We start from the raw sequence: 45078 nt of genomic DNA on the forward strand, positions 1-45078 counted from the left end.
CCACCTTCACGGATAGCGAATGTAAGACCCTGCTCCATAGCGATTGGGTGGATGAGCTCGATTGTCATCTCTACGTTATCGCCAGGCATGCACATCTCTGTACCTTCTGGAAGGTTGCAAACACCTGTTACGTCAGTTGTTCTGAAGTAGAACTGCGGACGATAGTTGTTGAAGAACGGTGTATGACGGCCACCCTCATCTTTTGTCAGTACGTAAACCTGAGCTGTGAATTTTGTATGGCATGTAATTGTACCTGGTTTTGTAAGAACCTGACCTCTTTCGATGTCCTCTCTCTTAATACCACGAAGTAATGCACCGATGTTATCACCAGCCTGAGCCTCGTCTAACAGTTTACGGAACATCTCAATACCAGTAACAGTTGTTTTCTGGATCTCCTCTTTGATACCAACGATTTCAACTTCCTCGTTGATGTGAAGAGTACCACGCTCTACTCTACCTGTAGCAACTGTACCACGACCTGTGATTGTGAATACGTCCTCTACCGGCATAAGGAATGGCTGATCTGTTGCACGCTGCGGATCCGGAATATACTCATCAACTGTGTCCATGAGCTCCATGATCTTGTCGCCCCACTCGCCCATCGGATCTTCCAGAGCTTTTAAAGCAGAACCTTTGATGATCGGGCAGTCTGTGAAGTCATACTCTTCCAGAACTTCTGTGATCTCCATCTCTACTAACTCAAGCAGCTCCTCATCGTCTACCATATCGCATTTGTTCATGAATACAACGATGTAAGGTACACCTACCTGACGGGAAAGAAGGATGTGCTCTTTTGTCTGAGCCATAACACCGTCTGTAGCAGCTACTACAAGGATAGCGCCATCCATCTGAGCAGCACCAGTGATCATGTTTTTAACGTAATCAGCATGGCCTGGGCAGTCAACGTGTGCATAGTGACGTTTTGCTGTCTGATACTCAACGTGAGCTGTAGAAATTGTGATACCACGCTCTCTCTCTTCTGGAGCTTTATCGATATTCTCGAAATCTACTTTCTCGTTTCCTTCTACTCTCTCAGCTAATACTTTTGTAATAGCAGCTGTTAAAGTTGTTTTACCGTGGTCAACGTGTCCAATTGTACCAATGTTACAATGTGGTTTGCTTCTGTCAAATTTAGCTTTTGCCATTTTTGCGTCCTCCTTAAAATTGTATGCCTTCGGCATTCATAATTCTTAATTGAATCTTATCACTCGATACTTCGATTATATTAAAAAGGTCAAAGTATTTCAAGTTTTATTTTGCTTTTGCGGAAATAATTTTGTCCTGTACAGACTTCGGAACCGGCTCATATTTCTCGAAGAACATTGAGTAGTTACCACGTCCCTGTGTTTTGGAACGTAAGTCTGTAGAGTATCCAAACATCTCTGCCAGCGGTACATAACCTCTAACGATTTTTCCACCGCCAAGGTCATCCATACCTTCGATACGTCCACGACGAGAGTTAATATCACCGATTACGTCACCCATGTACTCTTCCGGCATAGTAACTTCTACTTTCATGATCGGCTCAAGAAGAACCGGGCTTGCTTTCTGCATAGCCTCTTTGAAACACATAGATCCGGCAATATGGAATGCCATCTCAGAGGAATCGACCTCATGATAAGATCCGTCGTAAACTGTAGCTTTCACACCTACAACCGGGAATCCAGCAATGATACCAGCCTTAGCTGCTTCTTCAATACCTTCTCCAACTGCCGGGATGTACTCTTTCGGAATAGCACCACCAACAACTGCGGACTCAAACTTGAATGTCTCTTCACCGTTTGCATCCATCGGCTCGAATTTAACTTTACAGTGTCCGTACTGACCACGTCCACCGGACTGTTTTGCATATTTGTATTCCTGATCAACAGGTTTTGTAAATGACTCTTTGTAAGCAACCTGAGGAGCACCAACGTTTGCCTCTACTTTGAACTCACGAAGCAGACGGTCAACGATGATTTCCAGATGTAACTCACCCATTCCGGCGATGATTGTCTGGCCTGTCTCAGTGTTTGTATGAGCACGGAAAGTAGGATCTTCCTCTGCAAGTTTTGCAAGAGCTTCACCCATCTTGCCCTGTCCAGCTTTTGTTTTCGGCTCAATTGCAAGCTCGATAACCGGCTCTGGGAACTCCATGGACTCTAAGATTACCGGATGCTGCTCGTCACAGATTGTATCACCTGTTGTAGTGATTTTGAATCCAACTGCGGCTGCGATATCACCTGAGTAAACTTTGTCCAGCTCAGTTCTCTTGTTAGCGTGCATCTGAAGGATACGTCCAACACGCTCTTTTTTATCTTTTGTTGCATTCAGTACGTAAGAACCGGAATTCATTGTACCGGAGTATACACGGAAGAATGCAAGTTTTCCAACGAACGGGTCTGTCATGATCTTGAATGCAAGAGCGGAGAACGGCTCATCATCAGATGAATGTCTCTCAATCTCATTACCATCCAGGTCAACACCCTTGATAGCTGGAATATCTGTCGGTGCCGGCATAAATTCTACGACAGCATCTAACAGTTTCTGTACACCTTTGTTTCTGTAAGCAGTACCACAGCAAACCGGTACAGCTGTACACTCACATGTAGCTTTTCTTAAAACAGCTTTTAACTGCTCAACGGACGGCTCTTCGCCTTCCAGATACATCATTGTCAGATCATCATCTAACTCGCAGATTTTCTCTACTAACTCGTCATGGTAAAGCTCTGCCTCATCCTGCATATCTTCCGGAATCGGCTCAATGCTGATGTCTTCACCTTTCTCATCGTTGTAGATATAAGCCTGCATCTCGAATAAGTCGATGATTCCTTTGAAGTCATCTTCTTTTCCGATTGGAAGCTGTAAGCAGATTGCGTTTTTACCTAAACGCTCACGGATCTGGTCTACTGCTCCGTAGAAGTTTGCACCAAGGATATCCATCTTATTGATGAATGCCATACGTGGTACATTGTATGTGTCTGCCTGACGCCATACGTTCTCTGACTGAGGCTCTACACCACCCTTTGCACAGAAGACACCAACGGCGCCATCCAGTACACGAAGGGAACGCTCTACTTCTACTGTAAAGTCAACGTGACCTGGAGTATCAATGATGTTGATACGGTACTCTTTTGCACCCGGTGCAGGTTTATTTTCTTTCTGCGGTGTCCAGTGGCATGTTGTAGCAGCTGAAGTAATTGTGATACCTCTCTCCTGCTCCTGCTCCATCCAGTCCATGGTAGCAGTACCTTCGTGAGTATCACCAATTTTATAGTTAATACCAGTATAATAAAGGATACGCTCTGTTAATGTAGTTTTACCTGCATCGATATGAGCCATGATACCAATATTTCTGGTTCTCTCAAGCGGATATTCTCTTCCTGCCATGGTGATTTCCTCCTCTTAGAATCTGAAATGGGAGAATGCTTTGTTTGCTTCTGCCATCTTGTGCATGTCTTCTTTACGTTTTACAGATGCGCCTGTATTGTTAGCTGCATCCATAATCTCATTTGCCAGTCTGTCTGCCATTGTTTTCTCTCCTCTTTTTCTGGAGAACATTGTTAACCAACGCAGTCCAAGTGTCTGACGTCTGTCCGGTCTTACTTCGATCGGTACCTGATATGTTGCACCACCGATACGTCTAGCCTTTACTTCAAGTACAGGCATAACGTTGTTCATAGCCTCTTCGAATACTTCGAGAGCCGGTCTTCCAGTTTTCTCTGCAACACGATCAAAAGCTCCGTATACAATTTTCTGAGCTACACCTTTCTTACCATCTAACATGATGTTGTTGATAAGTTTTGTAACTACTACGTTATTGTACATAGGATCTGCTAAAACTTCTCTTTTCTGATTATGTCCTTTACGTGGCACGGTACTTCCCTCCTTAATCATGGTTTTGGCTTGCTGTCTTTCACAGCAGTTTCTTAATCGATTAATTCAACGGTACTCACATGTGTCTCTCTAATGTGTTCATGCTGGGAACATCTATCTTTATCTGTTATCGTCGATAAAAAGAATTCCAACACTTACAATAGTTCTGTTTGTGATACTATTGGTCTTTTACAGGTCCTATTTGCCTGCTTTCGGTCTCTTAGCGCCGTATTTGGAACGAGCCTGACGTCTGTTTGCAACGCCTGCTGTATCCAGTGTTCCTCTGATGATATGGTATCTTGTACCTGGTAAGTCTTTTACACGACCACCACGGATCAGAACAACACTATGCTCCTGTAAGTTGTGGCCTTCACCCGGAATGTAGCTTGTTACTTCGATTCCGTTAGAAAGACGAACTCTGGCGATTTTTCTAAGAGCTGAGTTAGGTTTTTTCGGGGTTGCAGTCTTAACTGCTGTACAAACACCTCTCTTCTGCGGAGAAGCTGCATCTGTAGGTTTTTTCTGTAAAGAGTTGTAACCTTTCTGTAATGCAGGTGCTGTAGATTTTTTAGCAGATGTCTGACGACCTTTTCTTACTAACTGGTTAAATGTTGGCATTCTATTCACCTCCTGTATATTTTGTAAAAAGTTTCTTGTGCGCTTTTATGCACACTAAAATAGTATAGTGATTGTACCTGCTATTGTCAAGCGTATTTTCTGATTTTTCCCATTTTTTCTGTTTTTATACATATACATAGAAGGCGATGTCCTGTGACACCGCCTTCTATATTATATAAACATTTATTTACTGTTTTTTATTATTCTGTTACAGTTTCTTCTGTTTCTGCAGCTTCTTCTGTCTCAGGTGTAACAGCATCTACTTCTGTTTCTGCAGTTTCAACATCTGCGCCATCAGCTAACAGATCTTCACCAAACAGATCATCTACATCGATTTCTGCATTCTCATCAATATCAGAATCCAGGCGAATAGAACGATATCTCTTCATACCTGTTCCGGCCGGAATCAGTTTACCGATGATTACGTTCTCTTTCAGACCGATCAACGGATCGATCTTACCTTTGATTGCTGCCTCTGTCAGAACCTTTGTTGTCTCCTGGAAGGACGCAGCTGACAGGAATGAGTTTGTAGCCAGGGAAGCTTTGGTAATACCAAGCAGTACCTGTTTTCCTTCTGCAGGTTCTTTTCCTTCTGCAGCCAGCTTCTCATTTTCTTCCTCATAATCAAGGAAGTCAATCATGGTTCCTGGCAGGAAATCAGAATCTCCGTTGTTCTCGATGCGGATCTTCTTCAGCATCTGACGAACAATGACCTCAACGTGCTTATCATTGATTTCTACACCCTGTAAACGGTATACACGCTGTACTTCCTGAAGCATATAATCCTGAACTGCACGAACACCTTTGATTTTCAGGATATCATGCGGATTTACGCTACCTTCGGTAAGCTCGTCACCAGCTTCAAGTACTGCACCATCGGCAATCTTGATTCTGGAACCGTAAGGGATAAGATACGCTTTCGTCTCACCTGTTTCCGGGCTTGTAACGATGATCTCACGTTTTTTCTTTGTATCTTTAATAGTAGCAACACCAGCGAACTCTGTGATAATAGCAAGTCCTTTCGGTTTTCTTGCCTCAAAAAGCTCCTCGACACGAGGAAGACCCTGTGTGATATCATCACCGGCAACACCACCGGAGTGGAATGTACGCATTGTAAGCTGTGTACCAGGCTCACCGATGGACTGAGCAGCGATAATACCAACTGCCTCGCCTACCTGTACGGCCTGACCAGTTGCCATGTTTGCGCCGTAGCATTTTGCACAAACACCGACTTTGGAACGGCAGGTAAGAATTGTACGGATTTTTACTTTTTCAAGCGGCTCTCCGTTCTCATCTACACCTTTACTCATAACCAGAGCAGCACGTTTTGGTGTGATCATATGATTTGCTGCAACCAACACATTTCCATCTGCATCGCAGATATCCTCGCATGCAAAACGTCCTGTAATACGCTCCTGAAGGCTTTCGATTTCCTCTTTGCCATCCATAAATGCACTTACGTACATACCAGCGATCTCACGTCTTTCCTTGCAGCAGTCTGTCTCGCGGATGATCAAATCCTGAGACACATCAACCAGACGTCTTGTCAGGTATCCGGAATCGGCGGTACGAAGTGCTGTATCGGACATACCTTTACGAGCTCCATGGGCAGACATGAAGTACTCCAATACGTCAAGTCCCTCACGGAAGTTTGATTTGATCGGCAACTCGATAGTTTTACCGGTTGTATCAGCCATCAAACCACGCATACCAGCCAGCTGTTTGATCTGTTTATCAGAACCACGGGCTCCGGAGTCAGCCATCATGAAGATATTGTTGTATTTATCAAGTCCTGATAACAGCTCCTGGGTAAGCTCATCATCAGTCTCTTTCCAAGTTTCAACAACTTCTTTGTAACGCTCTTCCTCTGTGATAAGTCCACGCTTGTAGTTCTTTGTAATAAGATCTACAGTATCCTGTGCCTCTTTGATCAGTGCCGGTTTTTTCTCCGGAACTGTCATATCAGAAATAGATACGGTCATAGCAGCTCTTGTAGAGTATTTATAACCCATCGCTTTAATATCATCCAGAACTTCTGCTGTGGTTGTAGCTCCGTGAATGTTGATAACTTTCTCAAGAATCTGTTTCAGACCTTTTTTACCAACGTGGAAATCTACTTCCAGTACCAGATCATTTTCCGGTTTGCTTCTGTCTACAAATCCAAGATCCTGCGGAAGGATTTCATTGAAGATGAAACGTCCAAGTGTAGACTCAACAGTTCCTGTCTTCTCTGTGCCATCCGGCATTTTCTTTGTCACACGAACATGGATTCTGGAATGTAATTTTACATATCCGTTCTCGTATGCAAGAATTGCCTCGTTCAGGTTCTTGAAGTAGTGACCTTCACCGATGCTTCCCGGTCTCTCCTGTGTCAGATAGTAAATACCAAGGACCATATCCTGAGAAGGAACAGCTACCGGGCCACCATCAGACGGTTTTAACAGGTTGTTCGGAGACAGTAACATGAAACGGCACTCTGCCTGAGCTTCCACGGAAAGCGGAAGATGAACAGCCATCTGGTCACCATCGAAATCGGCATTGTAAGCGGTACAAACAAGCGGATGAAGTTTGATTGCTTTACCTTCTACAAGAATCGGCTCAAATGCCTGAATACCAAGTCTATGCAATGTAGGAGCACGGTTCAGCATAACCGGATGCTCTTTGATAACTTCTTCCAGAACATCCCATACCTCTGTCTGAAGTTTTTCTACCATTTTCTTTGCACTTTTAATATTGTGTGCTGTTCCGTTTGCAACCAGTTCTTTCATAACGAACGGTTTGAACAGCTCGATGGCCATTTCTTTCGGAAGACCACACTGATAAATCTTTAATTCCGGTCCTACTACGATTACGGAACGTCCTGAATAGTCAACACGTTTACCAAGCAGGTTCTGACGGAAACGTCCACCTTTACCTTTCAGCATATCAGAAAGAGATTTTAATGCTCTGTTACCAGGTCCTGTAACCGGTCTGCCACGACGTCCATTGTCGATCAGGGCATCTACAGCTTCCTGAAGCATACGTTTCTCATTACGAACGATGATATCCGGTGCTCCAAGCTCTAACAGTCTTCTCAGACGGTTGTTACGGTTGATGATTCGACGATACAGATCATTCAGATCAGATGTTGCGAAACGACCACCATCCAGCTGTACCATCGGACGTAAATCAGGTGGAATAACCGGGATAACAGTCATGATCATCCACTCCGGTCTGTTGCCAGACTCACGGAATGCTTCTACAACTTCCAGTCTCTTGATGATTCTTGCACGTTTCTGACCTGTAGCTGTCTTTAAGGCAGCTTTTAGTTCTGCGGAATCTTTCTCAAGGTCAATGGATTCGAGAAGTTCTTTGATGGACTCTGCTCCCATGCCTACACGGAAAGTATTTCCGTATTTTTCATATGCTTCCTGATATTCTGCCTCGGACAGAACCTGCTTATACTGCAGGTCTGTCTCACCTTTGTCAAGTACGATATAAGAAGCAAAATACAGAACTTTCTCCAGTGTACGTGGAGAAATATCAAGGATTAATCCCATACGGCTCGGAATACCTTTGAAGTACCAGATATGAGATACCGGAGCTGCCAGCTCAATATGTCCCATACGTTCTCTACGTACGTTAGATTTTGTAATTTCAACACCACATCGGTCGCAGACAACGCCTTTATAACGGATTTTTTTGTATTTTCCGCAGTGGCATTCCCAGTCCTTGCTCGGTCCAAAAATACGCTCACAGAACAAACCATCTTTTTCTGGTTTTAAAGTTCTATAGTTAATGGTTTCCGGTTTTTTTACTTCGCCCCGGGACCATTCCAATATTTTTTCCGGTGAAGCCAGTCCGATGCGGATACCATCGAACGCTATGTTTGTGCCGACTTCTTTACTGTTTGTTTCTGGCATTTACAACGCTCCTTCCTCTTATTCTTCATCAAGAATGCTATCATCAAACTCTTCCATAAAATCATCTGCGTCAGAGTTCTCCTGCTCTTCTTCTACATCTACCAGTTCTTCGTTTTCATTGAATTCCTGTTTTGAGAATCCCATTGCTCCGAAGGACTCTTTCTCTTCGTAGTTGAAGTTTCTGTCTCCGGAAATGATCGCATTCAGGTCTGTATTTCCATATTCGCTTGTTTCAAGCAGTTTTACTTCCTCACCATTCTCGTCTTCCAGTGTTACATCCAGACCAAGTGACTGTAACTCTTTCAACAGTACCTTGAAGGACTCCGGAATACCTGGCTCAGGAATATTATCACCTTTGATGATTGCTTCGTAAGTTTTTACACGTCCGATCACATCATCAGATTTTACTGTCAGGATCTCCTGCAGTGTGTATGCTGCACCATAAGCCTCAAGTGCCCATACCTCCATCTCACCGAAACGCTGTCCACCGAACTGAGCTTTACCACCCAGCGGCTGCTGTGTAACGAGAGAATAAGGACCGGTAGAACGTGCATGAATCTTGTCGTCTACCAGATGATGCAGTTTCAGGTAATGCATGTGTCCGATTGTTACCGGGCTGTCAAAATACTCACCGGTACGTCCATCACGCAGTCTTACTTTACCATCACGGGAAATCGGAACGCCTTTCCACAGTTCACGGTGATCTCTGTTTTCATACAGATAATCAAGAACTTCCGGACGCAGTTCTTCCTCATGTTTCTCTTTGAACTCTTCCCATGTTAAGTTTACATAATCATTTGCCAGATCCAGAGTATCCATAATATCAGTCTCTTTTGCACCGGCAAAAATTGGTGTCGCCACGTTAAATCCAAGTGCTTTTGCAGCAAGACTCAGATGAATCTCCAGCACCTGTCCGATATTCATTCGGGAAGGTACGCCCAGCGGATTTAATACGATATCCAGCGGACGGCCATTCGGAAGGAACGGCATATCCTCTACCGGAAGTACACGGGAAACAACACCCTTGTTACCATGACGTCCGGCCATCTTATCACCAACAGAGATTTTTCTCTTCTGAGCGATATAGATACGAACTGCCTGGTTTACACCCGGTGATAATTCATCACCATTTTCACGTGTAAATACTTTTGCATCTACAACGATACCGTACTCACCATGCGGTACTTTTAAGGAAGTATCACGTACTTCTCTTGCTTTTTCACCGAAGATCGCACGAAGCAGTCTCTCTTCTGCTGTCAGCTCTGTCTCTCCCTTCGGAGTCACTTTGCCAACCAGAATATCACCGGCACGAACTTCAGCACCGATACGGATGATACCTCTCTCATCCAGATCTTTCAGTGCGTCATCGCCGACACCTGGAACATCTCTTGTGATTTCTTCCGGTCCAAGCTTTGTATCACGTGCTTCTGCTTCATATTCTTCAATATGGATAGATGTGTAAACATCATCCTGAACCAGACGCTCACTTAACAGTACAGCATCCTCGTAGTTATAACCTTCCCAGGTCATGAATCCGATCAGCGGGTTCTTACCAAGACCAAGCTCACCGTTTGCAGTAGAAGGACCGTCAGCGATAACCTGTCCTGCCTGCACATGGTCGCCTTTGAATACGATTGGTCTCTGGTTATAGCAGTTAGACTGGTTGCTTCGAGAGAACTTTGTCAGTTTGATTGTCTCTCTGCTTCCGTCATCATCGTATTTGATTGTAATTTCGTTGGAGCAAGCGCGTTCAATAACACCGGCACGTTTTGCAACAACACAAACGCCAGAGTCAACGGCAGCCTTCGGCTCCATACCTGTACCAACAACTGGTGCCTCTGTAGTCAGAAGCGGCACGGCCTGACGCTGCATGTTTGCTCCCATCAGCGCACGGTTCGCATCATCATTCTCAAGGAACGGGATCAATGCGGTAGCAACTGAGAATACCATCTGCGGAGATACATCCATATAATCAAATAATGTCTTGTCGTACTCCTGCGTCTCTTCTCTGAATCGACCAGATACGGAATTACGAACGAAGTATCCGTTCTCATCCAGTTTCTCATTCGCCTGTGCTACATGGTAATTATCCTCTTCATCCGCTGTCATGTATACAACTTCATCTGTTACACGTGGATTCTTAGGATCTGATTTATCAATTTTACGATATGGTGCTTCTACGAAACCATACTCATTAATTCTCGCATAAGATGCAAGGGAGTTAATCAGACCGATGTTCGGTCCCTCAGGTGTCTCTACCGGACACATTCTTCCATAATGAGAGTAATGAATATCTCGCACCTCGAATCCTGCACGATCTCTGGACAGACCACCTGGTCCTAATGCAGACAGACGACGTTTATGAGTCAGCTCACCCAGTGGGTTGTTCTGATCCATGAACTGTGACAGCTGGGAAGAACCAAAGAACTCTTTGACTGCAGCTGTAACGGGTTTGATGTTGATCAGACTCTGCGGTGTGATCGTATCAAGATCCTGTGTTGTCATTCTCTCACGAACTACTCTCTCCAGACGGGAAAGACCAATTCTGTACTGGTTCTGAAGCAACTCACCTACCGCACGGATACGACGGTTTCCAAGGTGATCGATATCGTCATCGTTTCCGATACCGTACTCCAGATGCATATTATAGTTAATAGAAGCAAGAATATCTTCTTTTGTAATATGTTTCGGAATCAAATCGTGGATATTTCTGCGAATTGCTTCTTTGATATCCTCGATATCTGTATTGTCTTCCAGAATCTGTGCCAGAACCGGATAGTAAACCAGCTCATGAACCCCCAGTTCTTCCGGATTTACATCTACATAATGACGAAGATCCACCATCATACTGGACAGAACTTTTACATTTCTCTCCTCTGTCTGGATCCATACATAAGGAACTGCCGCATTCTGGATCGCATCTGCCAGTTCACGATCGACTTTCTGACCTGCCTCTGCCAGAACCTCACCTGTGCTCGGATCCACAACATCCTCTGCCAGAATCTGTCCATTGATGCGGTTTTTCAGCATTAATTTCTTATTAAATTTATATCTTCCGACCTTAGCCAGATCATATCTTCTAGGATCGAAGAACATTGCCATGATAAGACTCTCTGCGCTTTCCACAGACAGTGGCTCACCTGGACGGATTTTTTTGTATAACTCTAAAAGACCTTCCTGATAGTTTGTAGAAACGTCTTTACCAAAACTTGCAATGATTTTTGGTTCTTCACCAAACAGATCGATGATCTCCTGGTTTGTACCAATACCAAGTGCACGGATCAATACTGTGATCGGCACTTTACGTGTACGGTCTACACGTACATAGAAGACATCATTGGAGTCTGTCTCATATTCCAACCATGCACCACGGTTTGGAATAACAGTACAGGAATACAGTTCTTTTCCAATCTTATCATGGGCAATTCCATAATAAATACCCGGGGAACGAACAAGCTGACTTACAATTACACGTTCAGCACCGTTAATTACAAATGTACCTGTCTCTGTCATCAGCGGCAGATCACCCATGAAGATCTCATGCTCATTAATCTCGTCTGCTTCTTTATTGTAAAGTCTTACTTTTACTTTTAAAGGAGCTGCATATGTCGCATCACGCTCTTTACACTCTGGAATGGAATATTTTACATCCTTCTCACACAATGTGAAATCTGTAAATTCCAGACTCAGATGTCCACTGTAATCAGCAATCGGCGAAATATCCGCAAACACTTCTTTAAGGCCTTCTTCCAAAAACCAATTGTAGGAATTCTTTTGAACCTCAATCAGGTTTGGCATTTCCAGAACCTCTTTTTGTCTCGAATAACTCATACGCAAACTTTTTCCGTTTATGACCGGACGTATCCTGTTTTTCTCCATTGACGCTTCACCTCTCGTTTTCTTTTTCTATCCCTGAAAAGGGCGCAATAAGCCCCATCAAACCACAATAGTGCATTTACCATAATAGCATACTAGTTTTTCCAAGTCAAGTTTTTTTTACTTTTTATATGCGAGTACGCATCGTTTGCACGAAGTGCTTTTGTTTGACAGGAAATTGCGTTGAATTTCCTATTACATAAAAAAACACCAGCCGGTTTCCCGACTGGTGAAAATAATCTGTATAAAATTATTTAAGAGTAACTTTAGCGCCTTCAGCCTCAAGTTTAGCTTTGATATCCTCAGCTTCTGCTTTGTCAGCGCCCTCTTTAACCATCTTCGGAGCCTCGTCAACAACAGCTTTAGCTTCTTTTAATCCTAAGCCTGTTAACTCACGAACAACTTTGATAACTTTAACTTTGTTCGGGCCAACCTCTGTTAACTCAACATCAAACTCTGTTTTCTCTTCAGCTGCGCCTGCTGCGTCTCCGCCTGCTGCTGCAACTACAACGCCTGCTGCTGCAGATACGCCAAACTCTTCTTCACATGCTTTTACAAGGTCATTTAACTCTAAAACAGTTAACTCTTTAATCGCTTCAATAAATTCTGCGGTTGTTAATTTTGCCATTACTTTTTACCTCCAATTTTTCGATATTTTCATCTTTTAATATTCTAATTTTCAAGCTGCTATTTGCAGCTTCATCACCGGATTACTCTGCCGGTGTCTCTTCTGCTGCCGGAGCTTCCTCTGCTGTCTCTTCAGCAGCTGCTGGCTCGCAGTTTGCAGCGCCACCCTGCTCTGCGATCTGATTGATAACGCGAGCGAAGTTTGTGATCGGAGACTGGATGCTTCCAAGTAATTTGGAAAGAAGATCCTGTCTGGACGGAATGCTTGCGATTGTCTGCATTCCTGCTGCATCATAATAATCGCCTTCTACAACACCAGCTTTAATTTCAAGAGCCGGAGCTGTTTTTGCAAATTTTGCAAGAATTCTTGCCGGAGCTGTTGCATCTTCTTTTGAGATTGCGATTGCGCTTGGTCCCTCAAGAACCGGTGCAAGTGCTTCAAAATCAGTGCCTTTGAATGCGAAATTCATTAATGTGTTCTTATAAACTTTATAAGAAACACCAGCTTCTCTTAATTCTTTACGTAACTGTGTATCCTCAGATACGGTAAGTCCACGGTAGTCTACAACTACGACAGACTGTGCACCATCAATCTGAGCTGCGATTTCCTGAACGATAGGCTGTTTCAGTTCTACTTTTGCCACGAATCGTGCACCTCCTTCTTAAATTTTGTTTCCTCAGACGAAAACGGGAATCCATTCACATAGGAAGTACTCACTTTCCATGCTACATAAAAAATCCCTCTGCCACGCAGACAGAGGGAGAAAATTCTTTTACACAAACATTAAACTGTTTTGTAATTCCCTCGGCAGGTTCTGCGTTTATGCCATGATGGCACCTGCTGTCTTCGGCAATTTTGTAATTTTTCAATTACACACTGTTGTATTTTCACACAACAGTGCAATTATATCATTGTATCATTTCGATGTCAACAACAATTCAAAACTTTTTACACATATTTAGCAGTGTTTAATTTAACACCAGGTCCCATTGTAGAAGTCATTGTTACGCTCTTCAGATACTGACCTTTCAGTGCACTTGGTCTTGCTTTGATGATGGCATCCATAAGGGTCTGGAAGTTGTCCGCTAATTGCTCTTCTGTAAAGGATGCTTTTCCAATTGGCACATGGATAATATTTGTTTTGTCCAGTCTGTACTCAATCTTACCTGCTTTAATATCATTGATTGCTTTTGTAACATCCATAGTTACTGTACCAGCTTTCGGGTTTGGCATTAAACCTTTCGGTCCAAGTACACGTCCAAGACGTCCAACAACACCCATCATATCCGGTGTAGCTACTACTACATCAAAATCAAGCCATCCTTCGTTCTGGATCTTCGGAATTAATTCCTCACCACCAACAAAATCAGCACCTGCAGCCTGAGCCTCGTCTACTTTTGTACCTTTAGCGAATACAAGCACACGAACTGTTTTACCTGTTCCGTGTGGCAGTACAACAGCACCACGGATCTGCTGCTCAGCGTGACGTCCATCACAACCTGTACGGATGTGAAGTTCGATGGTCTCGTCAAACTTTGCTGTAGCGTTCTCTTTTACAAGTTTGATTGCATCTGCACTTTCATACTGAACTGTTCTGTCGATTTTTTTCGCACTATCGACATATCTTTTTCCTCTTTTCATGAATTATAACCTCCTGTGGTTGTATCGGGAGAGGACCCTCCCACTTATTTTCGTTAATTAGTCCTCAGCTACAGTAACACCCATACTTCTTGCTGTTCCTTCGATCATGCTCATAGCGCTCTCTAAGGATGCTGCATTTAAGTCTGGCATTTTCAGTTCTGCGATCTCTTTGATCTGAGCTTTTGTGATTGTTGCTACTTTAGTTTTGTTCGGTACGCCTGAACCAGATTTGATTCCGCAAGCTTTCTTGATCAGAACCGGTGCTGGCGGAGTTTTTGTAACGAAGCTGAAGCTTCTGTCTGCATATACTGTAATTACTACAGGGATGATCAGATCACCCTGATCAGCTGTTTTTGCGTTGAACTGTTTTGTAAACTCTACGATGTTTACGCCATGCTGTCCAAGTGCAGGACCAACTGGAGGAGCCGGTGTAGCTTTACCAGCAGGAATCTGCAGTTTGATATATCCTTCTACTTTCTTTGCCATTTGAGATTGCCTCCTTTGAATTTTTCGTAATCGTTCCTTTACTTACGCTTACATTTTCTTCACTTCTGCGAAACTTATTTCTACCGGTGTTTCGCGACCGAAAAGCTCTACATTGATAGTCAGGATCTGTTTGCTCTCATTCATGTTCTGGATCACACCAACGGTGTCTTTCCATACACCACCAATGATTGTAACAGTATCACCTTCCTTGAAGTCGACTACCACTTTTTCATCTTTGATTCCCAATGGTCTCATCTCAGTTTCCGTGAGTGGCACCGGCTTGGATCCCGGACCAACAAATCCGGTAACGCCTCTGGTATTTCTGACAACATACCAAGTGTCATCATTCATCACCATATTGATGAGCACATATCCAGGAAACATTTTTTTCTGAACCTGCTTTTTTGCACCGTTCTTCAATTCAACAACATCCTGCATCGGAATTCGAACCTCAAGGATCTCATCCTCCAGATGTCTGTTTTCAATTGTTTTCTCAATGTCTGCTTTTACCTTATTCTCATATCCGGAATAAGTATGAACCACATACCAGTTCGCCTCAGCCATAAAAACTCACCTTTGCCTTCCTACAGATTTACAAGGAAATCAACACCATACTGGATGCCAAGATCCAGCACCGCGATAATTGCACCCAGGATTACGGAAACAACAAGTACTGCTACTGTCTGTTTCCCAAGTGACTTTTTGTCCAGCCAGACAATTTTCTGAAATTCAGCTTTCAGACCTGTGAACCAGCTCTTTTTCTGAACATCATTTTTCTTGGTTTCTTCCATGTTTGTCACATCCTTTGCATCGCCGGATTATTTGGTTTCTTTGTGTAATGTATGCTTTCTACAGAATTTGCAATACTTGTTTACTTCCATTCTTTCAGGATGAGCTTTCTTATCCTTAGTCAGGTTGTAATTACGCTGTTTGCACTCTGTGCATGCCAATGTAATCTTTACGCGCACAACTTTCCACCTCCATTAAATTTCTTTGCAACTGTTTGTCCATGATAAATCATGTACATTCAATTTTAGGCATAAAAAAAAGACCTACTTCCATCGCCCATCTACTATAGCATAGGAAGCAAGTCTTCGTCAACCTCTTTTTCTGTTTTTTTATTGTTTCTATTTTTTCATTTTTTCATTTTTGTGATACTTTCGGTTGCTTCTTTTCAACAGGATAAAAACACCTGCTGCAGCCGCTGCCAGACCGCAGCTCAGTACCACATAACTTACGACTGGATTTCCACCTGTCATCGGCAAGTCAAAAGTTACACTGTTTCCAACTGTCAGGCTTATATTATAGAAGCAATATTTTCCAGATACCTCATCAAACAAGGCTTGTGTCGGATCCGCACCATTTCTCTGAATCTCCTCCCAGGTCATTTCCATTGGAAGTGTCACCTCAATCGGCTCCTTCAGCAGACTTCTTCCGTCTACCGTCTGTATCTCCGTGATCACATACTTTTGAGAAACAAGCTGCTCCCAGACGATCTTACCATCCGCATCTGTCTGCGCCTCATACTCTGTTCCATCTGTTTGACCTGTCATTTTAAACCTTACCCCAGACAGAGGTGCTCTGCTTCCATCTGTTTCTTCTTTATATATAGTAACGCTTCCATACTGTGGCTCATCATATGCTTCCACTTTCAGATTAGCTGCTTCGATTTTTCCATCTATGACCCGGCTGCCATCATAAACCTGTGTCTTTCCACCGTTTGCTTCCTGACGGATCACAGCTGTAAGTCCTTCTGTGACCTCCGCATTTCCCGCTTTATTTGTCACAAAATGCATATGACCAGATTTCTGAAAATATAACGGTGCACTCACTTCCCTTATCTGATAGGTTCCCACCGGATACACCGTTCTGCCTTCCGTATCCTGATAAAACGCATCAGACCGAAAAAACTGTCCGTCATTTGTCTGGTACTCTGCTACAACCTGCTGATCTTCATTACAATTGAAAGTGCCGTTTTCATTTGTTTTAAAATACCATTTTCTGACTGCAGAATCAATCGTTCCATCCGTATTTGCAAAATAGCTCAGTTCAAAGATCGCACCACGGACCGAAGCTGTTCCGGATGCCGTTACGGATCCGGTTCTCCGATCAAGTTTCTGGAGTAGCAGCGCAAACGGATTGTCCCCCGGTTTTTCTTTACAGGTAAACGTCGTTGTCTCATTTGATCTTATCTCAACCGTATGGATACCAGCTTCTGCCTGACTGTCTTCTTTTTCGTTACAGAGTTCATACCCCGCAGGTGCGGTTACTTCTTTTACATAATAGATACCCGCATACAGTCCGATTTCATTGGAATTTCCATCTGCATCCGTCGTCAGAGTTTCCAGTCTGTTATGGTCTGCTTTTGCATCCTCCACGCTCCCGTAGATTCCATACACCGCGCCATTCAGACTGTAACATGCATTTTTATCCGTGATTCCCGGATTTGCAGAAATCTTTTTCATATTCAGAAAGCCTTTTTTCGGTCGGTCCGTATAATCAACTTCTACTGCCTCTGTATTCAGGTCAAACGTTTCTTCCCATACCGTCTCATTTAATTCATACCCTTCCGGTGCCTGACGCTCCACAACTTTCCATGTATGCCTTGTCTGTTCTTTTAAATCTGCAAGTGCCTGATCCACTTTTTCTTTTACATTATTTCTGGCGGTATTGTATGCCTGATTCCACTCACTAGAAACCAGCACCGGCTGTGTATCTTCATAATAAGAAGTATACAGCACGTCTCCCCTCCAGTGATATGCTGCTTTTCCATCATTGTCAGTTGTGACAGATGCAGCTTTCACTCCATCCATATAAACATCAAATACAGCATTTGCAAGCGGCTCGCCTGTATCAGAGTCCGTCTTCTCAATGTGCAGATCAAATGCCGGCGAAACAGCCTCACGGGCTTTGTATTTTGCATTCAGATATTCATTTCTGTCAACGATCACCCGAACAGAACCGTAATCCGGTGTAATTGCTGAATTCCACAGTGCCACTGCCTGACGACGCTTATCCGTTGCTTCATATACGAGTACCCCTTCGTTTCCTGATGGCACTGTATTTTTTGTAAAATTGATCGTAAACGATTTTCCTGCTGCCGATGCATCTGTACGAATCCAGATTCCATCGTTATTTCCCTTTGTTACCTGTACTCCGCTGGGACTGTTAAAAGTCAGGTCTTTCGTCGCGCTGCCCGTATCCGGCACCCAGCAGGACTGTCCTGCTGAAATATGTATGATCTGTCCGTCATAAGACGGCATCTTATGATACTCGCTTACTTTCGCCCATACTCCGCGAATTGCCGCCTGCACTTTTTCCTTCGTATCCAGATGTGTGCAGACATGTGCGGATTTTTCCGCTCCATTTGTCAGTAAATACCGGCCCGCCTCTGACGGACTTTCACTGCTCGTGATCTCTGACCAGACCAGATTTTGAATCAATGCGTACGTACAGTTAGCATCCCCCGGAAAATAACTTCTCGCAAAATAAACTGCTTTGCTCAGATTATTACTCTTTGCCCAGCTCCAGCCAAAACGGTTTTTTATCCACTGCAAGGCATCTCCGTTATTTGCCAGTGCGTAGTTTACACCACTTCCCACATTTCCGATAACCTGCGACGGTTCCATGCACCAGCACCAGCTGTTATTCAGATACAAAATCGATTCTTTACAATCATAAGCTCCGCTCGGATAATATCCTGCAAACATCTGCTTCGTACTCTTTGTCAGCGTCGTATTTTTTGCCGCAAATGTTGCTATATTCCATGCCAGTTCTAACTGGTCCTGACTTTCTATCTGCTCCAGCCCGTCATTTTGTGCCTGTTTCCGAGTTTCTTCCGGATTCTGATTTTGACTTTCCGGCAGTTTCAGATTCTCACTCTGTTCTTTCGTCTCAGTTTCATTCTGATTTTCCATCTGCCATTCATTAACCTCTGCCGCATATGTCATAACAGAACCAGCCCCTATCGGCAAAGTGGATCCGCAAAGCAGCATACCGGACGCAAGCGCACAGAAAATCCGTTTTATTCGTTTTCTCATTTCCAGTCCTCCCTTACTGCACTTTTCCGCCGGTAAAATAATAACCGTACGCATGTCCGTTATAGCCAAGATCTACTTTTCCATTGGCAACATACCAGATTCCTTTTTCATTCTGTGCCACACCGTTATAGCTGAAATTTACTTTTCCATCCTGCAGATAAAACCATCCATTTTCGTTTTTCGCAAGACCGTTATAAGAAAAATCTACCAGCCCATTCCGTATTTTCCACCAGCCATTTTCATTTTTCGCGATCGTATCCGCATCCGCATCAAAAACACCCTTTTTGATATAAAGCCATCCGCCAGAATTTGTCAGACCAATTGTATCTTTGACCACATTTGTATAAGACTCATTCACAGCCCCCTGCGCAATCCAGTATATTCCATTTTCATCTGTACCAAGTCCTGTATATGCCCCGTCAACTTTTCCATCCAGCAAATAGCGGCGCTGGCTTCGATATCTGACAACGGTCTGATTTGCCGTGCAATCCAGTTTTCCGTCTACAAATTCAAATGCACCGTCCGTTGTACTGTATACACCACTGGAAGTGTCTACCCAGCCATTTACCACATGCCACCAGCCGTCTCCATTTGGTGTCAGAATAGAATCTGTATTTTTCACTGTTCCCCTGTCAATGTAGCCCCATATGCCCGCGGATGTCTTCTCCAACACACGGGAGGACATTGTTCCGTCGGTTTTATTTCCATCGTATACATATTGATTCTGCTCATTGATTCCCTGAGTCACTTTCTTCCACGTGACCCCTGCCTCTGCAGCATGTGCCTGCCACGGAAGCAGAATCTGCAGACTTAATATTCCGCAGGCGGCCAGCCACAAACATGCTTTTTTTGTACGATTTGTACCTTTTTGCATTTGTTTCAATTTTTCCACCTCATACCTTTTCTAAACTTTTTGGCAAAACATCTTTTGTACTTATCTCATTTTTACTTTTATTCAAGTCGAACGTCTGATTCCTCAGACATCCCGCACACAGTAAACTACATACCGATATTTGCCACCGGAACGATAGGGATGACAGGTGATTAGAGTAATCATATCTTTCCCCTCCTGAATCTTCACCTTTTCACTGTCGTCCGGTTCTATCACTTCTACATTTTCCACGCGATAATTAAGCGTTTCCCATAGATTTGTCACATTTACCACATCTCCTGCACACAGTTTTTCGATTTCCTTGAAAAATTTGTTTTTCTTCCATCCCCGGTGTCCGGCAATTACACTGTTTGTATTATTTCCGCCTATCGGAACAGATGTCCCGCCAAGCACCGCTGCTCCACGCTCCATGTTTTCTGGCGAAGCACCCAGATACAGCGGTAATTGACAGTTCATCGCCGGTATCGCAATATATCCAAATAAATCTGTTTCCAGATTTTCCAACATTTTCGGTGGATGTGTTACAGTCTCCTCATCCTTAAATTCAGCCTGTCCATTTTCAAACAGTTCCCGATTATACCGGCAGATTTCATTCCACAATGCATTCCTCTTTTCATCATCCAACACATGATCCTGAATTTTTTGAATCTCAGAAGCTCCGTTCTGCTGTACTTTCACCGCCTCTAGTTTTGGAATCAAAATCACCATGATACCACATAAGATCAGGCCAAACCCGAGCACTTTCCGAGCAGATCGTCTCTTACCCACTTCTGTCACCGCTTCCAATACTGTCTCTTCCTTCAAAAATGCGTCTGCGCGATCGTTTTCTTTTCTGTATCATCATATGACTGATCACCGTTACTGCTACAATCGCCACGCCTGCTGTCAATGCCCGTCTGTAATTTTTCATCCAATCGGATTCCAAGGTTCCGACTACTGCATCTTTCCCTGACTTCTCCGTGAAACCGGGCAGATCATCTTTTGCCCTCTCCCCGGTTACTACAAGACGCTGTGTATTCACGCCATACGGCGTACATGTCAGAAGTGAGACCAGATCCCGGTCTTTCTGTGCCAACAGCATATCCGTCTCATCCGGCCATATCACCTGGATTTCACATACCCGATAAGCAAAAATCTGCTCCAGTACATGAAGGTAAAACAAATCACCTTCTTCTAATTCAGTAAGATCACTGAACATTTTTGATGTACTGACCCCGGAATGTGCCGAGATCACCGGTCTGCAGCCAAAATCTCCCGCTGGCAGGGCTGAATTTTGCAAGTGTCCCGCACCGCACTTCAGCACCCGTTCAGAGGTACCGTGATATACCGGAAGATATACCTGAATTTTAGGGATTTCCACAAAACACATCAGCCCATCCTCATTCCTTCGCAATGCCGTCTCATACAATTTCTTCAAAGACGTTCCTGTTTCTTTTTCCGTTGCGACAAAAGGATCCGTCAATGTCACCACTGAATCTGCCAGTGCTTTATTATATTGTCTCACCAGATTCCATTGCCGCTCTGTCTCTCCGGCATCCGCCGTTCCGGTGTCACGCTCGTACACTTTTACTTCCGACTGTACCGTCCGGTCATATGCCCAGTTACTGATCCATGGATAAAACGCCATACCGAGTCCTCCACAGACAAGCAGAATTGCCACAGCTGCTCTTATCTTATTTTTCATGCATCTCTTTTTTTCGTACAACCAGGCAATAACCGCCTGCTACCGCAATTGCGCCGAGGATTGTCACCAGATACATTCCTTTTCCACCTGTCTGTGGAAGCAGAAAACCTTTGGTATTATTAACAGACAACAATACCGCTCCATTCTGATCCGTCATATTGGCCGAAATATCATCTACGGTTGCGCTCGCCGGTTTGATTTTTCCGACGTACATATCCGTCTTTCCGATGGTACGTCCATTTGCCTGTTCCGCAGCCGGCACTCCAGCCTCTGTACCAAACAGTTCATCCATCTGCTCCGTGACAAGATTCTCATTTTCGTCATAGATTCCACCCTGATAATTTTCTACAATTGCTTTTACAGCCTCCGCATCCATGCCGGTCACTCCAGCCACTGAAGCAATAACATCGCGGTCTGTCGAAGAAATATCAATTACAATCTGGTTTTTCAGAAGATTGTAACCATCGTCTGTCTCAATCTCTGTCAGCTGATAAGTATCTGCCTCTGTACCATTTACGATCAGTTTTCCGTCTGCTACTGCCGGAGTAAACGCAGTTGCTTTTTTGGGATCTGTCGTTTTTCCGGTGACATAGTACACGCCATCCTTCTCTGTCGACTTCTCTGCCACTACATAATATGCATCCGTACTGTTATATAATTTGAATTTTACATGATCAAATCTTCCTTTCTGATCAGAAAACGTCTTCGTCAGATTCAATCCATAGGAATACACGTAATTACGGTCTTCCAGCATATTGTAAAAGCCATCGGAAGTACGGCTCCAGATCAGACTTACATTGTTTGGGTTTCCCTCGTCTCCTAAAATGACAGACTCATCCGAATTAACGGTTGCCGTATAATATACAACCATGTAATAATCTGACAGCCCATGTTCCAGTCCTTTCACATTCTGCAGACCCTGGTTAATCACGCGAAGTCCTTCCTCTGTCAGGGATACTATCATTCGGGTGCATCCATCTGAGGTATGCGCTCCGGTATTTGGATCCTGAATAGTCACATCCACGTAATTCTGTGAATAGTCACCGGAAGCCAGATTCCACAAAAGCGCCGCATTCGCTGTATTGTTTGCATTGGCATCTGCCATATTGTCATAAAAAGCAATCTTCACATCTTTTCCGTACACAATGCCTTTGGACAAGGTATCTGTAAAAGTGTATTCACTCAGATACGTTGCCTGTGAACTGATATGTGGCAGTTTTGATACCAGAATGTAATCCAGCAAATCACCTTCGGAAGCAGTTGTTGTATCACGGTAGGAAAAATCCGTACTGATCGCGGTTCCATCTTTTCCGGCTGTCACCCCATCACTGGTATATCCACCACGATTTGCCACATAAGCAGCCTTTGTCTTATCGCCTTCGTTCCCGCCCTGCTCTGGTCCGTGGTAAACCACAAGCGACTCTGAATCATTGCGTGACACGTAGTCTGCTCCCGCGTGGACACTTTTGTTTTTATCCGTTCCTGACGCAGTCTGCCCATTGGCAGATACCGTATTGCTGTACGCATTCCGCACACTCTTATCCAGCGTTGGATTCCCGGTCTGGTTTTTTGGATAAACAGACATATCGTACAACCAGTAATCTCCCCCATTTGTTCCCTCATTTGTAAACGGCAGCTGCACAAACCACGGATTTACCGTTTCTGTCACCTGCTCCGGTACTTCTGTCTCAACAAAAAGATACAATCCCAGATCCAGGTCTTCGATGGATGTAACGCCATTTGTATTTGTCTTTGGCAGGTTTATTACCCCTTTTGCCGCAGTCTGATCCGTGGTAGAATCCATTGTTCCATAATCGTACAGATAACTTTCCAGTGCATTTTTTGCAGATACATTATCCGCTTTCAAAATCGCCGCCAGTGCATCTGAAATCTGCTGGCTGGTAAAGTGCCAGACTCCTGTATTCTGACAGGGCTCTGCCTCCGCCGCAGATGCCATATGAATGCTGTCTGCCTTTGTCAGTTCAAGTATTTCCGCAAGCTTTTCCGGAATTTCATACACTAATTCCACCACTGTTTTTGTTCCGTTATTCACACTGTGTGTCTCCACATTTCCCACACGCAGACAGGAAAACTGCACGCCGGAAACCGCATAATCCGCCAGTTTTTTTTCAATCTCTGCATTCGTCTCTCCAGTTGCTCTCACACTTTCCGAGGTGAAATCTCCTGCTGCTTCCGCCGCTGTCAGATCATACTTATGAATCGTTACAGATCCACGTCTTGTGACATCAATAATGTCATTGTCCCTCAATGCGTCCATTACAGCACTCTGACTTGCCACTCCTGTGCCTCCAGCTGCCAGAACGGACTGTGCCAATGGTGCTGCCCCCAGAACCAACGCCAGTGTCATTGCTCCCAGCATCGTAAGTAATTGTTTTTTCTTCATGTTTTCATTCCTTTCTCCTGAAAATTTCTTTGCTGTCATCAAAATTGGATCTGCTGCCAAAAACGGCCAGAATTTTTTATCAAGATATGTCCGGTCAGGCAAACGAACTAACAGGAACTGTCTCTGCCTGAGATTTTGATGTGGCTCCAGTATATGCACCATGATACCGACTGTCAATCCGGTTTTTTCCCCTCGTTTTTCGACTATACAAGTTGCACAAAAGCCGGTAAATCCTGTATTATCGCCCTTTTTCAACAAAAAAAATCGTTTTTGGTATTTTTTCAGATTTTGGATTTTTTGCAATTTTGTGAAATATTTTTTGTGCATGGATTGGAAAAAAATATGCCCCATGCTACAATACAGAAAAAAAGGAAGAACAAAATATGCAGATTTACGCACCTGATTACTATAAAAAATTTACATGTATTGCTGACAAATGCCCCATCACCTGCTGCCAGGAATGGAAAATTGCTGTAGATGATGACACCTATGACCGCTGGTGCAGCATCAAGCCACCAAAAAATATGGAACTGCAGCATACTTCATTATCCGAATATACTTATACCAGGGACGGACAATATATCATCACTTTAACCGACCACAAAAAATGTCCGTTTCTTCTGGAGAGCAAATTGTGCAGGCTGGTACTGACCCACGGTGACTCCATTCTGTCGGAAACCTGCACGATGTTTCCACGGGAAAACCACGACTTTTCCAACCATACGGAAGTTTCCCTGATGCCGGGCTGTCCTGCGGTTCTTGACCTCTGGCAGACCGAACCTCATATCCAGTTTCCAAACGTTGTCTCACAGCTTCCGGCTGATGACATTGAAACGCTGCTTTTTCAGCTTCGAGATCAGATCATTCACCTTACGCAGGATATAAGCCAGCCCCTGGAACTGACATTGATGGAATGTTTTTACATTCTTTCAGAATTTCCAGAACAGGAACAACTGACAAACGCACTGCTGGATGATTATTTTTCTGTTGAGGCACTTACAGAATTATCCACTGCTATCCATCAGATGGATTTTTCTCTGGAAGATATGTTGTATGAGTGCAACGAACTTTTGCAGGATCTGGCTGTCAATTATCAAAAAGAAGGATTGTATACTCGTTTTCTGACGCCGTTGCTCTCACTTGCGGCTCAGATTTCAGCTGGAACATCTGACTATGATCTGGTCGATTGTTGGAAAAACTTTCACTCTGAATTTAAAAAATATGAACCTTTACTCCATGCCTTTCTGTCTAACGAAATCTATTCCGATCTTTTACTTCCTGGAGGTGATCTTGACAGTATGATCATTCATATGCAATGGATCGCTATGGAATATGCGGCCATCCGCTATGGGCTGTTTTTGTCCTGGCTGAATTCCGGACAGACTTCGCTTGCATATGAAACGGTTCGTGAATCCATTGTCATTCTTACCCGAATGACAGGCTATGAAGATGACGATATTTATGAATATCTGGAAAATAGCTTTGAATCTCTGTATTGGGAGTGGGGATATTTTGCAATGATACTTGCAAATATAAGATAATTATCATCAAAAGCAGAATCTACATTTTTTATAAAGCATATCTGAATAAAGACAAAATTTTAGCCCGATCGATTTTTCCTTCTTTCGACCGGGCTCTTAATGAATTTCCTGTAATTTCATTGTCTACACCTTCAACTTTCTCAGTTTATTAATTGATTCCTTATGTTCCTTTTGGACCGTACCTCCTATTCTTAAATTATGAAATCTTTCTTCTTATTTCATTGGACTGTACCTCTGTTTCTTAGTTCTTTTGTTGAGATTATAGTAACGCATCTCCAGCATTTTGTCAATACTTTTCTGTTATTTTTATATAATCGTTTTTAATTGTCAGTCTTTTCACCTTTCTCAGTAAAAAGACTGACTTCTCTCTATCTCCGAGATAACCTTCTGATCTTCTTAATAATTGCTGCAATTCCGATACCGATCAGCCAGATGATGCCCATTAAACACAGAAAAACAGAAAGTAATGTTCCCGTACCGGTCCCCATCATCGGTGCATAAAAATCTCCCATCAATATGACAAACTGTGAAATTGTCAATAACAATGACACAATGGTCTGCGCAAACAGGCTGGAATGATTCTTATACAATTGCCGATATAAAATAAATATCAACGCAATAACAATGACAACCACAAACAGGAAACCAAAAAGATTTCCCGCAGCGGTTCCCGGATCTGCAGATCTTGTACCGGCCCGGATACCTGCGATTACCGCAACCGGAAGTACCCCCTGCCAGAACCCGACTTTCTTTTTCTTCATGCCACGTTTGTCATCTAATACATAATAAAGCTTCGCCGCTTCCTCATACATCTCGTTCGGATCCAGTCCACGGAAACGATAATATTCAATAATATGATCATAAATCATCGGTTTGAGATGACTATCTGTCAACATATCCGCAAAATATGCCATAAATGCAGGCTGCTTCAACGCGGTCTGATACTCCGGCTTTTGGAAAAACTGCTGAAACATCTTAAATTTGTCACAATATGGCGGTTTTAACAACATTTCCATTTCTACAAGTGCTTTCTGGATCAGCAAAATCAGGCGCTGTTCGTCCTTGCGCTCGTTTTTTTCAATTACTTCATCAAAATCGTACTGCGGTACAGACTCCTGCTGTGCTTCCCCTTCCGACGGATCTGCACGATTTTCTTCTGTATTATACTCCTTTGAAGATTCCATATCATAGGTTTCATTCTGAACTTCCGGTTCTGCACGTTCTTCTAAAACATCCTGATTCCGGCTTTCTTCCGACTCTTCCATTGAAACCTCTTCTGTTGCATTCTTCTGCTCCGATTCCTGATTTTGACTATCCGCTCTGCGTCCGCGATTCCGTCTGCGCAACGTCATATACGCCTCATGAATTCGCTGAAACTCTTCCGGATGCTCTTCCGGATGGTACTGTTTTGATAAAGCTGCATAAGCTTCTTTTATCTCTTCCTGCGAACTTCCTCGTTTGATATGTAAAATCTCATACGCTTCTGATTCATACATCTCACTGCCTCCTCCAAAAGTGTCTGTTTGCTCTATATTTCTTATTCTTCGCCTTCATCATTATCATCGTTGTCATCCTTCCACTCCGGGAAATCCAGTTTTCCCTCAAATGGATCATAGCTCTCCAACGACGCGATCATTCGTTCCAGATATTCCCGATATTTCCGAATCCTCCGTGGATCCTGCAGTGCCAAAACACCTTCAAACTGCTGAATATGATACATGAGCATTTCCCGGGTCTCTGGCAAAGTTTCTTCGTAAAGTGCCTGCAATTGCTCCAGAATCAGTTGATTCTCCGTCAGGTTTTTTGGATGTACCTTTAACTTTTCCAGCTGTTTCATCCTTTTTTCCAGTTCTTTTTCATCCATGTTCTGGGACAGTACTTTCGTCACACTTTTTCCAGTAGAAACAACCGTTACTTCAACCTCTAAAATACCGTTAATATCGTAAGTGAAACGGACATCCACGGATTCCTCGCCTCTTTTTTTCTTTGGAACCAGTGTTGTGATCACACCAAGCTGCACATTGTCCTCCGCATAAGGTTCTTCTCCCTGCAAAATATCAATTTTCACTTCCTTCTGATAATCCGAAGCCGTGGAAAAACGATGAATTCTGGAACACGGAAGAATCGTGTTACGCTCGATGATAGCACTCATGTACGGATGATTCGAATCTGCTTCATTATGAACACTGGTCCCCAGTGTAAATGGACAAATATCTGTCAAAATATAATCCCGCACTTCATCTTTCCGTTCCATCACGCCGCACACCAGCCCCAGTCCCCGAGCAATCAGCTGATCACTGAATCCGGTAACCAGCGGTGTCTGATCAAAAAGCTGTTCCATATAAGACTGCACCAGTGGCATTTTACCGGATCCACCCGCCAGGATCACTGCATCAATATCCTCCAGATCCACACGGCTGTCCCGCAGCGCATGCCGCAGCACTGTCTGAATCCGCTTCCATACAGCAGAACTTTCCCGCATTACCCGCTCATTTGTGTATACGCTCTGATATGTCTGACCGCCAAGCACCGCTGTCATCTTTGCTTCCCGCTCTGTGGACAAAGCAATCTTGCATTTCTCCGCCTGCCGCAATAAAATGGCATACTCCGTGCCACTCAAACTACTTTTCTGTAACTGATGTTCTTGCAGAAATCCCTCTGCAATAGCCTCGTTGAAATCATCACCACCCAGATGATTGTCTCCGGATACCGCCAGGATTTCTACCATAGTGTCAAAACAATCCACAACAGAAACATCCAGCGTACCCCCGCCGAAATCAAATACCAGAAACAGCTGCTCATTCTGTGTATCAAAATAAGATGCCAGTGCAGCCGCACTCGGCTCATTTACGATTCTTCTTACGTTCACTCCTGCCAATGCACCAGCCCGTTTTGTCGCCACGCGCTGTTTATCATGAAAATATGCTGGAACCGAAATAATCACATCCTTAATTTCTTCTCCAAGATATGCTTTTGCATCCTCCACAATCGCATTGACAATAAATCCCGATAGTTCTTCCGGCAGGAAACTTTTCCCACCAAGCACATATTTCCGATCCGTTCCCATATCCTTTTTAAAAGAAGATGCTGTATCCTTTGGATGTGTGATCAGACGCTCCTTTGCGATCTGTCCGGTCAAAACACTGCCATCTTCGGTCACACTCACAACACTCGGTGTCAAAAATGATCCAAACCGGTTCGGGATCAACTCTACCTTTCCATTTCGATACACAGCACCTAATGAATTTGTCGTTCCAAGATCAATTCCTAATATAGCCATTTTTCTATCCACCGTTGTATTTACTCTCTCTGCTATCTGATAAAGTTTGTCTTATAATCGCGCTCGGTCTGTGGCAAAGCCACACCTGCTGCCTTGCCAGCTTCAAAACATTTCAGCATCCACGCCATATTTCTGGCAAGATTTCGCATAGTCTGCAGACCTTCTGCATCTTCTTCTGCTTCTCCCGGAACTGCTCCGTGTACCTGATTCCAGTAAGTAGAACCAACCACCGGCATCTGACAAATGCCAAAATATTTGTTCATCGCATCAAAAGATGCTGTCGTACCACCACGGCGCGCTACCGCCACAGATGCACCCGGCTTAAATGAAAACGATGCTCCACTGCTGTAAAATGCGCGATCCAGAAATGACATGATCCGTCCGCTTGGATGTGCATAATACACTGGTGTACCAAACACAAACCCGTCTGATTCTTTTGCTTTTGCGATAAACTCATTTACCTTGTCATTGTCAAAAACGCAGCCTTTTTCTGAACATTGATTACATCCAATACAGTCACGCACCGGCTCACCACCAATCTGGAAGATTTCATATTCAATTCCTTCTTTTTCCAGCTGTTTTCCTACTTCCAGTAAAGATCTGTATGTATTTCCATTGGTTTTTGCACTGCCATTTAACATTAAAACTTTCATGTTCTGTTCCTCCTGTTTCTTAAAATCATACCGATATTCCTGTTATTTGTAAAGCGGACATTCGCAATCCGCTTTCGCTACTTGCTCATGGACGCAGTGATTTTATATTCAGCTGATTTGCCAGCGCACATTACTTCCGTTTTCATCCTTATTTACAATAAGCTGATCGTCAATCTCCTGCTTTAATTCCGTCACATGAGAAATGATACCAATCAACTTGCTTCCACCTGCCATCTCCTGTAGCACACGCACGGCCTGGTTTCTGGAATGTTCATCCAAGGAACCAAATCCCTCATCGATAAACATCACGTCCAAATGAATTGCAGCGGAGCTTTCCTGAATCTGATCAGCCATGCCAAGCGCCAGTGATAATGCTGCCATAAAGGATTCTCCACCGGATAAGGTACGAACTTCCCGCACCTTTCCGGTTACAGCAGAATATACCATCAGATCAAGACCATGGTTTCGTCCCTCCCCGGCTTTCTCCAGATCATACATTCGCAGTTCAAACTGTCCAGCAGACATTTCCAGAAAACGCCGGTTTGCCGCATACAGAATTTTCTCCAGATATTGCCGTTGCACAAAGGTTTCCAGATCCATTCGGGAACCGCTGACGTTGCCTGCCAGCCGGTTGTACAGCTCATTGATTCGCTGATGCTGCGCCAGAATCTGCGCACGGCTTTCCATTTTGGGCTTCAAAATATCATAGGTTGCACAATCCGTCCGTGTATACTGATTCCATTGTTCCTGCTTATTTCTCAGGTTCTGTAGCTGATTTTCTGTTTCTTCACGCTTCTGACTGATTGCTTCCATATCTGGTTTGTCCTGCTCCCCAATCTGCTCTTTTGCTGAAGTATAAATGCCCTGCGTCCGCGCCAGTTTTTCTTTGTAGATATTGATTTTCTGTTGAAATGTTTCTGCATCTTTTGCCGTATAAGTCTGTGTCAGTTCCTGCCATTCTTCTTCCGCCAGATCACGTTCTGTCAACAATTCTGCGTATTCTGTCTGGCGCTGCTGCCGCGCTTCCACAAGCTTCGGGAGTTCCTCCCGATAGCGATTTTCCAGCGCCTGCACCTTATCCAGCGTCTGTCTTGCCCGCTCCGTCAGCTTCGCTGCCTTCGCATAGACTTCCTCCGCTTGCATCTTGGCTGCATTTACGCTTTCTAACTCATGCTCCGCCTCTTCTTTCGATGTAAAAGTAAGCGAACCGGTAAGATTTTTTAATACCGCACGGCTGCTCTCAAGCTCTGTCTGTACATTTTGCTGATATTTCTTTGCTTTCTGTAATGCTTCTTCCAGCTGCACTTTTTCAGTTTCTGCATTCTGCAACTGATTTTGCACTTTTTTCAACAACTTTACATCTGCAAGCAGTTGTTTTCCTTCTAATTCAAGTTCTTTTTGACTACCTTCTACAACCGCCTCTGCCAAAGCAAATTCCATCGTTTCCGGAATTTCTTTTAAGCTGTTCTTCATATGTCCGAACAACTTTTCAACCGCATTTTCTGCAATCTGCTCTTTCTCATCTGCCAGCGCACCTGCGGCATGCGCTTTCGACGCACAAGCCTCCTGCTCTGCCTGCAGTTTCTCGATTTTCAGGCTCATCTCATCCAGTTTTTCCCGGGTGATCTCACTGTGCTCCTCCGCAAGTTCGCAGGGAGCTGGATGCTCCACAGAACCACACACCGGACATGGCTGCCCCGGTTTTAACTGTTCCTTTGCAATCAGCCCCGCCTGCATGTTGAAAAAAATCTGACGCATGTTTTCGTATCTGCCATGTGCTTCCTGATAGCTCTTGCTGGCTTCTGAAAACGCTTTCTGCTCAGCTTCTACCACTTTCTTTTGTTTTCCCAATTCCTCATGCAGTTTCTTTGCTTCTTTTACTTCCTCTGCCAACGCTTCTGCTTCTTTTTTCTGATTTTCCCAGTAAGCCAGCTTCGTCGGTGCATCTTTTTTTGCTTCCTCCTGCGCTTTCCACTGCTGAATCCGAGTCTCTAATTGTTTCTGCTTTTCTTCTGCCTCTTTTGCTGCCTGTTCTGCTGATTTCTGCTCCGCTTCTTTTTTCTGTATCTGCGCCGTCACATCTGCAACCTTCTGGAACGTCTCAAGTGCTTGATTGACACGCTCTGCCACACGATTGTATGCCGCATTCTGCTTCTGCTGTTTTGCTCCGGCTGTTTTTTCCTGTTTCACAGTTTCCTGTACATTTTTCAATAATTCCGGCATCTGCTGCTCACAGTTTTGGAGCTCTTTTTCGGTATTTTCGATCAATTGCATGCTATCCTGCAAACGCTTAAAACCACTCTGAATCTCATAGGCACTGCGAATCTGCCCGGTCAACACTTCCTTTTTTTTTATCTGCTCCGCTTGCTCTTTGCACTCATCCAGAACTGTATTTGCCTGCTCCAGCTGCTGATACGCCTGCAAAAGCTGCTCTGCTTTCGCAAATTTCTCCTGCGTCTGGTTTCTTTCCAGCTCTGCTGCCTGAACCTGCACTTTTATCTCCTGCTGCTTTTCCTGCAAATATGCGCACAAATGCTCCAATTCTTCCAGCAGCTTCTCCATATCGGTCACAAGAAACCGTTCCGAACGGATCACTTTTTCCTTGAGTTCCCGCACAATGTCCGCACGCTGATACGGTTCCGGTATTTCGATATGTCCGGCTTCGGTCTGGCACTCGGTGCGGATCACCGCGATTTCCTGCTGTTTTTCCTTGCGGCGTTGTCCCAATTCTTCCACAATTTTCTGATATGGTTCTGTATTGAACAGCTTTCGGAAAATGACCTTTTTCTCGTCGGATTTTGCCCGCAGCAATTCCATAAATTCCCCTTGGGCAATCATGGCAACCTGCATAAACTGCCCCTTGGTCAGCCCCAGAATCTCCACCAGTTTCTCATCCGTTTCCTTTTTATTCTGGGAAAATTCCGTCTGATCCGGCAAAATCAGGGATACTGTCTCTTTTTCTTCTTTCGTTCCGGTTCCGCGTTTCAACGGACGGATATGCCGCGGGGTTCTACGCACCGTATAAACCTGTCGGTTGGCGCCATCTCCTTCTGAAAATGTCAACTCCACGACAGGATCTAAATCCGGCTTTGCATACTGACTCTGCAATTCATTTCCGCTTTTTTTATTTGCACCGGAACTCGCTTCTCCATACAAAGCAAATACGATTGCATCAAAAATCGTCGTCTTTCCCGCACCGGTATCGCCTGTGATCAGAAACAGATTCTGCTCCGGCTTTTCAAAATCAATGGTTCCCGGTTTTACATAGGAGCCAAACGCCTGCATCGTTAATTTCAACGGTTTCATTCCGCAACACCTCCCGTAAATACCGTGTTCACCACATCCTGTAAAATTTCTTTTTCCTCGTCTGTAGCATCACCAAGAAACGAACAGCAGATGTCAAATGGATCGATTTTTTCCTGTGCTTTCCATGCCGCTGCATAATCCCGCTGCGTCAGCATTTCCCGACGGATTTCTAACAAATATGGAAATGCCGCTCGAATCCGATCCTGCGTATCAAAATCCGGCTGATCTGTCAATGTCACAGATATATAGTCTTCACAGGACTGCGCCAATACTTCCTCTGTACTTCCTTTCAAAACTTTAATCTGTCGTAACGGTTTTAACGGGAGTACCCGTGTCTGCACCTTACCTTTTTCTCCAAGTTCTACCTCGATCACGCCTTTTTCCTGTCCTGCCTCACTGACAGAACAAGCCAATGGTGTTCCACAATAACGGTAATATTCACTTCCCACCTTCATTGGTTTATGAATGTGTCCCAACGCCGCGTAATCAAACACCTGCAATACTTCCGCAGACACTTCATCAATATTTCCCACAGTATGAATTTCCGAATCCATACGCTCGATTTCATCTGCATCTTTTCCAACCGGCAGATAAAACTGATGACTGACAAACACATTTCGCTCTGACCCATCGATGTCTTCCCGCGCGATCAGGCGTCGGATTGTCTCATCGTAAGACAGATTATTTCCCTTTTCATCTGTTCCCGTAATTTGTTTTACCATGGAAGGTTTCACAAACGGCAACAGATAAAAATTTACCGATCCGTATGCATCCTGCAATATAATTTTTTCCATCCATTCCTCCGGGCGAACCGGTGGCAGACCGATCATATGAAGATTCTGCCGCGCCAGCACATTTCGATAACAGTTTACACGGATGGCGCTGTCATGGTTGCCGCTAATCATCATGATCACAAGATCCGGCAATTTTTCCGTCAGTTCAGAAATAAATCCATCTAATACTTCCATGGCTTCTGCTGACGGAACCGCCTTGTCGTAAATATCTCCGGCGATCACCAGTGCATCCGGCTGTTCCTTCACTGCAAGCTCCGTAATCTGATGCAAAATATATTCCTGATCTTCCCGCAGATCACGGTTGATCAGTTTTAATCCGATGTGAAGATCCGATAAATGAAAAAACTTCATATGATGCCTGTCCTTTACTTATTATTTTGATTTTTCTCATACGATACTACATGTGCAGACTTTTCTGTCCGCACGTTTATATTTCATTATATGATTTGGGTGTCAAAACACCCAAATCTTGATTACACGGATTGTTCCGTGCTTTGCACTCCCACAATCCTTCCCTGTAATCATTATATCAAACATATGTTTTACAGACAATAATGAGAAGTGGCAGAATAACGTTTGCCGCCTCAGCTAACTGATATGCTTTCTGAGAAAAACGTTATTCTGCCACTTCTACTACGTTACGTTAAACCACCTGCTACCTCTACAAATTAATCCACGCCTGCTTCATTTTTTCCATCTTAACTTACACTATTCCAACAAATAATCCGATCAAATGCACAATCAGTGCCGCAATCCATGCAATGACACACTGCCAGATGACTACACCAACCGCCCATTTTGCACCAAGTTCCCGCTTAATGGATGCGATAGCTGCCACACACGGTGTATATAACAGACTGAACACCAGAATAGATGCTGCCGTCAGAGAAGAAATCATTGTTCCGATACTTCCGCCAAACAGTACTTCCATCGTTGATACAACGCTTTCTTTTGCAATAAATCCGCTGATCAGGGAGGTACAGATTCTCCAGTCACCCATACCAAGTGGACGGAAAATCGGCACCAGAATACCAGATATTGCAGCAAGGATACTGTCTGCGGAATCCGCAACCATATTCATATGCAGATCAAAGCTCTGCAGGAACCAAACCACGATTGTTGCGATAAAAATAACCGAAAATGCACGTTGCAGGAAATCTTTGGCTTTTTCCCACAAAAGCTGTGCCACATTTTTTGCTCCCGGTAAACGGTAATTTGGCAACTCCATAACAAACGGAACCGGTTCACCTTTAAATAAAGTTCCTTTATAAAGAAACGCTATTAAAATTCCGACACCGATGCCAAGCAAATATAATCCTGCCATGATAAAGCCACCACGTTTTGGGAAAAATGCACTGACAAAAAATGAATAAATTGGCAGTTTTGCCGTACAACTCATAAACGGTGTCAGTAAAATGGTCATCTTCCGGTCACGCTCACTGGTCAGGGTTCGTGTTGCCATAACAGCCGGAACGGTACATCCAAATCCAATCAGCATTGGTACAATGCTTCGGCCGGAAAGTCCGATTTTTCGCAGCAATTTGTCCATGACAAATGCCACTCTGGCAATATAACCACTATCTTCCATCAAAGATAGGAAGAAAAATAACGTTACAATGATCGGCAGGAAACTTAATACACTTCCCACACCGATAAAGATTCCGTCAATGACAAGGCTGTGCATTGCACCATTGACGTGAGTGGCCGTCATTGCAGCATCCACAAGGCCCGACAGTTTATCAATTCCTATTTCCAGTAATGTCTGAAGGCCGGCTCCTATCACGTTAAAGGTCAGATAAAATACAAGCACCATAATTCCGATGAAACACGGAATAGCCGTATATTTTCCAGTCAGGATCCGGTCAATTTTTTCACTTCGGATCCGCTCTTTGCTCTCCTTTGGCTTTACAACGGTCTGCTCGCACAGACGCTCAATAAAGTCAAAACGCATATCTGCAATGGCTGCACTTCGATCAATTCCACGTTCTGTTTCCATCTGCTGTACAATATGCTCCAGCATTTCCCGCTCATTCTGATCCAATTTCAGCTGTTCCAGAATCAGCGGATCTCCCTCAATTGCTTTGGTTGCCGCAAATCGTACAGGAATATCTGCTGTCTGCGCATGATCCTCAATCAGATGAATCACCGCATGAATACAGCGATGGACAGATCCGTCATGATCACTTTTATCACAAAAATCCTGTCGCAATGGGCGTTCCTGATATTTTGCAATATGCAGTGCATGGGTAATCAATTCATCTACGCCCTGATTTTTAGCTGCAGAAATCGGAATCACCGGAACGCCAAGCAGTGCTTCCATTCCATTGACATCAATAGATCCCTGATTGCCAATTACTTCGTCCATCATATTCAATGCCACAACCATTGGGATATCCATCTCAAGCAGCTGCATCGTCAGATACAGATTTCGCTCAATATTTGTCGCATCCAGAATGTTAATAATCGCCTTCGGCTTTTCATCAAGGACAAAATTTCGTGATACAATTTCCTCACTGCTATACGGAGACATGGAATAAATACCCGGAAGATCCGTCACATCTGTCTCCGGGTGTCCCTTGATGGAACCATCTTTTCGGTCAACGGTAACACCCGGGAAATTTCCCACATGCTGGTTAGAACCCGTTAGCTGATTAAATAATGTTGTCTTTCCGCAGTTCTGATTTCCTACTAACGCATAGGTCAATGTTGTACCTTCCGGCAGTGGATTTTCATCTTTTTTCGAATGAAACTTTCCCGTCTCACCGATTCCCGGATGTTTGGAACCCAGTTCCTTTACTGTGCGCTTATGTTCATTGCTTCGTTTTCCGATCGGATCAATTTCAATCTGATCCGCTTCCGCCAGACGCAGTGTCAGTTCATAGCCGTGAATCTGTAGTTCCATCGGATCTCCCATCGGCGCAAGCTTTACCACCGTCACTTCCGCTCCCGGTATCATTCCCATATCTAAAAAATGCTGACGCAGGGCACCTTCGCCACCTACTGTTTTGATCACCGCACTTTTTCCAATTTCCAATTCTTTTAATGTCATAATGTCTTATTTTCCTCTTATGTTATATTAAATAGCTGTCAGTAATTGAGAAACTTTTCTCATTATAGCATTTTTCTCACAGAATGGAAGTCTCTTTCTTTTTATTGTAAATTATCTTTATTCAAGATATAATGAAAGAAGTCTTAATAAAGGATAACTATGATCATGGATATACAAAAATTGAACGCTTTCCTCTGCGTTGCCAAACATCAAAATTTCACAAAAGCATCTGAGGAACTTTTTATCAGTCAACCTGCACTCAGTAAAAAGATTTCCGATTTTGAGAAAGAATTAGGTGTTAAACTGCTTGAACGTAACAATCGTCTCGTCAATCTGACTCCGGCAGGGAAAACTTTATTTTATGAGGCTCCGACCATTCTGGATGCCCTTGATGGATTAACCAAAAAAGTACAACACATTGGTTCCCATCCAGAAAAGCACCTGCATATCGCATGTTCCGGTGTAGAGTATGCACGTTTCGATCAGATTTTACAGGATTTTCGGGCAGAATATCCCGATATCAAACTGACGCTTGGCTGGCATAACGCTCCTGTAATACGGCAAATGCTATTTTCCAACTTAATAGATCTGACCTTTCAACTTCACATGGAAGTAGAACAGGAACCCGCTATGGACTATATCCCGTTTTATCGTGATGAACTTGCTTTTATTGTCAGCCCATCTCATCCACTTGCTGATTATCCGGCTCTGACATTAGAAGACATGCAGGATGAAACTTATATTGGAATCAAAGGTACCGATATACACTTACCTTATAACGAAACACTTTCCTTTCTCACGGAAAATAATTTTCATCCAAAAGGTGGTTTTTTAATCGCCGATTCTGTAGAAACATTAGTCTTACAGGTTGGTGCCGGTATAGGAATCTCTCATTTAATGGCACAGACAAAACGACGCTTTGGCAATCTTGTAAAATACATTCCAATGAAGGGTGCAACCCGTACCCTGCAGACCGATCTCGTCTGGAACAAATCGAACACAAACCCTGCCATCAAAATTTTTGTAGACTTTGTAAAGCAGAAAAATCTGTCAGAAAATTTTCTTACATAAACCAGATATTACAGCAATATAAAAAGGAGCATCACATCTTTTCTATCAAATGTGATACTCCTCTTTTTGTGGGGTGATTTATACTTATTTACTTAGATAATTCTGTTGCTACTTAGTTTCTGCAAATGCAATCTTTCCTGCATTCTGACCCGAGTATAAGGTAAAACTCATTTCAGATCCAGGGTTTCCATAGAAATTACCAAGCCATCCACTCGCTACAACTCCAGCCGCATATAATCCCGGAATTGGTTCATCGTCATTGTTCAATACATGGAAGGATTCATCAATCTGTACACCGCCAATAAATGTATCAACACCACTCGGACCGGCAACTGCATAAAATGGAGGTTTGCGAATTGCCATTAGATAATATGGATCTTTCATAAATCTGGAATCATGTCCGGCATCGCAGGCTGCATTATACTTTTCTATCGTATTACGCAACGTGTCTTTATCACATCCGATCCATTCTGCGATCTCGTCAAAGTCATTTGCAATTTTTGCTCTTCCGGCTTCCTGCTCATGTATAAAACCTTCATCCAGTTTGTCAATCCACTCAAAAGGATATTTGTCACGACGATTGAAACGTCTTTCCATATAGCCCATTTCAACTTTGTTTTGCTTATACATATCCAAAATATCGGAATCAATAATCGCATAGCAGGTTTTTCCCGGCTGACGGTCAATTGATATACTCTGATACCAGCTATGACTATCCGTATACAAAGACTCGTCTACAAAACGTTTGCCATTTCGATTTACTTTTATTGCATATGGCCGTCTCGGTACCACGCCTACAGCCTCGCTAGCTCCCGGGAAATGATTGTGAGGTCCGATATAAAGTGTTGATAATTTTCCAATCTGTGCCCCGATTTCCTCTGCCATCAACAGACCGTCTCCTGTATTATGCGGAACTTTTGCCATAATACGAACTTTTTTATACTTATCTGTTCCAAAAAAACGTTGGATCAGATTATCATTTGCTGAAATTGAACCCGTCGCAAGAATGGTAGCTTTCGCATGTACAAAAAATTCTCCTTCTGCATTTTCAGCTTTCACACCTGTTACTTTACCATCTTCTACAATCAAATGTTTTGCCCTTGTCTCCGTCAGGATTGGAACGCCTAATTCATCACATCTTTTCTGTAATGCCAGCCACATATTTTTTCCGGTTTCTGAGTCCGCTGTTACATGATGTGTTTTCCGGAGTTTTCCTCTGTTTCCTGTCACTTCCAGAATTTCAGAAAATTCTACGCCGAGTTCTTCCAGCCAACTGATATTGTCCCCAATATGATCATACCAGTCTCTCACCAGAATGCTATTACAATCCCAGTTATAAATAGCCATAACTTCTTTATACATTTCCTCTACCGAATAATCCAATCCTGCTTCTTTTTGTAAATGTGTTCCTATGCCCATAATACCACCGGCCATTTTTGTACATCCACCTGTACTGCCCATTTTTTCCAGAACCAGTACATTTGCACCTGCCTCTGTCGCACGGATTGCAGCCGACAGACCGGCTCCCGATCCACCTACAATACAAATATCTACATTATATTCCATTTCTGCTCCTTATCCTACTAATGGAGTTGCTGTAATCAGACCAAGCACAACGATCAGACACAGACTGTAAATCCATAACATTAAAAATACTTTATTTTTACGCTCTTTTTTTACAAATGACAGATTCATGGATCCACCGGAAGAAATCGGTGCAATACCTGCCAAAATAGCACCTGTCATAATGCAGGAGAACAGTTTTGTCGCTGTCAATCCTGTTGCTGCGGAAATTCCTGCTACTGCCGGGAAGAACAGTGGGAATACGACAGCTGTAGAATCTGATACAAGACTTACCAGACCGGAAATAATTGTAATTACCGGTGCGATCAGAGATGTATTGGAAATACCGCTGATCAGTCCGGACAGATATTCGCCAAGTCCCATTGCGCTGCAAACAGCTACTAATGTTGCACAGCCGCCTACCAGAATAATTGTACTCCACGGAACCTGCTCTTTTAATACAGTCTTCTCATCTCCAAGTTTTAACAATACTGCTAAGACAATTCCAATAGAATATACCATCAGTACATCCATGCCGTTTTTCAAAATTCCAAATAGTGCAACCTGAGGTGCAACGAGATTTAAGATCATTGGAATTACAAATAATAATACACAAAATACAATTAAAATAAGGTTTTTCTTAATCTGTGGTGTTGGTGCTCCCGGACGCTGAACATCTCCGGATACTTTCATTTTGTAACCACCGAAAATAAAGTACACTGCAATAAAGCAAATTACACTTACGATTACGAAATTAAGCCAGATTCTTGGTAAGAGCGTTGCTCCCTGACCTTCAAATCCAAACATATCAAACAGACCTTTTGCAATGATTCCAATAGAACCAATTGGAGAAGTACATCCAGCTCCCAGAGCAAGTGAATGGCCTGTCAATACAACCATTTCAGAAATGCCGGACTGATAACAGATTTCAATAAATACCGGAACAAGGAATACTGTTACAGCACCCGGATTAATACCAATTGCCATCATTCCAAAATCTACTAAGAAAAAGATGATCGGAAGTAATGCCGGACACTTTCTTGCAGAGTATATTGCCCAGTCTGCCATATACTTGGCTGTTCCTGTGACAGTAGCAAAACCATAGAAAAATGTTACAATTATCATCTGTAAAACAACTGAAATCGGCCAGTGCATATAAATCTCAGATGGTCTCATATGAAATATAAAGATTCCAAGAAAACTTGCTGCGATCAATGCAAGCACACCTATATTTGTATTAAATTTCTGTCCTATTACAATACAAATTGCAAGTGCAATGATTGTAATGATACATATTGTTAACCCTGACATACTCATTCTCCTTTTTTTGTACGTTTTCCGCCGTTACCACATACGATTTTCAATATCGTATTCGGTTTTTCCAACCACATCTTCAAAATCTCTGAATGCCCAGTCTGCATCTTTTTCGTCCCATGTATCATATGGTTTTGGATAACGCGGAACCGGAACCTTTCGCTCTGTCTGTTTATATGGCTGATGGAATTTCATTGGTTTATGAAATGGCATATCCACATTATCTTTACGCTTCTGATAACTTGCTTTATCTGCCACAGCCGCTGTATCATCCACCCAGCTTTTATAATAGTCGCATCTCATATCTCTGAACCATTTCAGATGCCAAATTTTCCATTCCCCATTGATTTTAATGAAATCAGCACTGTATTTTCCCCAACACCAGTATGCTTCCATTTTTGCCTTTTCCGGAATATAACACTCTGGCGGAACATGTGAATGATCTTCATAATATGTTTCTAATCCAGGTGACATAAACACTGCTTTTGCTGTTTTTCCATCTTTTGCAACTTCAATGATCGGTGTTGTAATACAATGCATAAAAAATGCACCTTTTGCAAATCTTGCGGAACCAAGGATTTTCAAAAATACCGTTTCAATACCTTCACGTCCGACAAATACTCCGGAATCCCCAACATCCATGCTTACATCCGGCATATCAAGTGCAAATACATTTAATTTTTCTGGAAACAGAATTGGATAATGTAAATATTCATACTGACACATCACATTCTGAATTTCCTGAACATCTTTCAGACGCTGTAACTCTTGTTTATCCGCTTTCTGAATTTCTAATTCCTGCTTTAAATCCTCAATCTGTTCCTGCAATTGTTCTAATATAGCCATTTTACCTCTCCTTTACCTTCTTAACCCATTATACACTACTTGCGGCCACAAGTTTTTATATGTCTATTGTACGGATCAACCCGGGTAATGTAAAATACCATAAAAATATCGCATTATAATTTTTTTGTATGATCAGCTTGTTACAAAAAAGATGCATATCTGTCTTATTTACAATAAAACAGACATGCATCCTGTATTTTTACTACATATATTTCTTCTAAATATGATTTGCCACTTCAAAAGCATCCCAAATGCCATACATGATATTGCTTACATTCTTCGCATCACCTAACAGATAAATTTCCGGAATATCAAATTGAAGTTCTTCATATAATCTATTTTCTGACTGATATCCAACGGATAAGATTACACTGTCACACTGCAGGGTCTGCTCCGCACCATTCTGCTCCACAGTGAGTATACCATTGGTGTAGCCTTTCACTTTCCCATTTAATAATTCTTTTACTCCATGGAATGGCAGCAATCGCAGTAACATATCATGATTTGCATGACATAACGGACCATTTACTGCCATCAACTGACCCAGAGCCTCGACGATGGTTACATTCTTCCCATGCTGTGCCAACCAAAGTGCGGTTTCACATCCGACCAGTCCTCCGCCAACTACAACAGTTGTATCTCCACAGTCTTTTTCCTTCATCAGTACTTCTGCTGCAGTATATACTTTTTCATCATCTCCCAGAGAAAAACGTTTTGGTATGGATCCGGTTGCGATGATCACAGTATCATACTGCTGCCCTAACACATCTTCTTTCTTCACCTCTGTGCCATAATGTATCGGCACTCCAAGGATTTCCATCTGATGTGTATACCATTTTGCAAGTTCCAGATCATCCTCTTTAAATTCCGGTGCTCCACCTGGAAGCAGATTTCCGCCAAGTACCGGATCTTTTTCAAAAATCTCCGGCTTATGACCACGAATTGCAAGTACCCTTGCAGCTTCACATCCAGCCACACCACCACCGATAATCATAACTTTTTTCGGTTTTAAAATTGGTTCATATGCTGTCACCCGTTCTCTGGCAGCCTGCGGATTTACGGCACAATTGATCATGGAATATTCCTGTACACGTCCCATACAGCCTTCCTGACAGGAAATACATGGGCGGATTTCCACAACTCTGCCGGCACGAAGTTTATTGACATAATCAGGATCTGCCAATAGTGGTCTGCCAAGGCTCACCATATCACATTCATTATTTTTAACAGCCTCTACTGCCATGTCCGGATTATCCATTCTTCCAGCACACAACACAGGAACATCCACAACTTCTTTCACCATTTTACAATACGGACGATACAGCCCTTTTTCCATATACATTGGCGGATGATTCCACCACCATGCATCATAAGTTCCAACATCCGTATCCAGTGCATCATAACCATAAGAAACAAGTAATTTTGCAGCTTCCAGTCCTTCTTCAATATCACGGCCTTTTTCTTCAAAAGATTCTCCCGGAAGCGCACCCTCTCTCCAGTCTTTGATCATACTCTTTACACTGAAACGAAGTACAACCGGAAAATCATCGCCACAGCGACGCTTGATTTCTTCCACAACCTCTTTCGCAAAACGCAGCCGATTTTCCAAACTGCCGCCATATTCATCCGTTCTCTGATTAAACATGGAAATTGCAAACTGATCCAGCAGGTATCCTTCATGAACAGCATGGATTTCCACACCGTCAAAACCGCCTCGTTTTGCATTATAAGCTCCATCTCCAAAAGATTTCACAATACTGCGGATTTCTTCTTTCGTTAATGGGCGACAGACTTTATCCAGCCATCGGTGTGGTATCGCAGATGGTGCCACCGGTGGAAATTCGCCAAGATTCGTCGGTATCGTCACGCGTCCAAAGCCTGCTGACATCATCAGAAACACCTTGCTTCCATAGGCATGTATGCGTTCTGTCATTTCCTTACTTGTTCTGATAAAGTGCACCGGATTATAAGTTGAATTCGGACAGTTTGGCATACTCTGCGTCTCTACTTCACAATCCGAAAAAGTAACTCCGGTAATGATCAGACCTGTACCGCCTTTTGCACGTTCTGTATAATAATCGATTCCTCTCTGATTAAAGCCGCCCTGCGCATCAGCCAGCCCAAGCGGTCCCATCGGAGCCAGCGCAAACCGGTTTTTTATGGTTACAGAACCGACACGCACCGGCTGATATAATTCTCTGTATTTCATGTCTGCTTCCTTCCTTCTGCCTTTTTTATTCTGCATTTATTATAAATTGACAAAAGGGATTCTGCATAGCAACAATCTGTTGAGAACTAACAACTGATTGTTTCATTGACGCTATTCTCTGTTTAAATATTCATGAAATAGCTTTACTGCACTGTAATCTTTCATAGAAGTCTTATAGCAACTGTACACTTCCCATTTAATCTTCTCATCAAACGGAACTGCATGCAAATGTTCCATCTGAAATTCATTTTTAACAAATTCCGGTACTACAGCAAGTCCGAATCCTTCCCTGCATAATTTATATTGTGAACTGACATCCGATGTCTTTGCTATAATCTGTGGGAAAAATCCCCTTGCCTTACATGCATCAACCAGATTGTGAAAAATATGAAACTTTTCATTCAACAAAATGATTTTTTCGTTTTTTAACTGCTCCAGACAAATACTTTTTTCCTGATACAATTCATGCCCGGCATAAACCAGCAACACTAAATTTGTTTCATACTGTTTCTTTACAGTCACCGTAGCTTCATTCCACGAACCTACTACAAATCCATATTCTATTTCAGATTTTATCAGTTTATCTCGAACTACTTCATTCTCGTATTCCGCCCATTCCACTTGTATATCCGGATAACACTCCATAAACTCTTTCAAAACAGAAAACGGAAGTAAGTTAAGAATTCCATTTGCACATCCAATACGCAGCGTTTTCTGCCCCAATCCATTGTGTTGCATTGCTCTTTTTATCTCATCATATTCCAAAATCAATCGCTGTGCCTTTTCATTCAAAATATGTGCGCTCTCTGTCGCATGCACTCCGTTTTTCGTTCTTTCAAACAAAATTGTATCCAATTCCTGTTCCAGATTTTTAATATTCTTACTCAATCCCTGCGGTGTAATAAATAATTTTTTTGCCGCCTGACTGATACTATTTTCCTGATATACAGTCAGAAAACTTTTTAAATCTTTCTCATTCATTTTCTTTGCCCCGATCTTTCAGCAATCCCACTGATATTTCTTCATATCCACGCATCCATTTTCTTTGAATGTCACGCCTTCATCTTCTAAAAGGAAACGCTGTTCCCTCCATCCCGGTGCTGTCCGTCCCATATGATTTACCACTCGATGACAGGGAAATTCACCATAATACTCCGCATGGGAAAGCACCCGTGCCACCAATCTGGAATTTTTCTCTCTGCCGATCAAACGGGCAATCTGACCATAAGTAGCCACATTTCCTTCCGGTATTTCCTCTACCACAGATAATATCTCGTATGCAAGATCATCATCTAATACTTTCTCTGCTTTCATATCACAATCCGCTCCTCGTTATATCACCTTTCTCTACTACTACAATATATTTATGGTTAATATCCCTTACAGCCAGTAAGGAATTATCCATCTTGTTGCTTAAGCTGTTAGA

The 45078-nt window shown here is 43.2% G+C and carries 32 protein-coding genes and 1 other annotated feature; of the genes, 2 read left to right on the forward strand and 30 right to left on the reverse strand.

All coding sequences use genetic code 11. From position 1 onward, the window contains the following. From tuf to Q0I54_RS06255, 18 genes are all read right to left on the reverse strand, one after another. A partial coding sequence (gene tuf, locus Q0I54_RS06170) for an elongation factor Tu (protein WP_296117313.1) occupies positions 1–1145 on the reverse strand: 1145 nt, incomplete at its 3' end. A 106-nt stretch (positions 1146–1251) separates the two neighbouring features. Then, on the reverse strand, positions 1252–3369 hold the full coding sequence (fusA, locus tag Q0I54_RS06175) for an elongation factor G (RefSeq protein ID WP_278493214.1): 2118 nt from the start codon (positions 3367–3369) through the stop codon (positions 1252–1254). A gap of 15 nt (positions 3370–3384) precedes the next feature. Continuing rightward, entirely contained in the window at positions 3385–3855 is a 471-nt protein-coding gene (gene rpsG, locus Q0I54_RS06180) for a 30S ribosomal protein S7 (protein WP_022035452.1), read from the reverse strand. 198 nt (positions 3856–4053) lie between these two features. Continuing rightward, complete coding sequence (gene rpsL / locus Q0I54_RS06185) at positions 4054–4473, reverse strand: 30S ribosomal protein S12 (RefSeq protein ID WP_109214647.1); 420 nt, start codon at positions 4471–4473, stop codon at positions 4054–4056. Between the two features lie 200 nt (positions 4474–4673). Next, complete coding sequence (gene rpoC, locus Q0I54_RS06190; protein ID WP_296117321.1) at positions 4674–8375, reverse strand: DNA-directed RNA polymerase subunit beta'; 3702 nt, start codon at positions 8373–8375, stop codon at positions 4674–4676. A gap of 18 nt (positions 8376–8393) precedes the next feature. Further along, positions 8394–12254, reverse strand: coding sequence for a DNA-directed RNA polymerase subunit beta (locus tag Q0I54_RS06195; RefSeq protein WP_296117323.1), 3861 nt, complete (start codon positions 12252–12254; stop codon positions 8394–8396). Between the two features lie 247 nt (positions 12255–12501). After that, positions 12502–12879 (reverse strand): 50S ribosomal protein L7/L12, encoded by a 378-nt coding sequence (gene rplL / locus Q0I54_RS06200; protein WP_021740500.1) that lies wholly within the window; start codon positions 12877–12879, stop codon positions 12502–12504. 82 nt (positions 12880–12961) lie between these two features. After that, positions 12962–13522, reverse strand: coding sequence for a 50S ribosomal protein L10 (rplJ, locus tag Q0I54_RS06205; RefSeq protein ID WP_296117324.1), 561 nt, complete (start codon positions 13520–13522; stop codon positions 12962–12964). 79 nt (positions 13523–13601) lie between these two features. Next, positions 13602–13747: a sequence feature (ribosomal protein L10 leader region), on the reverse strand. 80 nt (positions 13748–13827) lie between these two features. After that, the gene (rplA, locus tag Q0I54_RS06210; protein ID WP_109214642.1) at positions 13828–14520 is read right to left on the reverse strand and encodes a 50S ribosomal protein L1; all 693 of its coding nucleotides are present in this window, start codon (positions 14518–14520) and stop codon (positions 13828–13830) included. 57 nt (positions 14521–14577) lie between these two features. Beyond that, positions 14578–15006, reverse strand: a complete 429-nt coding sequence (gene rplK, locus Q0I54_RS06215) for a 50S ribosomal protein L11 (protein WP_021740503.1) — start codon at positions 15004–15006, stop codon at positions 14578–14580. A gap of 48 nt (positions 15007–15054) precedes the next feature. Next, on the reverse strand, positions 15055–15570 hold the full coding sequence (gene nusG, locus Q0I54_RS06220) for a transcription termination/antitermination protein NusG (protein ID WP_296117326.1): 516 nt from the start codon (positions 15568–15570) through the stop codon (positions 15055–15057). Positions 15571–15590: 20 nt separating this feature from the next. After that, complete coding sequence (gene secE, locus Q0I54_RS06225) at positions 15591–15797, reverse strand: preprotein translocase subunit SecE (protein WP_296117328.1); 207 nt, start codon at positions 15795–15797, stop codon at positions 15591–15593. Between the two features lie 27 nt (positions 15798–15824). Continuing rightward, positions 15825–15974 (reverse strand): 50S ribosomal protein L33, encoded by a 150-nt coding sequence (gene rpmG / locus Q0I54_RS06230; RefSeq protein WP_021740506.1) that lies wholly within the window; start codon positions 15972–15974, stop codon positions 15825–15827. 159 nt (positions 15975–16133) lie between these two features. Continuing rightward, on the reverse strand, positions 16134–19046 hold the full coding sequence (locus Q0I54_RS06235) for a collagen binding domain-containing protein (RefSeq protein WP_296117330.1): 2913 nt from the start codon (positions 19044–19046) through the stop codon (positions 16134–16136). 13 nt (positions 19047–19059) lie between these two features. Beyond that, on the reverse strand, positions 19060–19920 hold the full coding sequence (locus tag Q0I54_RS06240; RefSeq protein WP_367270788.1) for a hypothetical protein: 861 nt from the start codon (positions 19918–19920) through the stop codon (positions 19060–19062). 102 nt (positions 19921–20022) lie between these two features. Continuing rightward, positions 20023–20742, reverse strand: a complete 720-nt coding sequence (locus tag Q0I54_RS06245; protein WP_296117334.1) for a class C sortase — start codon at positions 20740–20742, stop codon at positions 20023–20025. Beyond that, entirely contained in the window at positions 20699–21622 is a 924-nt protein-coding gene (locus Q0I54_RS06250; protein ID WP_296117336.1) for a class C sortase, read from the reverse strand. The genes Q0I54_RS06245 and Q0I54_RS06250 overlap by 44 nt, the downstream gene beginning before the upstream one ends. Beyond that, positions 21612–24026 (reverse strand): pilin N-terminal domain-containing protein, encoded by a 2415-nt coding sequence (locus Q0I54_RS06255; protein WP_296117337.1) that lies wholly within the window; start codon positions 24024–24026, stop codon positions 21612–21614. The genes Q0I54_RS06250 and Q0I54_RS06255 overlap by 11 nt, the downstream gene beginning before the upstream one ends. A gap of 383 nt (positions 24027–24409) precedes the next feature. On the opposite strand from Q0I54_RS06255, the gene fliB reads away from it, so the two are divergent. Then, entirely contained in the window at positions 24410–25567 is a 1158-nt protein-coding gene (gene fliB, locus Q0I54_RS06260; protein WP_296117339.1) for a flagellin lysine-N-methylase, read from the forward strand. Between the two features lie 368 nt (positions 25568–25935). Here the strand turns inward: fliB and Q0I54_RS06265 are convergent, their stop codons facing one another. The 6 genes from Q0I54_RS06265 to feoB all read right to left on the reverse strand — a co-directional run bounded on the left by Q0I54_RS06265 (position 25936) and on the right by feoB (position 36649). Continuing rightward, positions 25936–27063, reverse strand: a complete 1128-nt coding sequence (locus Q0I54_RS06265; RefSeq protein WP_296117340.1) for a J domain-containing protein — start codon at positions 27061–27063, stop codon at positions 25936–25938. Positions 27064–27104: 41 nt separating this feature from the next. Beyond that, entirely contained in the window at positions 27105–28847 is a 1743-nt protein-coding gene (locus tag Q0I54_RS06270; RefSeq protein WP_296117341.1) for an Hsp70 family protein, read from the reverse strand. Positions 28848–28879: 32 nt separating this feature from the next. After that, entirely contained in the window at positions 28880–29500 is a 621-nt protein-coding gene (locus tag Q0I54_RS06275; RefSeq protein ID WP_296117343.1) for a flavodoxin family protein, read from the reverse strand. A gap of 108 nt (positions 29501–29608) precedes the next feature. After that, the gene (locus Q0I54_RS06280) at positions 29609–32806 is read right to left on the reverse strand and encodes an SMC family ATPase (protein WP_296117345.1); all 3198 of its coding nucleotides are present in this window, start codon (positions 32804–32806) and stop codon (positions 29609–29611) included. Beyond that, complete coding sequence (locus Q0I54_RS06285) at positions 32803–33951, reverse strand: exonuclease SbcCD subunit D (RefSeq protein ID WP_296117346.1); 1149 nt, start codon at positions 33949–33951, stop codon at positions 32803–32805. Before Q0I54_RS06285 ends, Q0I54_RS06280 begins: the two co-directional genes overlap by 4 nt. 352 nt (positions 33952–34303) lie before the next feature. After that, a complete protein-coding gene (gene feoB, locus Q0I54_RS06290) occupies positions 34304–36649 on the reverse strand; it encodes a ferrous iron transport protein B (protein WP_296117348.1) in 2346 nt (781 codons plus the stop codon). Between the two features lie 165 nt (positions 36650–36814). Between feoB and Q0I54_RS06295 the strand changes: the two genes are divergently transcribed. Beyond that, entirely contained in the window at positions 36815–37720 is a 906-nt protein-coding gene (locus tag Q0I54_RS06295; RefSeq protein ID WP_296117350.1) for a LysR family transcriptional regulator, read from the forward strand. A gap of 108 nt (positions 37721–37828) precedes the next feature. Here Q0I54_RS06295 and Q0I54_RS06300 read toward each other — a convergent pair whose 3' ends face one another. From Q0I54_RS06300 to Q0I54_RS06325, 6 genes are all read right to left on the reverse strand, one after another. Further along, entirely contained in the window at positions 37829–39286 is a 1458-nt protein-coding gene (locus Q0I54_RS06300; protein ID WP_296117351.1) for an FAD-dependent oxidoreductase, read from the reverse strand. Between the two features lie 9 nt (positions 39287–39295). Further along, the gene (locus Q0I54_RS06305; protein WP_296117352.1) at positions 39296–40594 is read right to left on the reverse strand and encodes an SLC13 family permease; all 1299 of its coding nucleotides are present in this window, start codon (positions 40592–40594) and stop codon (positions 39296–39298) included. A 33-nt stretch (positions 40595–40627) separates the two neighbouring features. Continuing rightward, positions 40628–41443, reverse strand: coding sequence for a nuclear transport factor 2 family protein (locus Q0I54_RS06310; protein WP_296117353.1), 816 nt, complete (start codon positions 41441–41443; stop codon positions 40628–40630). 217 nt (positions 41444–41660) lie between these two features. Continuing rightward, on the reverse strand, positions 41661–43652 hold the full coding sequence (locus Q0I54_RS06315) for an FAD-dependent oxidoreductase (RefSeq protein ID WP_296117354.1): 1992 nt from the start codon (positions 43650–43652) through the stop codon (positions 41661–41663). Positions 43653–43763: 111 nt separating this feature from the next. Further along, positions 43764–44633: a LysR family transcriptional regulator gene (locus tag Q0I54_RS06320; protein WP_296117355.1), complete on the reverse strand. Its 870-nt coding sequence runs from the start codon at positions 44631–44633 to the stop codon at positions 43764–43766. An 18-nt stretch (positions 44634–44651) separates the two neighbouring features. Continuing rightward, positions 44652–44966 carry an MGMT family protein gene (locus tag Q0I54_RS06325; protein ID WP_296117356.1) on the reverse strand — a complete coding sequence of 105 codons (315 nt, stop codon included), beginning with the start codon at positions 44964–44966 and terminating at the stop codon, positions 44652–44654. Positions 44967–45078 lie beyond the last annotated feature (112 nt).

This window comes from uncultured Eubacterium sp. (assembly GCF_934295145.1).
Classification (GTDB): Bacteria; Bacillota; Clostridia; order Lachnospirales; family Lachnospiraceae; genus Eubacterium_I.

What these genes read in the sequence shown, in the direction of transcription:
- fusA (WP_278493214.1), bottom strand. Translation starts at nt 3,369, where the DNA reads ATGGCAGGAAGAGAATATCCGCTTGAGAGAACCAGAAATATTGGTATC.
- rpsL (WP_109214647.1), bottom strand. Translation starts at nt 4,473, where the DNA reads ATGCCAACATTTAACCAGTTAGTAAGAAAAGGTCGTCAGACATCTGCT.
- rpoC (WP_296117321.1), bottom strand. Translation starts at nt 8,375, where the DNA reads ATGCCAGAAACAAACAGTAAAGAAGTCGGCACAAACATAGCGTTCGAT.
- Q0I54_RS06195 (WP_296117323.1), bottom strand. Translation starts at nt 12,254, where the DNA reads ATGGAGAAAAACAGGATACGTCCGGTCATAAACGGAAAAAGTTTGCGT.
- rplL (WP_021740500.1), bottom strand. Translation starts at nt 12,879, where the DNA reads ATGGCAAAATTAACAACCGCAGAATTTATTGAAGCGATTAAAGAGTTA.
- rplA (WP_109214642.1), bottom strand. Translation starts at nt 14,520, where the DNA reads ATGAAAAGAGGAAAAAGATATGTCGATAGTGCGAAAAAAATCGACAGA.
- rplK (WP_021740503.1), bottom strand. Translation starts at nt 15,006, where the DNA reads ATGGCAAAGAAAGTAGAAGGATATATCAAACTGCAGATTCCTGCTGGT.
- nusG (WP_296117326.1), bottom strand. Translation starts at nt 15,570, where the DNA reads ATGGCTGAGGCGAACTGGTATGTGGTTCATACTTATTCCGGATATGAG.
- secE (WP_296117328.1), bottom strand. Translation starts at nt 15,797, where the DNA reads ATGGAAGAAACCAAGAAAAATGATGTTCAGAAAAAGAGCTGGTTCACA.
- Q0I54_RS06235 (WP_296117330.1), bottom strand. Translation starts at nt 19,046, where the DNA reads ATGAGAAAACGAATAAAACGGATTTTCTGTGCGCTTGCGTCCGGTATG.
- Q0I54_RS06240 (WP_367270788.1), bottom strand. Translation starts at nt 19,920, where the DNA reads ATGCAAAAAGGTACAAATCGTACAAAAAAAGCATGTTTGTGGCTGGCC.
- Q0I54_RS06250 (WP_296117336.1), bottom strand. Translation starts at nt 21,622, where the DNA reads ATGAAAAATAAGATAAGAGCAGCTGTGGCAATTCTGCTTGTCTGTGGA.
- Q0I54_RS06255 (WP_296117337.1), bottom strand. Translation starts at nt 24,026, where the DNA reads ATGAAGAAAAAACAATTACTTACGATGCTGGGAGCAATGACACTGGCG.
- fliB (WP_296117339.1), top strand. Translation starts at nt 24,410, where the DNA reads ATGCAGATTTACGCACCTGATTACTATAAAAAATTTACATGTATTGCT.
- Q0I54_RS06265 (WP_296117340.1), bottom strand. Translation starts at nt 27,063, where the DNA reads ATGTATGAATCAGAAGCGTATGAGATTTTACATATCAAACGAGGAAGT.
- Q0I54_RS06270 (WP_296117341.1), bottom strand. Translation starts at nt 28,847, where the DNA reads ATGGCTATATTAGGAATTGATCTTGGAACGACAAATTCATTAGGTGCT.
- Q0I54_RS06275 (WP_296117343.1), bottom strand. Translation starts at nt 29,500, where the DNA reads ATGAAAGTTTTAATGTTAAATGGCAGTGCAAAAACCAATGGAAATACA.
- Q0I54_RS06280 (WP_296117345.1), bottom strand. Translation starts at nt 32,806, where the DNA reads ATGAAACCGTTGAAATTAACGATGCAGGCGTTTGGCTCCTATGTAAAA.
- Q0I54_RS06285 (WP_296117346.1), bottom strand. Translation starts at nt 33,951, where the DNA reads ATGAAGTTTTTTCATTTATCGGATCTTCACATCGGATTAAAACTGATC.
- feoB (WP_296117348.1), bottom strand. Translation starts at nt 36,649, where the DNA reads ATGACATTAAAAGAATTGGAAATTGGAAAAAGTGCGGTGATCAAAACA.
- Q0I54_RS06295 (WP_296117350.1), top strand. Translation starts at nt 36,815, where the DNA reads ATGGATATACAAAAATTGAACGCTTTCCTCTGCGTTGCCAAACATCAA.
- Q0I54_RS06300 (WP_296117351.1), bottom strand. Translation starts at nt 39,286, where the DNA reads ATGGAATATAATGTAGATATTTGTATTGTAGGTGGATCGGGAGCCGGT.
- Q0I54_RS06305 (WP_296117352.1), bottom strand. Translation starts at nt 40,594, where the DNA reads ATGTCAGGGTTAACAATATGTATCATTACAATCATTGCACTTGCAATT.
- Q0I54_RS06310 (WP_296117353.1), bottom strand. Translation starts at nt 41,443, where the DNA reads ATGGCTATATTAGAACAATTGCAGGAACAGATTGAGGATTTAAAGCAG.
- Q0I54_RS06315 (WP_296117354.1), bottom strand. Translation starts at nt 43,652, where the DNA reads ATGAAATACAGAGAATTATATCAGCCGGTGCGTGTCGGTTCTGTAACC.
- Q0I54_RS06320 (WP_296117355.1), bottom strand. Translation starts at nt 44,633, where the DNA reads ATGAATGAGAAAGATTTAAAAAGTTTTCTGACTGTATATCAGGAAAAT.
- Q0I54_RS06325 (WP_296117356.1), bottom strand. Translation starts at nt 44,966, where the DNA reads ATGAAAGCAGAGAAAGTATTAGATGATGATCTTGCATACGAGATATTA.